The 57,671-nt window shown below is 39.4% G+C and carries 44 protein-coding genes (2 of these 44 running past the window's edge); 20 read left to right on the forward strand and 24 right to left on the reverse strand.

The annotated features are described in order from the left end of the window. Together I6F42_RS10800 and hutI are read right to left on the reverse strand one after the other, a co-directional pair. Positions 1-639: the beginning of a GGDEF domain-containing phosphodiesterase gene (locus I6F42_RS10800; protein ID WP_010553808.1), read on the reverse strand. It extends 1,026 nt beyond the left edge of the window; 639 of the gene's 1,665 nt are visible here — the first part of the coding sequence; its start codon is at positions 637-639; its stop codon lies beyond the left edge, outside the window. 120 nt (positions 640-759) lie between these two features. Then, on the reverse strand, positions 760-2,007 hold the full coding sequence (hutI, locus tag I6F42_RS10805; RefSeq protein ID WP_197152105.1) for an imidazolonepropionase: 1,248 nt from the start codon (positions 2,005-2,007) through the stop codon (positions 760-762). 119 nt (positions 2,008-2,126) lie between these two features. Between hutI and hutC the strand changes: the two genes are divergently transcribed. From hutC to hutH, 3 genes are all read left to right on the forward strand, one after another. Further along, the gene (hutC, locus tag I6F42_RS10810; protein WP_007582045.1) at positions 2,127-2,834 is read left to right on the forward strand and encodes a histidine utilization repressor; all 708 of its coding nucleotides are present in this window, start codon (positions 2,127-2,129) and stop codon (positions 2,832-2,834) included. A 66-nt stretch (positions 2,835-2,900) separates the two neighbouring features. Then, positions 2,901-4,574 carry a urocanate hydratase gene (hutU, locus tag I6F42_RS10815; protein ID WP_197152107.1) on the forward strand — a complete coding sequence of 558 codons (1,674 nt, stop codon included), beginning with the start codon at positions 2,901-2,903 and terminating at the stop codon, positions 4,572-4,574. Between the two features lie 2 nt (positions 4,575-4,576). Beyond that, a complete protein-coding gene (gene hutH, locus I6F42_RS10820; RefSeq protein ID WP_165735258.1) occupies positions 4,577-6,112 on the forward strand; it encodes a histidine ammonia-lyase in 1,536 nt (511 codons plus the stop codon). On the opposite strand, the gene I6F42_RS10825 is transcribed toward hutH, so the two are convergent. Continuing rightward, positions 6,109-6,879, reverse strand: a complete 771-nt coding sequence (locus I6F42_RS10825) for an NADP-binding protein (protein WP_197152109.1) — start codon at positions 6,877-6,879, stop codon at positions 6,109-6,111. The genes hutH and I6F42_RS10825 overlap by 4 nt on opposite strands. 116 nt (positions 6,880-6,995) lie before the next feature. On the opposite strand from I6F42_RS10825, the gene I6F42_RS10830 reads away from it, so the two are divergent. The 4 genes from I6F42_RS10830 (at position 6,996) to I6F42_RS10845 (ending at position 13,667) form a co-directional block, all read left to right on the forward strand. Then, complete coding sequence (locus tag I6F42_RS10830) at positions 6,996-9,023, forward strand: methyl-accepting chemotaxis protein (RefSeq protein WP_197152111.1); 2,028 nt, start codon at positions 6,996-6,998, stop codon at positions 9,021-9,023. A 371-nt stretch (positions 9,024-9,394) separates the two neighbouring features. After that, complete coding sequence (gene secA / locus I6F42_RS10835; RefSeq protein ID WP_010553814.1) at positions 9,395-12,109, forward strand: preprotein translocase subunit SecA; 2,715 nt, start codon at positions 9,395-9,397, stop codon at positions 12,107-12,109. A 68-nt stretch (positions 12,110-12,177) separates the two neighbouring features. Further along, positions 12,178-12,576: an 8-oxo-dGTP diphosphatase MutT gene (gene mutT, locus I6F42_RS10840; protein WP_010553815.1), complete on the forward strand. Its 399-nt coding sequence runs from the start codon at positions 12,178-12,180 to the stop codon at positions 12,574-12,576. A gap of 23 nt (positions 12,577-12,599) precedes the next feature. Next, complete coding sequence (locus I6F42_RS10845) at positions 12,600-13,667, forward strand: phosphotransferase enzyme family protein (protein WP_010553816.1); 1,068 nt, start codon at positions 12,600-12,602, stop codon at positions 13,665-13,667. Positions 13,668-13,955: 288 nt separating this feature from the next. On the opposite strand, the gene I6F42_RS10850 is transcribed toward I6F42_RS10845, so the two are convergent. From I6F42_RS10850 to pmbA, 3 genes are all read right to left on the reverse strand, one after another. Next, on the reverse strand, positions 13,956-16,031 hold the full coding sequence (locus I6F42_RS10850; RefSeq protein WP_010553817.1) for a M13 family metallopeptidase: 2,076 nt from the start codon (positions 16,029-16,031) through the stop codon (positions 13,956-13,958). Positions 16,032-16,446: 415 nt separating this feature from the next. Next, positions 16,447-16,932: a DUF721 domain-containing protein gene (locus I6F42_RS10855; RefSeq protein ID WP_010553818.1), complete on the reverse strand. Its 486-nt coding sequence runs from the start codon at positions 16,930-16,932 to the stop codon at positions 16,447-16,449. 72 nt (positions 16,933-17,004) lie between these two features. Continuing rightward, on the reverse strand, positions 17,005-18,354 hold the full coding sequence (gene pmbA, locus I6F42_RS10860) for a metalloprotease PmbA (protein WP_197152112.1): 1,350 nt from the start codon (positions 18,352-18,354) through the stop codon (positions 17,005-17,007). 144 nt (positions 18,355-18,498) lie between these two features. Here pmbA and yjgA point away from each other — a divergent pair, with 144 nt between their 5' ends. After that, positions 18,499-19,032, forward strand: coding sequence for a ribosome biogenesis factor YjgA (gene yjgA, locus I6F42_RS10865; protein WP_007582068.1), 534 nt, complete (start codon positions 18,499-18,501; stop codon positions 19,030-19,032). A gap of 124 nt (positions 19,033-19,156) precedes the next feature. After that, positions 19,157-20,530 carry an oxygen-independent coproporphyrinogen III oxidase gene (hemN, locus tag I6F42_RS10870; protein WP_197152113.1) on the forward strand — a complete coding sequence of 458 codons (1,374 nt, stop codon included), beginning with the start codon at positions 19,157-19,159 and terminating at the stop codon, positions 20,528-20,530. 93 nt (positions 20,531-20,623) lie between these two features. Here hemN and I6F42_RS10875 read toward each other — a convergent pair whose 3' ends face one another. The 3 genes from I6F42_RS10875 to I6F42_RS10885 form a co-directional block, all read right to left on the reverse strand. Next, the gene (locus I6F42_RS10875; RefSeq protein ID WP_010553820.1) at positions 20,624-21,139 is read right to left on the reverse strand and encodes a DUF2489 domain-containing protein; all 516 of its coding nucleotides are present in this window, start codon (positions 21,137-21,139) and stop codon (positions 20,624-20,626) included. 12 nt (positions 21,140-21,151) lie between these two features. Further along, positions 21,152-21,748, reverse strand: coding sequence for a Der GTPase-activating protein YihI (gene yihI / locus I6F42_RS10880; protein ID WP_076925350.1), 597 nt, complete (start codon positions 21,746-21,748; stop codon positions 21,152-21,154). 752 nt (positions 21,749-22,500) lie between these two features. Continuing rightward, positions 22,501-23,133 carry a cytochrome c gene (locus tag I6F42_RS10885; RefSeq protein ID WP_024589909.1) on the reverse strand — a complete coding sequence of 211 codons (633 nt, stop codon included), beginning with the start codon at positions 23,131-23,133 and terminating at the stop codon, positions 22,501-22,503. A 281-nt stretch (positions 23,134-23,414) separates the two neighbouring features. Here I6F42_RS10885 and yihA point away from each other — a divergent pair, with 281 nt between their 5' ends. Next, positions 23,415-24,083 carry a ribosome biogenesis GTP-binding protein YihA/YsxC gene (gene yihA / locus I6F42_RS10890; RefSeq protein WP_007377272.1) on the forward strand — a complete coding sequence of 223 codons (669 nt, stop codon included), beginning with the start codon at positions 23,415-23,417 and terminating at the stop codon, positions 24,081-24,083. A 9-nt stretch (positions 24,084-24,092) separates the two neighbouring features. Here yihA and I6F42_RS10895 read toward each other — a convergent pair whose 3' ends face one another. From I6F42_RS10895 to polA, 3 genes are all read right to left on the reverse strand, one after another. Then, positions 24,093-24,611, reverse strand: a complete 519-nt coding sequence (locus I6F42_RS10895) for a DUF1285 domain-containing protein (RefSeq protein WP_010553821.1) — start codon at positions 24,609-24,611, stop codon at positions 24,093-24,095. Then, a complete protein-coding gene (locus tag I6F42_RS10900) occupies positions 24,608-25,195 on the reverse strand; it encodes a YceI family protein (RefSeq protein WP_007582084.1) in 588 nt (195 codons plus the stop codon). The genes I6F42_RS10895 and I6F42_RS10900 overlap by 4 nt, the downstream gene beginning before the upstream one ends. Positions 25,196-25,685: 490 nt before the next feature. Further along, complete coding sequence (gene polA / locus I6F42_RS10905) at positions 25,686-28,421, reverse strand: DNA polymerase I (RefSeq protein ID WP_197152114.1); 2,736 nt, start codon at positions 28,419-28,421, stop codon at positions 25,686-25,688. 524 nt (positions 28,422-28,945) lie between these two features. On the opposite strand from polA, the gene elbB reads away from it, so the two are divergent. The 3 genes from elbB to I6F42_RS10920 all read left to right on the forward strand — a co-directional run bounded on the left by elbB (position 28,946) and on the right by I6F42_RS10920 (position 32,944). Beyond that, entirely contained in the window at positions 28,946-29,593 is a 648-nt protein-coding gene (elbB, locus tag I6F42_RS10910) for an isoprenoid biosynthesis glyoxalase ElbB (RefSeq protein WP_165721243.1), read from the forward strand. 226 nt (positions 29,594-29,819) lie between these two features. Beyond that, entirely contained in the window at positions 29,820-30,215 is a 396-nt protein-coding gene (locus tag I6F42_RS10915) for a cytochrome c5 family protein (protein WP_007582093.1), read from the forward strand. 164 nt (positions 30,216-30,379) lie between these two features. Further along, positions 30,380-32,944: a diguanylate cyclase domain-containing protein gene (locus tag I6F42_RS10920; RefSeq protein ID WP_007582095.1), complete on the forward strand. Its 2,565-nt coding sequence runs from the start codon at positions 30,380-30,382 to the stop codon at positions 32,942-32,944. A gap of 15 nt (positions 32,945-32,959) precedes the next feature. Here the strand turns inward: I6F42_RS10920 and rep are convergent, their stop codons facing one another. Further along, positions 32,960-34,978 carry a DNA helicase Rep gene (gene rep / locus I6F42_RS10925; RefSeq protein ID WP_024605304.1) on the reverse strand — a complete coding sequence of 673 codons (2,019 nt, stop codon included), beginning with the start codon at positions 34,976-34,978 and terminating at the stop codon, positions 32,960-32,962. Between the two features lie 162 nt (positions 34,979-35,140). On the opposite strand from rep, the gene I6F42_RS10930 reads away from it, so the two are divergent. Further along, the gene (locus I6F42_RS10930; RefSeq protein ID WP_007582099.1) at positions 35,141-35,404 is read left to right on the forward strand and encodes an accessory factor UbiK family protein; all 264 of its coding nucleotides are present in this window, start codon (positions 35,141-35,143) and stop codon (positions 35,402-35,404) included. 217 nt (positions 35,405-35,621) lie between these two features. On the opposite strand, the gene I6F42_RS10935 is transcribed toward I6F42_RS10930, so the two are convergent. From I6F42_RS10935 to ilvG, 8 genes are all read right to left on the reverse strand, one after another. Then, the gene (locus tag I6F42_RS10935) at positions 35,622-36,266 is read right to left on the reverse strand and encodes an NAD(P)H-binding protein (protein WP_121954626.1); all 645 of its coding nucleotides are present in this window, start codon (positions 36,264-36,266) and stop codon (positions 35,622-35,624) included. A gap of 4 nt (positions 36,267-36,270) precedes the next feature. Continuing rightward, positions 36,271-36,933 carry a carbonate dehydratase gene (gene can / locus I6F42_RS10940; RefSeq protein ID WP_197152115.1) on the reverse strand — a complete coding sequence of 221 codons (663 nt, stop codon included), beginning with the start codon at positions 36,931-36,933 and terminating at the stop codon, positions 36,271-36,273. 30 nt (positions 36,934-36,963) lie between these two features. Beyond that, positions 36,964-38,139 (reverse strand): methyltransferase, encoded by a 1,176-nt coding sequence (locus I6F42_RS10945; RefSeq protein WP_197152116.1) that lies wholly within the window; start codon positions 38,137-38,139, stop codon positions 36,964-36,966. 61 nt (positions 38,140-38,200) lie between these two features. Continuing rightward, positions 38,201-39,235 (reverse strand): ABC transporter substrate-binding protein, encoded by a 1,035-nt coding sequence (locus tag I6F42_RS10950; RefSeq protein ID WP_024594413.1) that lies wholly within the window; start codon positions 39,233-39,235, stop codon positions 38,201-38,203. 97 nt (positions 39,236-39,332) lie between these two features. Beyond that, positions 39,333-40,886 carry a threonine ammonia-lyase, biosynthetic gene (gene ilvA, locus I6F42_RS10955; RefSeq protein WP_197152118.1) on the reverse strand — a complete coding sequence of 518 codons (1,554 nt, stop codon included), beginning with the start codon at positions 40,884-40,886 and terminating at the stop codon, positions 39,333-39,335. 2 nt (positions 40,887-40,888) lie between these two features. Continuing rightward, entirely contained in the window at positions 40,889-42,745 is a 1,857-nt protein-coding gene (gene ilvD, locus I6F42_RS10960; RefSeq protein ID WP_010553830.1) for a dihydroxy-acid dehydratase, read from the reverse strand. Positions 42,746-42,848: 103 nt separating this feature from the next. Next, positions 42,849-43,094: an acetolactate synthase 2 small subunit gene (gene ilvM / locus I6F42_RS10965; protein ID WP_010553831.1), complete on the reverse strand. Its 246-nt coding sequence runs from the start codon at positions 43,092-43,094 to the stop codon at positions 42,849-42,851. After that, complete coding sequence (gene ilvG / locus I6F42_RS10970) at positions 43,091-44,740, reverse strand: acetolactate synthase 2 catalytic subunit (RefSeq protein WP_007582116.1); 1,650 nt, start codon at positions 44,738-44,740, stop codon at positions 43,091-43,093. Before ilvG ends, ilvM begins: the two co-directional genes overlap by 4 nt. A 553-nt stretch (positions 44,741-45,293) precedes the next feature. Here ilvG and I6F42_RS10975 point away from each other — a divergent pair. The 6 genes from I6F42_RS10975 to I6F42_RS11000 all read left to right on the forward strand — a co-directional run bounded on the left by I6F42_RS10975 (position 45,294) and on the right by I6F42_RS11000 (position 52,362). Then, positions 45,294-46,964, forward strand: a complete 1,671-nt coding sequence (locus I6F42_RS10975) for a phosphoethanolamine transferase (protein ID WP_197152120.1) — start codon at positions 45,294-45,296, stop codon at positions 46,962-46,964. Beyond that, positions 46,961-47,332: a diacylglycerol kinase gene (locus tag I6F42_RS10980; RefSeq protein ID WP_197152122.1), complete on the forward strand. Its 372-nt coding sequence runs from the start codon at positions 46,961-46,963 to the stop codon at positions 47,330-47,332. Before I6F42_RS10975 ends, I6F42_RS10980 begins: the two co-directional genes overlap by 4 nt. Further along, the gene (locus I6F42_RS10985; RefSeq protein ID WP_197152124.1) at positions 47,323-49,269 is read left to right on the forward strand and encodes an LTA synthase family protein; all 1,947 of its coding nucleotides are present in this window, start codon (positions 47,323-47,325) and stop codon (positions 49,267-49,269) included. Before I6F42_RS10980 ends, I6F42_RS10985 begins: the two co-directional genes overlap by 10 nt. A gap of 73 nt (positions 49,270-49,342) precedes the next feature. Then, positions 49,343-50,017: a response regulator transcription factor gene (locus tag I6F42_RS10990; RefSeq protein ID WP_197152126.1), complete on the forward strand. Its 675-nt coding sequence runs from the start codon at positions 49,343-49,345 to the stop codon at positions 50,015-50,017. Next, positions 49,998-51,434 (forward strand): HAMP domain-containing sensor histidine kinase, encoded by a 1,437-nt coding sequence (locus I6F42_RS10995; protein WP_197152128.1) that lies wholly within the window; start codon positions 49,998-50,000, stop codon positions 51,432-51,434. Before I6F42_RS10990 ends, I6F42_RS10995 begins: the two co-directional genes overlap by 20 nt. A gap of 49 nt (positions 51,435-51,483) precedes the next feature. Beyond that, on the forward strand, positions 51,484-52,362 hold the full coding sequence (locus tag I6F42_RS11000; RefSeq protein ID WP_197152130.1) for a TraB/GumN family protein: 879 nt from the start codon (positions 51,484-51,486) through the stop codon (positions 52,360-52,362). A gap of 47 nt (positions 52,363-52,409) precedes the next feature. On the opposite strand, the gene I6F42_RS11005 is transcribed toward I6F42_RS11000, so the two are convergent. From I6F42_RS11005 to I6F42_RS11015, 3 genes are all read right to left on the reverse strand, one after another. Then, complete coding sequence (locus I6F42_RS11005) at positions 52,410-53,819, reverse strand: ATP-binding cassette domain-containing protein (RefSeq protein WP_010553838.1); 1,410 nt, start codon at positions 53,817-53,819, stop codon at positions 52,410-52,412. 76 nt (positions 53,820-53,895) lie between these two features. Then, positions 53,896-55,626 carry a response regulator gene (locus I6F42_RS11010; RefSeq protein ID WP_010553839.1) on the reverse strand — a complete coding sequence of 577 codons (1,731 nt, stop codon included), beginning with the start codon at positions 55,624-55,626 and terminating at the stop codon, positions 53,896-53,898. A gap of 123 nt (positions 55,627-55,749) precedes the next feature. Continuing rightward, positions 55,750-57,671, reverse strand: the 3' portion of a protein-coding gene (locus tag I6F42_RS11015; RefSeq protein WP_010553840.1) for a fatty acid cis/trans isomerase. It continues 412 nt past the right edge of the window; the window shows 1,922 of its 2,334 coding nt (coding positions 413-2,334); the start codon falls outside the window, past its right edge — the gene reads right to left on this strand; it ends in the stop codon at positions 55,750-55,752.

The following is a 57,671-nucleotide window of genomic DNA, read 5'->3' on the forward strand; positions in this document are numbered from 1 at the left end:
AATAAATGCAAAGTTAAGGCCCCCTAAGTGGGCTAGCTTTTCTTGCCCAGTTAAAGTCACTATTTCGTCACTTGAAAGTAGCTCTTTTATTCGATTAGCCGATTGCGCTAACAGTATATCGCCAAAGTCGCGTCCTATATGCTGGTTAACTTGCTCAAATCCTTCAAGACGAATAACGATTAACGCTGCACTTACTTGCTTGTTGTCGCACCATGCATAGTAACCTTGGCGTAACTGTTTTCTATCTGCAAAAACCGAAAGCGGAGACTCTTCTATAAATGTATCACCTGTAGGTTCTGGCTCTATCACGACTTCTATTTCAGCGCTTTCGTCATTTAAAAAGCCAACAATAGCTAATAATAATATTGCTAACACAACCCAAAATAACGGAACTTCCAATAATAAATGAGCTGAAAATAGAACAACAAATAAAAGACCAGCCATTGAGCTGGTAATAATCATGCTCCAATTATTTCGCTCGAAGGCTTGCCATAAATGAAAACAAAATCCAAAGGCAAGTAAAATGGCAAGCCAAGCTGCGCCCGTACTCAAAATAGCCAAACCAACAGCTGCTGTGCATAAATAGCTAAATTTAATACTGGCATTTTTAACGGCAAATAAAGTGGCAATCATCGCCATCAATAGTGCACCACTAAAAAATATTGGGAAGTTACTGTCGGTTAGTATGTTCAAATTAACGGCATCCGTATTCGCTAAAAAAGTTTAAACCAGATTATATGTGGGCAAAAATAATACAAACTAGTTAATTCTACCCAAAATCCATAAATTTAACAGTTTATTTACGCCAAATTGGTAACTTAATTGTGATGGATGACTTATTTGCCAATGCGCAATATCAGCTCTTGCACCAACCTTTAAAATACCACGGTCGTCTAACCCTAGTGCTTTAGCAGCATTGCGAGTAACACCTGCCAATGCTTGCTCGGGTGTTAATCTAAACAATGTGCATGCCATGTTCATCATCAAGTGCACTGAGCACAGCGGTGAAGTGCCAGGATTAAAATCACTCGCAATAGCTATAGGTACTTTATATTGATTAAGTAACTCAATAGGTGGGAATTTAGTTTCTCTTAAAAAATAAAATGCACCGGGCAATAACACCGCGACCGTCCCAGCGTTTGCCATGGCTTTTACACCCTCTTCATCGAGATGCTCAATATGATCTGCCGAAAGGCCATTGAACTGCGCCACCAGCTCAGCACCATGTTGATTAGATAACTGCTCAGCATGGCATTTTACTGGGAGGTTATGCTTTTTAGCCGCCTGGAAAACACGTTTGGTTTGCGAATGACTAAAGCCTACATTTTCACAAAATACATCGACTGCATCAGCAAGATTATTAGCCACTACCTGATCAAGCATGTCAGTACATACCAAATCAATATATTCATCAGCACGGCCTTTGTATTCAGCCGGTAGAGCATGCGCCCCTAAAAAAGTAGTTTTAATATCAATAGGATGATGCTCACCTAATAAACGAGCTACTTCTAATATTTTTATCTCGTTTTCAATATCTAGCCCATAGCCCGACTTTATTTCAACGGTGGTTACACCTTCTTTTAACAACGTATTTAAGCGATCTTTTGCATCAACAAATAATTGCTCTCGATCGGCTGCTCTTGTCGCTTTAACCGTACTTGCTATGCCACCGCCTTGTGCCGCAATTTGCTCATAACTTACACCCTGCAAGCGCTGCTCAAACTCTTGCGATCTTGAACCTGCAAACACTAAATGTGTATGACAATCTATTAAGCCCGGCGTTAACCACTGCCCTTTTATACTCAATGTCGGCGTTGCAAACACATCAAAACTGGGCAACGTTGATTGCTCTCCAATCCACGCAATTTCACCATTTTTAATAGCTATAGCAGCATTTTCGATTGCGCCATAAGGGGCATTTATATTGCTATCCATAGTGGCAATATTGGCATCAGTTAAAAGTAAGTCGATTTCTTCTAACTCATAATTTTTTGTTGTGCTTTGCATTTTACAGCCCTTTTTACGCCCAGAGTGATGAAAATATAGTCTAACAACCCATCTTGTATATACAAGGTAATTGTGTCATCTTATTTATATAGTTTATTTTTAATGTAACCATAAATTTAATGACGACACCTAAATTTGCGCAAATAAAACAATTCATTGTTGATAAAATTCGCAGCGGTACGTGGCAAGAAAACCAACGTGTTCCCTCTGAAAACGAACTAAGTAGTCAATTTAGTGTCAGCAGAATGACAGCCCGCCGAGCACTAAGCGAATTAACCGAGGCAGGTATTTTAACCCGCAGCCAAGGGCTTGGTACATTTGTAGCCACATTTAAATCGCAGTCATCGTTACTCGAAATAAAAAACATTGCTGATGAAGTAAAAGAGCGTAACGGCAACTACACCTGTAGTGTACTCATACTTGAATCAATAAATGCAGTCGCACCTATTGCCATTGCGCTTGGTGTTGAGATTGACAGTGTTGTATATCGAAGTGTACTCGTGCATAACGAAAACGACAGCCCCTTGCAGCTAGAAGAGCGTTTTGTAAACCCTGCACTTGCGGCTGGTTACTTACAACAAGACTTTAGCACGCTTACACCTCATGAATATCTATCTAGTGTTGCACCACTTACCCAAGCGAGGCATACCGTAGAGGCTATTATGCCAAACAGCGAAATGTGCCAATGGTTAAACTTATACAACGAAGAGCCGTGCTTACAAGTTATTCGACGCACATGGTCTATTAACGGCATTGTAAGCTTTGCGCGCCTTGTATCACCAGGCAGTAAATATCGCTTAGGTGGTCACTTAACATTTAAAAAATAACAAACAATAGCGCTTACTGCGCTTTTTTTATAACAAATCACCTTGTATATACAACAGGAGCAAAACATGAACAACCGACTCGACACAAGTCGCGTAATACGTGCACCTCATGGCGATAAAATAAGTGCTAAAAGCTGGCAAACTGAAGCTGCTAAGCGCATGCTAATGAATAATTTAGACCCTGAAGTTGCAGAACATCCTCATGCACTTGTTGTATATGGTGGTATTGGCCGAGCAGCTCGTGATTGGCCAAGTTATGACAAAATTATAGAAACCCTCGATAGACTCGAAAGCGACGAAACTCTGCTTGTACAATCAGGAAAACCCGTTGGTGTATTTAAAACCCACAGTAATGCACCTCGTGTACTTATTGCCAACTCAAACCTTGTTCCACACTGGGCAAATTGGGAGCACTTTAACGAGCTCGATAAAAAAGGCTTGATGATGTACGGACAAATGACAGCGGGTTCTTGGATTTATATTGGCTCGCAAGGCATTGTACAAGGCACTTACGAGACCTTTATAGCCATGGCAAAGCAACATTTTTCAGGCAGTGCTAAAGGTAAGTGGGTATTAACGGGTGGCCTTGGTGGTATGGGCGGTGCGCAACCACTTGCCGCTACAATGGCAGGGTTTAGTGCGCTAGTTGTTGAATGTGATGAAAGCCGTATCGATTTTCGTATAAAAACAGGCTACGTTGATGTAAAAGCAACGAACCTTGAACACGCACTGCAATTAATAACCGACGCGTGCATAAAAGGTGAAGCCCTATCAGTTGGCTTACTTGGTAACGCTGCCGATGTATTTAGTACACTGGTTAAAACAGGTATTACACCTGATGTAGTCACAGATCAAACATCAGCTCACGATCCATTAAATGGTTACTTACCACAAAACTGGACAATGGAGCACGCAGCAAAAATGCGTGAGCAAGATCCAAAAGCGGTAGTAAAAGCGGCTAAACAATCAATGGCAGTCCAAGTTAGAGCCATGCTGGCGCTGCAAAAAGCGGGTGCCGCCACTACTGATTACGGAAATAATATTCGTCAAATGGCGTTTGATGAAGGTGTTACCAACGCGTTTGATTTTCCTGGGTTTGTACCCGCCTATATTCGCCCTTTATTTTGTGAAGGTATTGGCCCATTTAGATGGGTAGCATTATCGGGCGATCCTGAAGATATCTATAAAACCGACGCTAAAGTAAAAGAGCTTATTCCTGATGATGCACATTTACATAATTGGCTTGATATGGCGCGTGAACGCATTCAATTTCAAGGGCTACCTGCACGTATTTGTTGGGTAGGTTTAAAAGATAGAGCACGCCTTGCATTGGCCTTTAACGAAATGGTTAAAAATGGCGAACTTAAAGCCCCTATCGTTATTGGTCGTGACCACCTCGACTCGGGCTCAGTTGCCAGCCCTAACCGCGAAACAGAAAGTATGAAAGATGGCTCAGATGCGGTATCGGACTGGCCATTACTCAATGCACTGCTTAATACGGCAAGTGGCGCTACTTGGGTGTCTCTTCATCATGGTGGCGGTGTAGGTATGGGGTTTAGTCAGCACTCTGGTGTGGTTATTGTTGCCGATGGTACAAATGAAGCTAAAGAGCGTATTGCTCGCGTACTTTGGAACGACCCAGCAACGGGTGTAATGCGCCATGCTGATGCTGGATACGACATAGCAAGGAACTGCGCCAAAGAACAAAATTTAGACCTACCTATGCTAAACGAGGAATGATCATGTTCGAACTTACTCTCACACCAGGCTCACTTAATTTAAACACACTGAGAAAAATTAATAATTCACCGGTAAAGTTAAGCCTTGCAAAGCATGCTGAATCGCAAATAGCAGCAAGCGCGCAAACCGTTCAAAACGTTATTAATGAGCACCGCACTGTATACGGGATTAACACCGGGTTTGGGTTATTAGCTAATACCAAAATAGCCGACGACGAACTTGAATTATTACAGCGCTCCATTGTGCTTTCACACGCTGCGGGCATTGGCGAATACATGGATGACAGCACAGTAAGGTTAATGATCACCTTAAAAGTAAACTCGCTTTCGCGCGGCTACTCGGGTATTCGCCTGCAAGTAATCCAATTTTTTATGCAGCTGCTTAGTAGCGAAGTATATCCGTGCGTGCCTAAAAAGGGCTCTGTGGGGGCATCGGGGGATTTAGCCCCTCTTGCGCATATGTGCCTACCTTTATTAGCTGAAGGTCAAATGCGACATAAAGGAAAAATAATTAGTGCAGCACAAGGGTTAAAAATAGCGGGGCTTGAACCTCTTACCCTTGCAGCTAAAGAAGGCTTAGCATTATTAAATGGCACACAAGCGTCGACTGCGTTTGCACTACAAGGCCTATTTAGAAGCGAGAACTTATATGCACAAAGCTGCGTTATCGGCTCGATAAGCATAGAAGCTGCAATGGGTAGTCGCGCGCCATTTGATGCACGTATTCATGATATTCGTGGTCAGCGCGGACAAATAGACACCGCTCAAGTATTTAGAGAGCTACTCGATACGCACTCTCAAATTAGTGATTCCCACGTAAATTGTGAAAAAGTACAAGATCCATACTGCCTTCGCTGCCAACCTCAAGTGCTAGGTGCTTGCCTAACTCAGATACGCCAAGCCGCAGAAGTATTGTTATGCGAGTCAAACGGTGTAACCGATAATCCGCTAGTTTTTGCCGATGTAGGCGACATAATATCGGGAGGTAACTTTCATGCAGAGCCAGTTGCAATGGCCGCCGATAACTTAGCTATCGCAATTGCCGAAATTGGTGCATTAGCAGAAAGGCGAATTGCATTACTTATCGATTCAAACCTATCCAAATTACCGCCATTTTTAGTTGAAAACGGCGGTGTAAATTCAGGATTTATGATTGCTCAAGTTACCGCTGCAGCGCTTGCGTCAGAAAACAAATCATTAGCGCATCCGGCTTCGGTCGATAGCTTGCCTACATCTGCAAATCAAGAAGATCATGTCTCTATGGCAACCTTTGCAGCAAGGCGCTTAGATGAAATGGCCAATAATACCCAAGGTGTTTTGGCAATAGAATGGTTAGCATCGGTTCAAGGGCTAGAATTTAGAAAGCCGCTTGAACCATCAAATAAAGTGCAAAGCGCTAAAGCGTTGTTACGCGAGCATGTAAGTTATTATGATAAAGACCGCTACTTTGCTCCCGATATCGAAGCTGCTAATACATTACTAAGTGAAGGTAAGCTATGCGACTTCATAGAGAGCAGTCCCCTGCCTTCAGCATATTAAATACCATATTGGTAAGTAAAGCCTAGCGCTTCAATAGCTGAGCCAATAACTTTGCGCTCAGCTTTATCATCACTGGTAAAGCGTGGTAACTCGCCACCATGTTCTGCACACTTCACTGCATAGTATTCAGCTTTTGTTGGGTGCGCAGGATTAACAACATTATAAATATTTTGCCCTACTTGCCAATGCTCTATCACCGCAAAAATAGCATTAATTACATCTTGTTGATGCACCATATTTACTACTTGCTCACTTGATGTATTGAGCTCTTTGCCTGCCACAAAACGACCCGGTTCTCTATTAGGCCCTAGTAATCCAGCTAAACGCAGCACTTTCCCGTCTTGCTCAAGTACTTGCTCTTCTGCCTCATAGAGCTTTATTTGGCGCTCGTTTGTGCATGAAATATCGCAACTTTCGCTATATACACCAGGCTCTTGATCGTATACCCCGGTTGACGAGCATAATAAAAAGCCCTTTGCGTTTAACTCCTTTGAGAGCTTAAGCGCTGCGGTGAGTGTTTCAGAATAATTACTTTCACTGTGCCTGCTACGTGGTGGAATAGCACATACCCAATAAGCATCTAGTAAATCAACTTGATGTCTTAATTGCCCATCTTCAAGTGTAAACTGACGCTCAAAATCAAACTCGTGTATATCTGTTCTATGCGTTCCTTGTACTTGCCAAGCCACTTTTTGTGCAATTACGCACAAAGCATGCCCTAACCAACCTGCACCTAATACTACTAATTTATTACTTTTATTTGTCATTTTTGTATAAGCCTTTATTTTAAACGCATAATTAGTGGTTTTTATCTAACTTTATAGAGATTTTAAGTAAGATATGATTAGATATAATTTCATAAATAATAAAAATATGCGCACTCATGCTAAATAATTTATCATTACGGAAGAAAATATTATTATTGATTGGTGGAACAATTACCGTTTTACTAATTATCGCCTCAACATTTTTTGTTAAACACATTGCCAACCTCTCTAGAGAAAACATAGAAAACGAAGCGCAAAGTTATCTACAGACAGAGCAACTTTCAATGCAAAGTTACTTTGCAATGTACGGTAAAATGGTATCAACCTTTGTTAATAACCCACATTTAATCAATTTTTTTGAAAATTGGGATACTCGCGATCAAGCACTCGAAAGCGCGTCAGGTTACAACGAAGTAAACCAAGACTTTGTGCGTTTAAGCTCAAACGACGAAAACATTTTATCGGCCTTTTTTGCCTCAGCAACCACCGGTGAATACTTTAAAGAAAATGAACGTACAAGTCACTACAACGGCCAGCCTTATTACGCCTACAAGCGTGGTTGGTGGCAAGAAGCCATGCAAGTTAACAAACTTTACGTAGGTCCAATCTCTGTTGATTTAACCACAGGCGTAGCATCTGCAGTAGTACAACAACCTGTTTATAACGCACAGCGTAAACTCATTGGTATGGGCGGTGTTGATTTACAACTAAACAAAATTAACGACATGGTCGAAAATATTCGCTTTAACGGCCAAGGTTATGGATTTTTACTCGATGGAAATCAAAAAGTAGTTCACTTTTCAAAAGCCACTGGACACAAACTTTCAATTACAGATGAAGGTGCAAACGGTAAAGAAGGACTCGATGCGCTTGAGCAACAATTTACAGATACAGCAGGCTTTAAAGAATTAAATACACAAATGCGAAATAACCTTAAAGGCAGCCAAATGGTTACTTTTAAAGGTGAGCAGTTTTATGTGGTTTACCATCGCTTACAGCTAGATCAGCCTTATATAGATTGGTATGTAGGTTTACTTATTCCTACTAGCATGATTGAAGAGCCCGTAAATGCCGCAGTAACCGCAACAACAACTGCAGTAGTTATTATCTTAATTATTATATTAGCCATGATTTTATGGGCTACCCATATGATTTCAAAACCCATCACAACACTTACGCACATTATGCGTGATATAGCATCGGGTGAAGGCGACCTTACTCAAAAAATTGATATTAATAGCCAAGATGAAGTGGGACAGCTGGCCAATCATATGAACACTTTTATTGATAAGTTACGCGCCATGATGCTAGAAACCGCAGCGCAAGCAGAACAGCTAAGTAATGCAGCAGCTCAGCTAAGACATGTTTCTGAGCAAACTAATTCTGAAATTCAGCAAGAGAAGCAGCAAGTTGATAGCGTCAGCGCTGCGGTAACTGAAATGGCGACTACTGTGCTTGAAATATCACGTAATGCACAACATACAAATAACGCAGCTGAAGAAGTTCAGGCAATTACAGCTGAAGGTGCAAGCCGTTCTACACAGGCGCAAAAAGTAATGACTGAACTGGCGTTGCATATTGGCGAAGCATCTAAAGTGGTAGCAGGCCTTGAGCAAGAAAGTAATAATATTGGCGCATTAGTCGATGTAATTAATTCAATAGCCGATCAAACCAACTTACTTGCGCTTAATGCGGCTATAGAGGCAGCTCGTGCCGGTGAACACGGTCGAGGCTTTGCCGTTGTTGCTGATGAAGTACGCTCACTAGCAAGTCGCACACAAGAATCAACTGACGATATTCGTAATATGATTTCGCGCTTGCAGCAAATAGCTCAACAGGCCTCAGTGATGATGCAACAAGGACAAGATCAAACCGAGGGCTCAGTACTGCAAACTAAAGAAGTACTTAGCTCACTTCACAATATTGCGCAGTCGGTCACTAAAGTACAAGACCAAAGTCATCAAATAGCCACGTCAACTGAGGAGCAAACAGTCGTTGCTGAAGATATTAATACGAGCCTTTCGGCAATTAATAACTTAGTGAACAGTACCGCTGACCATGCGCACACCCTCGCTGACGAAGCTCGTGACTTAAGTGGTTTAGCTGCAGCACTTAACAAAACGGTTAACCAATTTAAATTATAAAACACTCATTTAATAGCTGTGTTTAAGCGTCAAACTTAAGCGCAGCTATAACCCTTGTTTTTAATTTATTTAGCACCATATCTTTACAGTTCGCTACTATTTTTACTGTAATTGAGTAATACAAAGTTATTTTTACGAACCAGATCAAATTTTTCGATTTTATACACAGATCTTTTTATTGAGATAGTTTGTTGTTTGGCAGAGTCTGGTATAGTAGCGCACGTAATAAACAGTGCTTTTTGAGCGGTTTAATACGATATTGCTAATTAATATGTTCTAAGTGTTATTTAAAAGCACATATTAATTACCAATTGTTAAAAATGGGTTAGCCGATACTCGGCTGACAAAGAATACATTGTAACGGTTTTATCATGATATCTAATTTATTTACCAAGCTTTTTGGTAGTCGCAATGACCGCACTATTAAAAACTTAAGAAAGACGGTCGCGCTAATCAATGCGCTAGAAACGCAACTTGAAGCGCTTTCTGATGAAGATTTAAGAGCTAAAACAGCCGAGTTTAGAGAACGTTACGATAACGGACAAGGCCTTGACGATATCCTACCTGAAGCTTTTGCTGTGGTACGTGAAGCGTCAAAGCGTGTAAATGGCATGCGTCATTTCGACGTGCAGTTATTAGGTGGTATGGTTTTACATCAAGGTCGCATTGCAGAAATGCGTACCGGTGAAGGTAAAACACTAACAGCTACCCTACCAGCTTATTTAAACGGCTTAACAGGCAAAGGTGTTCACGTAATTACTGTGAATGACTACCTTGCTAAACGTGATGCTGAAACCAACCGTGCGTTATTTGAATTTTTAGGCCTTACTGTAGGCTGTAACGTACCGGGTATGATGCCACAGCAGAAGAAGCTAGCTTATACTGCTGACATTACGTACGGTACAAATAACGAATTTGGTTTTGACTACCTTCGCGATAATATGGCTTTTAGCATTGATGAACGTGTTCAGCGTCCATTATTTTATGCCGTAGTCGATGAAGTGGATTCAATCTTAATTGATGAAGCGCGTACTCCGCTTATTATTTCAGGCCCAGCTGAGGACAGCTCTGAGCTATACACTGAAATAAATACCATCGTTCCTTTACTTGAACTTCAAGAAAAAGAAGACGAAGAAGGTGTTGAAGGCGACGGCGATTACACTATTGATGAAAAGTCTAAGCAAGTTCATTTAACAGAACGTGGTCAAATTAAAGTAGAAGAGCTACTTACCGAACGCGGCTTAATTGAAGAAGGCGATTCGCTTTACTCAGCAGCAAGCATTACGCTACTAAGTCACGTTTATGCCGCCCTTCGTGCCCACAAGCTATACCAAAAAGATGTTGATTACGTAGTAAAAGAAAACGAAGTAATCATTATCGATGAGCATACTGGTCGTTCAATGGAAGGTCGTCGTTGGTCAGAAGGTTTACACCAAGCTGTTGAAGCTAAAGAAGGTGTAAATATTCAGAACGAAAACCAAACACTTGCATCTATTACGTTCCAAAACTACTTCCGTTTATACGAAACATTAGCAGGTATGACAGGTACTGCCGATACTGAAGCTTTTGAGTTTCAATCTATCTACGGCCTAGATACTGTTGTTATGCCAACTAATAAGCCAATGGTTCGTGATGATCGCGCCGACTTAGTTTACCTAACACAAGAAGAAAAATACGAAGCAATTTTAATTGACATTAAAGACTGTCAAGACCGCGGACAACCGGTACTTGTAGGTACTATTTCAATTGAAAGCTCTGAGTATTTATCGCAGTTTTTACGCAAAGAAAAAATTAAGCACAACGTACTTAATGCCAAATTTCATGCGCAAGAAGCAGATATCGTTTCAGATGCTGGCCTACCAGGTACAGTAACAATTGCAACCAACATGGCCGGTCGTGGTACCGATATCGTGTTAGGTGGTAACTGGAACAGTGAAGTTGAAAAACTTGAGAACCCAACTGCTGAGCAAATTGCTGAAATTAAAGCAGCTTGGAAAATTCGCCATGATGCGGTAATTGATGCTGGCGGTTTACATATCATTGGTACTGAACGTCACGAATCTCGTCGTATAGATAACCAATTACGTGGTCGTTCTGGTCGTCAAGGTGACGCCGGTTCTAGCCGTTTTTACTTATCGATGGACGATGCACTAATGCGTATCTTCGCTGGTGAACGCATGACTAACATGATGCGTAAACTAGGTATGCAACGCGGTGAAGCAATTGAACATCCATGGGTAAACCGTGCGATTGAAAATGCACAGCGAAAAGTAGAAGCACGTAACTTTGATGTTCGTAAGCAACTACTTGAATACGATGATGTAGCAAACGATCAACGTCGCGTTGTTTACTCTCAACGTAATGAGCTACTTGAAGAAGGCGATATTTCAGAAACTATCACAGCAATTCGTGGTGATGTTCTTGCTAGTGTAATTGATCAATACATTGCACCACAAAGCCTTGCTGAAATGTGGGATATTCCTGGCCTTGAAGAACGTTTAAAACAAGACTTCTTAATTGAATTACCAATTACTCAGTGGTTAGCAGATGACAATAAACTATACGAAGAAAAACTTCGTGAGCGTATTGAGCAGGCGGTTGAGCAGTCGTACAAGCAAAAAGAAGAGCAAGTTGGCGATTCTGTTTTACGTCAATTCGAAAAAGCGATTATGCTACAAAGTCTTGATCAGCATTGGAAAGATCACCTTGCTGCTATGGATCACTTACGTCAAGGTATTCATTTACGTGGTTACGCGCAAAAGAATCCTAAGCAAGAGTATAAGCGTGAGTCGTTTGAGCTGTTTTCTGAAATGCTTGAAAACTTGAAAGTAGATGTTGTAAGCATCCTAAGTAAAGTACAAGTACGCGCAGAAGAAGATGTTGAAAAAGTAGAAGAGCAACACCGTAAAAGTGAAAATGCTCCTCGCGAATACCAACATGAAGAAGCTGAGCAAGTAGGTGGCGAAGCGCCAGCACCAGAAACAGCTACTGTAATGGCTCGTACAGAACCAAAAGTAGGTCGTAATGACCCTTGTCCTTGTAAATCAGGTCAAAAATTCAAACAATGTTGCGGTAAATTAAAATAGCCCAATATTGTTATTAGCTTATTAAAAAGCGGCGCTAGCGTCGCTTTTTTTTATGGAGTTTTAAAGTAATGACTATAGAAATTGTACATGTAGCTGTTGGTGTTATTAAGAAAAATAACGCTATATTCATTTGTAAACGCGCAGATGAACAACATCAAGGCGGTTTATGGGAATTTCCTGGTGGCAAAGTAGAAGCAGGTGAAAGTGTTTTTGTTGCACTTAAACGCGAGCTTACTGAAGAAGTTGGATTAACGATTCACAGCTCTAGCCAACTTATGGTGATTGAACATGACTACGGCGATAAATGCGTTAAATTAGATGTACACGTAGTAAGTAACTTTAGCGGTGAAGCACATGGCGCTGAAGGGCAACCTAGTGAATGGGTAGCAATTAGTGAATTAGAAAATTATGATTTTCCTGAAGCTAATGCTGAAATTATCGAGAAAATAGTAGCTCGATACGCATAACAAACTAGGTACAAGTGAGCACAATGAACATCTCAATACAAAATAAGCTAAGCGAACAATTAGCATTAAATCCTGAGTTAACTCAAGTTAGTGTGATTGGTAGCGGCCATATAAATAGTACATGGCTACTTACGTGTATTGATAAACAGTTTATTGTGCAAAAACTTAATACTGAGGTATTTAAATACCCTGCTCAGTTAGTAAGTAATGCAAAGCTAATTGAGCAGCATTTAAATACCAAACAACTACAAAGCAACTACCCCCTTGAAACAGTTAAACATATAGCCATACAAAACAACGAACACTTAATAGAAATTGATAGCGCGCATTATCGCGTCCTTAGCTATATTAGTGACAGTTACAGCGAAGACGTTGTTAAAAATGCGCAACAGAGCGAGCAAGCGGCTTACGCCTTTGGCGTGTTTGCTCATGCATTACAAGATTTTGATACACAACAACTACATACTGTAATTCCTGATTTTCATAACTTAGCGATGCGCTTTGAGCAATTAAATACCGCAATCACAAATAACTCTGTAAATAGAGTAAAGCACTGCGCTGACGAAATAGAATATTGCTTATCGCAGCAACATTTAATCACCGAGCTTAATAGCATAGCTAAGCAGATACCACTTAGAGTGTGTCATAACGATACAAAAATAAATAATATGCTGTTTTGTAGTGCAACTCACAAAGCAAAAGCAGTGATTGATTTAGATACCTGCATGGCGGGATTTAGGCTTTATGATTTTGGCGACATGGTACGCACTTTCTGCTCCCCCGAAGCCGAGGATTCAACAAACTTACACAACGTTATTATTCGAAAAGATATATTTTCAGCCATTGTTAAAGGCTATGTAACGCCATTAAAAAGTAGCATGAGTACAAAAGAACAAGAAAGCCTGCTGTTAGGCGCTAAAATAATGCCGCTCATGTTAAGTGTGCGCTTTTTAACTGATTACTTAAATAACGATGTGTACTTTAAAGTGGCTCATGCAGAGCATAATTTAGAGCGAGCACAAAACCAACTCGCGCTTTATAAAAACATACTCAGTAACGAAAAATGGATGCACCAATGCTTAATGAGCTAAAGCTTATTTAACCTGAACTCTGGTTAAGAGATTTATTAACGTATTGAATCATGGTGATATTTAAATTTATTTTCTCTAGCCAGAGATTTTTAGTGAAAACAAGGCGAATTTACGCGTCAATAGCTGGCCTATTGCAAGTAAATTCAACGCAGTTAGCGCTGAAAATAGCTGCTTGAGATAGTTTTATTACCCATAGTTTAGGTTATTTACAAATTCAAGATACAAAAAAACCAGTAAGCTAAAAACTTACTGGTTTTTTATTAACTTTAAATCGGTCTATTTAGTAAATTACCAAATTTTTACGCGATCTTCTGGTTTGATATACATTTTATCACCTTCTTTTACGTCAAACGCTTCGTAAAACTCAGGCATATTCGACAAGATACCGATTACACGGTAGTGACTTGGTGAATGAGGGTCTGTTAATAAACGATTACGTAACTCTTCATCGCGATAGTTACGACGCCAAATTTGTGACCAACCCATAAAGAAGCGTTGATCGCCTGTGTAACCATCAATCACTGGTGATTTTTTATCACCTAAAGACAGCATATACGCTTTATGCGCAACCGTTAAGCCACCTAAGTCACCAATGTTTTCGCCAAGCGTTAGCTCGCCATTAACACTTGCATCTTCAAACGGTTTATATTCGTTATACTGTGCAACTAAAGCCGCTGTACGCTCTTCAAATTGCTTAAGGTCAGTCTCACTCCACCAGTTACGTAAGTTGCCATCACCGTCATATTTAGCACCTTGGTCGTCAAAACCATGACCAAGCTCATGCCCAATTACTGCACCAATTGCGCCGTAGTTTACAGCATCATCCGCTTCTAAATTAAAGAATGGCGGTTGTAAAATAGCTGCTGGAAATACAATTTCGTTGTTTACTGGATTGTAATACGCATTTACTGTTTGCGGAGTCATGTGCCACTCAGAGCGATCAACTGGTTTACCCAATTTAGCAATCATGTCTGCGTATGCCCATTCGCTATAACGAATGTAGTTACCTACTAGCTCATCTGAGTTAATATCCAGCTCTGAGTAATCTTTCCACGTGTCTGGGTAACCAATTTTAGGCGTAAATTTGTCTAGTTTTTCTTTCGCTGCAAGCTTTGTTTCAGGGCTCATCCACTCAAGATTTTCAATAGCAACACCGTAACCTTTAATTACGTTATCAACTAATTCTTCCATGCGTGCTTTAGCTTCTGGCGGGAAGTTATCTTTAACGTATACCTTACCTAAAATTTCACCAAGTACACTGTTAGATGCATCAACCGCTTGCTTCCAAAGAGGTGCTTGTTCTTCTACGCCACGAAGTGTTGTGCTGTAAAAGTCAAAGTTAAGGTTAACTAAATCTTCACTAAGTAGCTCTGCATAACCACTTACAAAATGAAATTTTAAGTAGTTTTTCCACGTCGCTAAATCAGTGTCTTTGTAAATAGTAGCAAGTGCTTCTAAGTAGCTTGGTTGACGTACAATAATGTCACTTGCACTCACGCCTGCATCTTTAAAGAATGCAGCTAAATCAAGGTCACCCATCAACTTGCTTGCATCTGCTACTGTCATCTTGTTATAAGATTTAGTTGCATCACGGCTTTGCACACGGCTCCACTGAGCATCAGCTAGTGTTTTTTCAAATGCAAGTACGCTCTTAGCTGCTTCTGCTGCATTTTTAACGCCTGACTTTGCTAAAACATCAGTGATGTATTGTTCGTAAGAAGCGCGAATTTTAGTGAATTTTTCGTCATCTTTTAAGTAATAGTCACGATCAGGTAAACCAAGACCCGACTGAGATAAATACAATGCATACTCACTTGAATTTTTAGCATCGTTATTTACAAACCAACCAAACGGTAAAGTACCGCCTTGTTTTTGAATTTTAGCCATTAAACCCACTAAATCAGCTTTAGATTTAACGCTATCAATTGTATCTAATGACGGTTGTAATGGCGTAATACCTAGCTCATTACGCGCATCTTTATTCATATAGCTTTTATAAAATGCACCAATTTTGTACTCATCACTGCCTTTTTTAGCGGCTTTGTTTGCGGCTGCACTTTCAAGGGCTATTTTCATCGCTTTTTGCGACTCATCATATAACTGCGAAAAAGAACCGTAGTTAGATTTATCACCTGGTATTTCAGTTTTAGCTAACCACTGACCATTTACATGGTAGTAAAAATCGTCTTGTGCGCGTACTGAACTATCCATATTAGCTAATTCAATACCAAGCTCTAGTGGTTTTTCAGCGGGTGCTGTTACTACTGGAGTGTCGGTTACTTTTGTTTCTTGTTGTTTTTCACCACAACCTACCAAGCCAAGCGCAAGTGCGATACTTGCAGCAGCCATTGTTACTTTATTCATAATTATTCCGTTTGTTAGTTAGAATTGAATCATACCAATCTGCTTATATATGGGGTCTATTTAACGTTAAGAAAATTACGCTAGAACCAGGCAAAAGTTTTTGTATCTAGTTGCTCTAAATAAAAAATTTTTAACGACGTTATAGTGCAATTTAATTCGTTAAATTGATCAAAGACTTATGCAGGTTGGTATCACATACCAACTCCATTAAATTCTTGAATATAGCAGGAGTAAAAATAGCACTGCCTACACGCTTTTACTTAATGGAATGGGTATCAAAGAGCTTTCGATCAATATAAAGCCCACGCAGTATCATAAACCTCATTAAGCCAACAATAAAATGGAATATGTAACAAAGTATTTTGAATGCGGTGAGCTGCCAAATTAGCCCCACCAATAACAAGATGGTGAGTAGTTAATACTTACTTTTATTTTTTCCGTGAAGCGCTAAACGCTCTAGTTTTTCTTTTAAAGAAGGGGGTGCAGAAGATGCTATCGCGTTTAAGTAATCAGCTGTTTGCTCACTCATTTTACGTGAGTTGGTAACTGCAGGACTGCCCGACTTATTCGCTGTACTTAATCTCTGAGTTGCTTGAGGATTTGCAGTTATTTTTATTTGCCCGAGCTCTGCCATTCCGGCAGCTCTAAAATGTGAAAGCATATCCATTTTTAAATAATTAAGCCTAAGCGCGATAGGTGCAGATACCGCCTCTATCATTAGCGTGCCGTCTCGGTAATTACTGACTCGGCATTTATCACCCAACTTAGGACCCAAAAAATCTTTTAATAGGGTTTGCTGTGTATCAAGTGCTTGGCTTTTGCCTGCATAAGCTGATAAACGATTATTTAACCCCGCCATAATATCGGTTAGCGGTTTTGGTGCATATCTATCTTTAGCCATTTTACACCTCGTAAAAGCTCACTTAGACCCAGAGATAATACTCTAGGTCTAAGTATACACTGCGTATTAATACTATGCGCCGGCTATTTGCATTTGCTCTATTAATACTGAGCCAGTTTGAATACCACCACGGCGTTCTATGTCACCACCAATAGCAGATATGCCTTTAAACATATCTTTTAAATTACCAGCAATGGTAATTTCGCTTACAGGATATTGAATTTCACCATTTTCAACCCAAAAACCAGCAGCACCACGAGAGTAATCACCCGTTACGGTATTTACGCCCTGCCCCATTAGCTCTGTAACTAATAAGCCGGTGCCCATCATTTTTAATAGTGCAGTTAAATCGTTATGAGTTTGCTCAACAAGCCAGTTATGTATACCGCCAGCATGCCCTGTTGGGGTCATATTCATTTTACGCGCGGCATAACTTGCTAATAAATAAGTTTGTAGCTCGCCGCCTTGAATAATTTCCCTATCGAATGTTTTAACACCTTCGCTATCAAACGGTGACGACGCCAACCCTTTTAAAATATGTGGGCGCTCGGCAATATTCACACAATTACTAAATACTTGTGTGCCTAAGCTATCAAGTAAAAAACTTGATTTACGATAAAGCGCACCACCACCAATTGCCGACACTAAGTGACCAAACAATGAATTTGCAATATCGGCTCTAAAAATAACAGGCACTTTCATTGTGCCTAACTTTCGGCTATTTAATTTAGCCAATGTTTCAGCTGCTGCTTCAAGCCCAACTGCCGCTGCGTCATTTAAACCCGCTTGGTCGCGTGCAACAGTATAAGCAGAGTCGCGTTGCATCTGCTCACCATCTTGACCAATTACCATCGTACTAATGCTATGACGAGTGCGTGGAAAGCCAGTTATCAAACCATGGCTGTTACCATAAACACGTAATCCTTGGTGAGATGAAAAACTCGCACCATCAGAGTTAACAATGCGCTCATCTGCGTTTAATGCAGCTTGCTCAGCAGCATGACAAAGCTCAATACCTTCCTCAGGGCTTACATCCCAAGGATGGTATAAATCTAAATCTTTAGGATTAAATTCAAGTAACTCTTTATCAGCAACGCCGTTAAATGGGTCATCCGATGTAAATTTGGCTATATCAATCGCTTTTTCGACTACCATGCGCAATGTTTTTGGATTTAAATCAGCGGTTGACGCCGAACCTTTATTATTACCAACGTATACACTAATGCCTAAGCCGCCGTCTTGGTTAAACTCAATGGTTTCTACTTCACCCATTCGTGTACTAACCGATAAACCAGACGTGCTAGACATAGCCGCTTCTGCAGCTGTTGCGCCTAATTTTTTGGCATGTTCGAGTACTTCTGCTACCGCATCTTTAACTTGCGATATTTGAGAATAAATTGGATCGTTTTGTTGGCTTTTCATAAATTAAGTCCTGAGCCTTAGAGGCATAATGCACGCATTTCTTATATTTAAATGCTAACACACTCAATGCATCACATCAGCTAATATTCCTAAGTATCATATTCATGTATAATGGCAAAAGTTATTTTTATTTAAGAGCACCCCATGGCAAAGAAAAAAGGCAAGCCTGCTGAAATTGAAGAAGAAATTGAATATGTATCAAGAACGGAGCTTAAGCGCGAAGCGCAAGAGTTTCATCAGTTAGGTACTGAAATTGCCAAAATGGGTAAAAAACAGCGCGAACGCCTGCCATTAAATGACGATTTAAAAGCGGCAATGGTTGTTGCTGATAAAATAAGTAATAAAAGTGACGCGTACCGCCGTCACTTAAACTACATCGCTAAAACGTTGCGTACTGTAGAAAACATTGACGCTATTAGAGCGATTATCGATGTAATGCTTAATAAAAATAACCAAGCTGAAGTATTGGTCAAAAAAATTGAGCAATTACGTTCAGACCTAATTGAACAAGGTGATGACCTTATCAATGAGACTATTGAACAGTTTCCGTCTCTTGATCGTCAGCAAATGCGTCAATTGGTTCGTAATGCGGCGAAAGAAGCGAAAGCTGAAAAGCCGGGTAAAGGTTATAAAGAGTTATTTCAATATCTCAAAGATGCCCATACTGTTACGTATTAATTAGACCGCATTAATTGATATTTTATTAAAAAAGGTGCTTCGGCACCTTTTTTGTTATAGATCAAACCGCCTCACTGCGTACTTTTTTATAATCACCCCCTAAATAAATACTTAGGTGCGCGTGATGATTAAACTTCCACAATGGGATCAAACCCTAATAAACAAATATAATGTGTCTGGCCCGCGTTATACCTCGTATCCCACAGCTCTATCACTGCGTGATGGATATCAACAACAAGACCTACTTAGCGCTGTAGAATCATCAACGAGCCGTTCACTTTCTCTATATATTCATATCCCGTTTTGTAGTCAGCTTTGCTACTACTGTGGCTGTAATAAAATAATTACCCGCCATCAATCTAAGGCAGATACGTATCTCGACTTTTTAGCAAAAGAAATTACTGCCCAAGCGCCTTTATTTAAAAGCTACACGGTTGAGCAATTACATTTAGGTGGCGGTACTCCCACCTTTTTAACCGCAAAACAAATGACTCGTCTAATTAAGCTTTTAGAGCAGCACTTTAATTTTACAAGCACAACAGAGCGCGGCATTGAAATAGACCCACGCTCACTTGCCGATAATATGCTTGTTGATTTAAGGATGCTTGGCTTTAACCGTGTCTCATTTGGGATTCAAGACTTTAACGACGACGTGCAACTTGCTGTTAATCGCCCGCAAAATGCAGATACGGTCAAGCAATTAATTACACAAGCTCGCGAGCTGGGATTTCAATCTATTAATGCAGATATGATTTACGGGCTTCCTCTGCAAACGCCAGAGAGCTTTAAGCAAACTATAGAGCAACTTATTGAGTTAAGCCCTGACCGAGTATCGGTGTTTAACTACGCGCATTTACCAGAGCGCTTTGCCGCACAGCGTAAGATTAAAGATGCAGATTTACCCAGTGCACATAATAAACTCACTATGTTTAAAAACACGCTGGAGCAGATGACGCAAGCAGGCTATCAATTTATTGGTATGGACCACTTTGCAAAAACCGATAACGAACTAGCTATTGCGCAAAATGAAGGCAAGTTACATCGTAATTTTCAAGGTTATACAACCCATGGAAATTGTGATTTATTAGGCTTAGGCGTGTCATCAATTTCACAAATTGGCACTGCCATTTTACAAAATCAAAAAGAATTAAAACATTATTACCACAGCATCGAAACACAAATCGGCTGTGCCCTTAATAAAGGTATGCACTTAACGCATGATGATGTAATTCGTGCTGATGCAATTAAGCAGCTCATTTGCCAGTTTGAATTAGATATACAAGACTTTAGCGAAAAGCATGCGCTTATATTTAATGACTACTTTGAGGATGCGTTAATTGCGCTTACGCCGCTTATAAAAGATGAACTAGTCACTATAAATGATAATAAAATTAGCGTAACGCCACGCGGCAACTTATTCATTCGTATTATTTGCATGTGCTTTGACGCTCATTTACAAAAACAAATAAATGCGACGCGTTTTTCACGAGTGATTTAACTGATACTAATTTAATGCAATTAGTATGAAAATTTTTACGCATAAAAAAAGCAGACCAAGGTCTGCTTTTTTTGAGTACTCGAAAAACTAAAGCTAGTTAAAAACTACTTTATCGCTGCCAGGAGCGGCTTTAAACTCGATGATAATTTTAGCGCAATCGGCTTTAACTTCATCTTTAAGTGTTTCTTCAGCTTGCCAGCGAGCTTTATCTAGCTTAAAAATTTCTTTTTTAGCATATTTTTTACGTGCATCGTGTGTCGGCATTTCTTTAACTACCTGGTACATTTTATAAATGCCAGGATATTGTGTCGTTAAATCACGCTCGCTCTCAAAGCCATATTGAGACATAAGTACCCAAATACGTAAACAGCCTTCAGAAAACTCACACTGCTCTTCATTCATTGCACGCGCAATTAAATGAATACTATCGGCTAGTTTGGCATTTCGCTTTAAACGCGACTTCTCAAGCTTTTGCTTTTGTTCAGCCTGCGTTTTAGCAATTAACTTTTTTTGCGCATTTAACTTATACAGCAACTGACCCGCATAAAATGCCAGACCAACTATTATAGCAGCGCCTAAAAGTAAGGCTAAAATTACCGCGGTACTCATTATTTATCCTTACTATTTGTCGTCTTCATCTAACCATTCGTTGGCTAAATCGTCAGATAAGTATTGATCGAAATCAGAATTGCCTTTGCTTTCAATATCATCTTCAAGGTCATCTTCAAATTCGTCTTCATCCTCGTCTTCAATACCAAGAATTTCACATAACGCCTGATGGCGAGCAATACGGCTATTAAAGTACTTAGCATCTTTACCAGTTAGCATTTCACCTTCTTCATGACGCTCTACTAATTTAAGTAAACGCTCGTCATTCTCAAGTGCTTCTAGCTCTTGTTCAGGTGTAAATTCAGGCTCGATTACCTTTTTCAGCTCAATAGTTGGCTTTAAGTTGCGTTTCATTTCAACTTTAGGTTCAGGCGCAGTTGCAATTAATGGTACCGGCTTTTTACTGCCTACACGCTTATCTTTAGGCGCGTGACCACCATTATGGCTTTCGCTATCTAGTAAATCTGGCGCGTTACGAGAACCTGGCTTAGCGCCTTTGGTTTTTTTAACTCGCTGCTCTTTTAATGCGCGCATTTCTTTAAGCTTATCTTGGCTTAAACGAACAGGTCCGTTTGCTGGGCTTTTGCGTGACTTTTTAGTTCTACTCATATCTTGATCATCTCACTTAAGAGGTTTTGAGCGAAGCGCAAATTAATGGGCATCGCAGTGCTGGCCTAGCCAGAAGAATTCAGTTTGCGCTTAGAGGTTGGGTCTCTCATTTAAAAGCGCCTTAGCTAATTAATCGCTAATTTTAAACGGTGGGTATTGTAACAGGACAAATAAAAAGGCGGTAGAGAAAACATCTCTACCGCCTGCTAATCTGAGCGCCATTATCTGGACACTTCTCCCTTCGACTTTTTTTAGTCTTTATTATTTTTATTATTATCAGTCCGTATTGTTATTATTTTTACGTTCCTTGTTACATTCCATTTTGTTTTTATTATTAAACTTCCATGAGTTTTTTATTATTTTCGGTCATCCTGACACTTTTTTATTATTTCCTTTAGTAGCACTAATCTTATGCTATGTAGTCATGCCGCGTTACTTTCCTTGATAGTTATTTCCGTTTTGTTATTGTTGTTTTGCGACAGTGGTTAATTTACTCGTTAATGATTTTGTTACAACTGGTTTATATAACTTTTATTATCTTTATTACATTGAGATATAAAAATAAACATAAATTACAATAAGTTAATCAATAATCAAAAATAAAAAGAAGACTTTTCTTACAGCCAGACATGGTCAATGTCTTACATTGAAACGGACGATATCGTTAATTTTTGACACAAAAAAAGCAGCCTGGGCTGCTTTTTTTAACACATTGTAGTTTATTTATTATTAACTGCTAAATAAATACGACTTTAGTGTAAGCCACCTAAATACTGAGAAAGTACTTCGATGTCTTTATCTGTTAATTTTTTTGCAATATCGCCCATCATGCCATTTAAGTCATTATGACGAGTACCATCACGGAATTTTTCAAGTTGAGCCTTGATATATCCTGGATGCTGAAAAGAAATTTTTGGAAACTTAGCAAGTGACGAGCCATTACCACGTGGGCCATGACATGCTGCACATGATGGAATTCCACGTTCTGCATCGCCTGCTTTAAAAAGCATCTCGCCAACTTCAACAACATCTTTAGGTGTAGCACCTTCAGACATGTTCATTGAAGAAAAATAAGCAGCTAGATCTTTCATGTCTTGCTCGCTAAGTGGCATAGCCATAGCGCTCATTACTGGATCCATACGCCCTTCTTTGCCGCCTGACGTCATACCTAATTTTAAATCCTGAAGTTGCTTAAGGATATAATCTGGATGTTGACCTGCAATTTTAGGGTAAATATTAACCGGCGCATTACCGTCTGGGCCGTGACAAGCCGCACACGTTGCTGATTTTTCTTTACCTGCGTTTACATCGCCATCAAATGCTGTTGCGTTGCTTGCTGACAACGCACCAAGCAATATTGTTAAAGATAGTGCTATTTTTTTCATGGTGAATTCTCTGTTTCCGACCCTGTATCATCTACAATCGTGATGTTGTAATACATATATTCTACACGATAATAAATTCTCTGGCACGTTTTCTACACATATTAAGCTTATAATTTACAGGGTTTTGACTTAGATTAAGCTTTAACATGTTTTAAATGTACCATAGGTGCTGTTTTTAGGTGGTTAAATACGCTTTTTAATACATCCTTTATAGTATAAAATACGCGCCCTGAGTGAATTTGGTTTACTCAACGTTATTTATTTAAGTTTTAGGAGAGCCTGTGCTCAAATCTCGTATCAAATATAATACTGCGTCTTTCGTAACAAGCGCTCCCGACATTACTAAATTACCTGCTGATACGGGAATTGAAGTTGCGTTTGCCGGTCGCTCCAACGCAGGTAAGTCGAGTGCATTAAATGCATTAACCGATCAGAAGCTAGCACGTACAAGTAAAACACCTGGACGTACTCAGCTAATCAATACATTCGATTTAGCTGATGTTGACGATATGCGCCTTATCGATTTACCAGGCTATGGTTTTGCTAAAGTACCAATCGAAATGAAAAAGAAATGGCAAAAATCGCTAGGTGAATACCTACAAAAGCGTCAAAGCTTAAAAGGTATTGTTATTTTAATGGATATTCGTCATCCATTAAAAGATTTAGACCGCGATTTAATTAATTGGGCTATTGGTAGTGAAATTCCAGTATTGGCACTATTAACTAAAGCCGATAAATTAAAGCAAGGCCCTCGTAAATCACAAGTACTGCAAGTTCGTCGTGAATTAAGCACACTTGATGGGGATATTACAGTTCATGCATTTTCATCATTAAAAGGCACGGGTTTACCAGAAGTAGCTAAAAAACTAGATGAATGGTTTTTAGGTCCTGTTATTGCTGTACCACCTACCGATGAGACAATAACAGACGAAACAAACCCAGAGGCTTAAATGCTGGCGTTACGATAAATAAAACTGCTTTCCTGCAGATTTAATAAAATAGCCGAGTTTATCAGACTCGGCTTTTTCAGCCCACTGATAATATACGCTTCGCGCAACACGCGCACTACAGCCATAAGGTAGCTTTAGATAAGGTACTTTTGACCCTTTATAGTCTTTTATAACTAAAGGCTGCTGAGCGCTCACCAACCACTGCCTAGCTAAATTATCAATACAACACAACACCTGCCCTTGCACTGTATTTTCAAAACGCCAATCAACAATAATAAACGGCGCATCATCAACCGTTATTGTTATTTTTTCGACAGGTGTTTTTAAATAAAATTGCTCACCTTCTTTACATAGAACAGAAGCAAACAGCTTCACCATGGCTGGGCGTGTTATTTCGCTGCCATCGTAAAACCATTTCCCCTCATGATTAATGACAATTGGTAGTTCACCACAATGATTAGGCTGCCAACTATCAAAAGGTTTGCTTGGCTCGCTTAATTGCTTGCTAAGCTCACTTAAAGAAATCACTGTTTTTTAAGTGTAATTGCAAATGTAACAGGCACTGCTGTTGCAATTGAAGGTAAGCCCGCTAGCTCTTGCAGCTTTTTAACGCCTTCAGTTACACCAAAATCATCACTATTAATAATAATAGGTGTTAATGATGATACCGTTAAATCACCACTTTGCGTGCTGTTAACGAGTACATCAATTGCCAATGGCTTTTTATTACCGTGAAAATCAAGCTCAGCTTTAATACCCTTCAATACATATTGACCAGGCTTTTTAATATTGCTCAGTTCTTTAGTTAAATTTGCAGTTAAAACAGCATTTGGAAATTTAGCCGCTTCGAATAAAAATGTCGTTAAACGCTCATTACGAATAGGAATTAGAGTTTCGGCTGATGTTAAATCAACATTAACGCTAAACTCGCCTTTATCAGAAAGCATACCTTCAAGGTTAGTAAAATGGTGAGCTTCAGCAATCGAATCTTTTTTAATTGAAACAAAGCTTAGTTGGCTTTTATCATTCACTAGCTGCCAATTGGCCTGAGCAACATTAGAAATAACTAAACTTGATAAAGAAAAACCTGCAATAGCTAATGCTTTAAACATAACGCACTCCTTAGTAATAAAATGAAAAGAATAAAAATAATATCACTTCGATGGTATCACCTGCGATGTACCCAAACCACCTCGAAATGACGAATGAATAATACAATTGGTATAGCGCAATAAAGAATTAATTAGATAGGATTTTCAGGCGTAAAACAAAAAACGGCCCACCAAACAAGTTGGTAGGCCGGTATAGCAAACTGGGGAGAAGCTATCAATTTGTTGCACCCTTTCAGATGCATCATCAACAGGATGTCCTACAGGATAGGACAGGCGGGACTTTAACAAAAGCACGCATTAAAATACAATCATATTCCTGTAAAACAGCTCGAATTGACGAACATATAACTATTTAATACAAATAGTTGCTTAAATTAACCTTATTTTAACTAAAGCTTGCATATACCTGATTGAATCACTGTTATTCGCCATTTTTATTAAACATAAAAAAAGCGCCAAAAGGCGCTTTAATTAAAATGCTCAAATTACATTAATGGGCTTGTTCCCAGTTGTCACCTTCATCAGCTTCAACTATAAGTGGTACATCTAGCGCAGCAGCTTGCGACATCAGTTCACAGATGTGTTTTGTGTATTGTGGTGCGCAGTCTGTTTTGATTTCAAATACTAATTCATCGTGCACTTGCATAAGCAGCTTAATTGTATTTGGCGCTTGTTCGTGTACCCAGCGGTTAACGCTCAGCATTGCCTTTTTAATAATATCGGCGGCAGTACCTTGCATTGGTGCGTTTATAGCAGCACGTTCGGCTCCTTTTCTGCGCGCCCCATTACGTGCGTTTATTTCTGGTAAATGTAGGCGACGACCAAATATTGTTTCAACGTAGCCATTTTCAGCTGCTTTTTCGCGTGTTGTTTCCATGTACTCTAATACACCGGGAAAACGCTCAAAGTATTTATCTATGTAATGCTGCGCTTCGTGGCGTGGCACATCTAGCTGACGTGCTAAACCAAATGCCGACATACCGTAAATTAAGCCAAAGTTTACTGCTTTCGCCTTACGGCGCATATCGGTAGTTACATCATCAAGCTCTACACCAAATACTTCAGCGGCAGTTGCACTATGTACATCTAAGCCGTTAGCAAATGCATTTAATAGACCTTTGTCTTGTGAAAGATGCGCCATAATACGCAGCTCAATTTGACTGTAATCGGCAGCAACAATTTTATAACCATCTGCGGCTATAAACGCTTCACGAATACGACGTCCTTCTTCTGAACGAATAGGAATATTTTGTAAATTAGGATCAGTTGAACTCAAGCGCCCCGTAGCCGTAATTGCCTGATGATAAGACGTATGTACACGCTGGGTTTTCTCATTCACCATTAATGGTAATTTATCGGTATAAGTTGATTTAAGCTTTGATAAACCACGGTGCTCTATAATTACTTTAGGTAGCGGATAATCATGAGCAAGTTCTTGCAGTACTTCTTCTGCGGTAGAAGGTGCACCTTTAGGCGTTTTTTTAATAATAGGCAGCCCAAGCTTTTCAAACAACAGTACTTGTAGCTGTTTTGGAGAACTTAAGTTAAATGGTTCGCCTGCTATTTCAAACGCTTCTTTTTCAAGCTCAATTAAACGCTCGCCTAAACGCATGCTGTGTGCTGCAAGCATATTGCTATCTATCGCAACACCGGTGCGTTCAATATCAGAAATCACACTAATAAGTGGCATTTCTATATCTTCAAATACCGATTTTAGCTTTTCATCAGCTGCTATTTTTGGCCAAAGCACTTCGTGTAAACGCAAAGTAATATCGGCATCTTCAGCGGCGTAAGGCGCTGCTTTTTCAAGTTCAATTTGGTTAAAGGTAAGTTGCTTTTTACCTTTGCCAGCAATATCTTCAAAGCTAATATTTTTATGACCTAGGTATTTAAGTGCTAGCGAGTCCATATCGTGACGCGTGCCTACACTATTAAATACATACGACTCAAGCATAGTGTCAAACTTAATACCATTTAGCGCAAAACCTGCATTCGCTAATACGCTTTTGTCATATTTAAGATTTTGCCCTACTTTAGCTTTGTTTTCATCTGCCAAAATGGGACCTAGCTTTTGCATTACAAATTCAAGGCTTAATTGCTCAGGCGCACCTGGGTAGTCATGCGCTACCGGTAAATACACAGCTTCACCCGATTTTACGGCAAAGCTCATACCCACCAATTGCGCTTTCATGTAATCAAGGCTGGTTGTTTCAGTATCAAATGCAAATAACTCAGCACTATTTAATTGCTCTATTAGCGTATCAAATTGCACTTGCGTTAAAATAGTTTCGTAATGAGCATCTTCTACTTTTGGTAATTCAGTAGCTTCGGTAGGTACAGCTAAATGTGTTTCAGCATCTTTAGGATTATCAAGTAATTCAGCTAACCAACGACGGAATTCGCACTCACCATATAATGCAATTAATTCGTCTTTGTTAGGCTCTTGAAGTTTGAATGTATCAAGATCAGATTCAACTTCAACATCACACTTAATTGTCGCAAGTTCGTAGCTTAAAGGCAGATGATCAAGAGCAATTGCTAACTTTTCGCCTATTTTACCTTTAATCTCACTGGCGTGATCCATTACACCTTGAAGAGAACCATATTTTTCTAACCATTTAACTGCAGTTTTAGGACCACAACCTTCAACACCCGGAATATTATCGACCTTATCACCCATTAATGCTAAGTAATCAATAATAAGTTCAGGGCCTACACCAAACTTTTCAACCACGGTAACGGGATCTGAAATACTGTCAGTCATCGTGTTTATTAGCGTAACGTGTTCATTAACAAGCTGTGCCATGTCTTTATCGCCAGTAGAGACGAGTACATGTCGTTTTTGCTCTGACGCTATACGTGCAAATGTACCAATAACATCATCAGCTTCAACGCCTTCAATACTAATTAGCGGAAAGCCCATCGCTTTAATAATACTGTGTATTGGTGCTATTTGAGTGCGTAAGTCATCCGGCATAGGCGGACGATTTGCCTTATACTCGCTATACATATCGTTACGGAACGTTTTACCTTTAGCATCAAATATAACCACCATATGTGAGGGATCGTATTGTCTGATCAAGCTTTTAAGCATGTTGATCACGCCATAAATAGCGCCCGTAGCTTCACCTTTAGAATTAGTTAAATGCGGCGGAGAATGATAAGCACGAAATAAATATGACGAGCCATCAACTAAAATAAGTGGGTTTTCGGGGATCTGAGCCATGGTGAATTTGGATCCTAAATGCAAAAAATTAAGGTAATTATAAGCATGCCATAAGGTAGTAAATAAAACGACAGTGAATTACTGCTTATCGTGTTATTAAAACTATAGCAAGCTGTGGATAAGTGTGTAGATAACAGCCACGAGCTATTCTTCCAAAGCATTATAAAATGCCTAGAAAATACTTTAACTGTATGTTTTAATTTAAAAAAGATAATACGAGGTTCTTTTTTTATTATTTTAAACCAATGTGGAAAAAGGTTTTCTAACGACTGCTTGTGTTGTTATTCACTTTGATTATTCGCGTCCATTTAAATAACCGGAGGAGTATTCTAGCACAATGGATCGAAGATCATAGCGATCCTTTATAATTTTTTTAAAGGCAAAGTGATCGCAAATGGCATAAACCGCAATACAACTTGCATAGAGAATGATTTTTGTACTAAAAATTTATTTTCGCGAGAAATTTTGAGCATGTTAGACTTCATCCGATCGACTTATAAAAAAGACTTTAGGGGCACAAAAGCATGAAAAACGTAGCGGTAATATTAGCAGGGTCTGGTGTGTACGATGGTAGTGAAATTAATGAAGCAATTTTAACTTTATTACATATAGCCAAAAATGGCGCAACGTATCAGTGTTTTGCACCGGATATTGAACAACTTCATACCATTAACCATTTAACGGGCGAAGTAATGCCTGATAAGCGTAATGTATTAACAGAAGCGGCTCGTATTGCACGGGGTGACATTAAATCGCTGCTTGAACTAGACGCAACTCAGTTTGACGCATTAATTGTACCTGGCGGTTTTGGCGCTGCAAAAAACTTATGTGACTTTGCAATTAAAGGCGCAAAAGCAAATATTAATGAAGACGTACTTAATGCTTGTAAATCATTTGCAAAAGAAAATAAGCCTGCTGGTTATATGTGTATTGCACCCGCTTTGATCCCATTTATTTACGATAACGCTGTACTTACGATTGGTAACGATGCAGAGACAGCACAAGCGCTAAGCACATTAGGCGCTAAACATATAAATTGTGCAGTAGATGATGTTGTTATTGATCAGCCAAATAAGCTAGTTACAACCCCAGCTTATATGCTTGCGCAATCAATTATTGAAGCCGATGCAGGGATCGAAAAACTAGTTAGTAGCGTATTATCAATAAATTGATCTTAGGATCTAAAAGTTAATTGTATGACTGTTTGCGCTTATTAAATTGCTTAACAAAAAACAGTAAATAATTAAATTTTATTGCGTTAACGCAAAAAGTAGTCAGTTTTATTAATAAAAACGCCTCTTAGCATTTTATAAATTGGCTCAGAGAGTTATAATCGGTTTAATTTCCGTCATCTTTAATCGTGATTGATCACGTTCAAATCGAAGTGAGCAAGGCAAAATGAAAAAATTAACAGCTGCAGCATTATTAATGCTAGCAACCACTGCATACGCACAGCCATATGATAACTCTATGACTGAAGATGCAATTAAAGCACGTCTCGCGCCGGTTGGTGCTGTATACCTTGAAGGCGATAAAGCTGCTGTAGCAGCGGCGCCTACAGGCCCTCGTTCTGGTGAGCAAGTGTATCAAGGTGCATGTTTTGCATGTCACGGTACTGGTGCACTAGGCGCGCCTAAATCGCCTGACGATTGGGCTCCACGTATAGCTAAAGGTAAAGACACTTTACTTGAGCATGCACTAAATGGCTTTAATGCGATGCCTCCAAAAGGCACCTGTATGGATTGTTCTGATGATGAGATAAGCGCTGCCATCGACTTCATGACATCTAAGTAAATACAGCTGAAATACACAAAAAAGGTTTACTTCGGTAAGCCTTTTTTAATACCTAAAATAGTGTTTCTAGCCAGTATGATAGTACGAATATCAACTTGACGATAAGCGCTAAAAGTGAAAGTATAAGGCTAATAACTATACAATAAAAATAGCCGGTTAGATCATTGGAAGATAAACTCTCAGTATCGAGTAAATTGGCGTATCAAAATAAACGTCTAAAAACATTACTCAATAAATACAAACAATCACATCACTTACAAAATGCGCTGATACAATTATCAGAGCAAGCAAGTACTGTTGCCGAGCTAACCCTACTTTATCCCGCTATCCACGACATTTTACAAAAATATGTGCCGAGTAAAAGTTTTTATGTGGTGCTATTAAATCAATACAGTCAATCGTTAGAACTTTCTTACTTTTCAGATGAAAAAGATGGTATTGCCGTCGCCCTTAACCAATCAAATAGCTTTGATGAAGGCGCCACTGGTTATGTATTTAAACAGGGTAAAACCACATGTTTTACCAAGCAGCAAATGCAAAATGCCGCAGCAGAAGGCTTATTTAAAGCATTAGGCACTCCAGCAGAGCATTGGGTAGGTGTTCCGGTTTACCAAGAACATAATATTATCGGTGTTTTAGCAGCGCAAAGTTACGATACAAAACAAGGCTATAGCTCACAACAAATACAATTACTTGAGTTTATGTCGCTTTATTTAGCAACTGCAATAGAGCGTGTAAAAAAACGAGAGCTCCTTGAGTCAGAAGTTAAAATTCGTACCCGTGCACTCACTCAAAGTAACGACGCGTTAAACCTTGAAATAGAACAACGCAAACGCGCACTTCAACGCCAACAAATTCTGTTTAAAATATCTGAAATAGCAACGCAAGCTAAAAACCTTGATGATGCTTACTTTAAGATACATGAAATAATAAAAACAATTACCTACGCAGAGAACTTATATATTGCACTTTACGATAAAGAGTCTGGCTGGATAAGCTTCCCTTATTGTGTAGATGAATTTAAAGAAAACACACAACCAAGACGCTTTGCTAAAGGTTATAGTGAACTGGTAATAAGCACTGAAGAAACGCAACTTATACACCCGTGTAGAGCAAAAGAATTAATAGAAAGCGGTGTAGTACAAAGAGCTAAGCCTGTACAAAAAGAGCAAATGGCCACTAGTTGGTTAGGCGCTCCACTTAAAACAGCTCAAGGTGTTATCGGCCTTATTGTTTGCCAAGCTTACGATAACAAACATATTTTCAGCCGGGATGATTGCGAGTTAATTACCTTTGTATCTCATCAAATTGCAGCGGTTTTACAAACAAAGCTCACCAATCAAGCGATTGCAAAAAGCCATCAAGAACTCGAATTTAGAGTAAACGAAAAAACCAAAGAACTGCGTCAAACAAATCTGCACTTACAAATGCAAATAGATGAGCGTAAAAAAATAGAGCAGCAGCTTTATCACGACGCACATCACGACTCTCTTACTAGCTTACCTAATCGCAGCCTCTTTTTAACTCAGCTTGAAAAAACACTACAACATTATCAGCGCTTTCCTGAACATAATTTTGCTGTTTTATTTATTGATTTAGATAAGTTTAAAGACATTAACGACCAACTTGGTCACCATGCTGGCGATCAATTTTTAATTAACGTTAGTGAGTTATTTGCCCAGTGTATACGCGAACATGATTTACTAGCACGCTTAGGTGGCGATGAGTTTGTTATTTTATTAACGCACTTAACTGAGCCTCAACAAGCAGAAGATGTCGCTAATCGTATTATCGATTTAATGAAAAAGCCTTTTTTCCTTAAAGGCGAATCACTTCAAAGTGGTGCTAGTATAGGAATAACCTACTCAAAGAAAAGCTATACGCATACGGATGAAATTATTCGTGATGCCGATGCTGCAATGTATCACGCTAAAAACTCCGGAAAAAATCGCTACGAGCTATTTCATCCGCTATTAACGCAATCAATACCTGCGCAGGCACTAAAAGCACAGCATCACCTTGATATATTGCCTATGAGTTTTAGAAGCTCAGAAATAATTACTCTTGATGAACAACATCAGTCTGAATCTTTATTTGAAGCATTTGGTGAACACCCAATACTTGGCTTTACTAGCTTTGATATTTTGAAAAAGTTTGCATCAGATAAAGAACAGCACCTCGAGATAGAGTTACAGTTATTACAACGCGCTTATGCACAAGCAATTACCGCAAATGTAACTATGGCGCTGGTTCCTTGCTCTGGTTTACTACTCGAGGAGCACGAATTTGTTTTATTTACAGATACGCTAAATAAACAACAAGGACATAGCCAGCTCTGTTTGCTATTTGATGAGCAAGAAATTCGTCACGCAAGCGCAACACAAATAGAAAACCTCAAAAAGCTATCACAACTTGGTTATTCAATTGGTTTAAACAATTTCGCTAAAGATCGATGCGAACTTAATTTACTAACCGATATTAATTTTGACTATCTGCTACTTAGCTCGACCTTTAGTAAACGTGTTTTACAACAAGAAAGTTACGATTTTCAGCTACAGGGCGTACTTGCAATTACAAAGCTCAAAGCAATGAAAGTCATTGCTAAAGGCCCATCAATACTTAATTTTAGAGCTTTACTAGACAAGCACGGTTTGGCATTTTTTGTGGGAAAACAACACGCTCTAGTGTGTTCTGAGTTACCTGAAATACAAGCAACCCAGTCTTTATAAAATTAGCCTGAGGTATTACTCAGGCTTTTTAAACATTGCACGAAGGTTAGCGACTCTTGCTTGGCCTTTTTCCATTCGCTCTGCTTGCGTATTTGGCGCCTTTTTATTTTCAAACGCGAGATCGTCCTGCGGTAACTCTTGTACAAATCGGCTTAACTCAGTTTGTGAGGTTTCACCAAATTGACGACGTATTTTTGCATAAGTAAGTGTTAACTCCTGCTGTGCACGAGTAATACCAACATAAGCTAAGCGGCGTTCTTCATCTACGTTATCTTCATCAATACTTACCTGATGCGGAAGTAAACCCTCTTCCATACCCACCATAAATACGTACGGGTACTCTAAGCCCTTAGATGCATGCAGTGTTGATAAGTGCACTGCATCGGTTTCATCTTCTTCTTCGTTACGCTCAAGCATATCGCGAAGGGTTAGCTTGCTAACAACCTCGGCTAATGTCATTGGTTCGTTGTCGGCATCACCGGTCAACATATCGGTGATCCAACGATACAGCTCTGATACGTTTTTCATACGCATTTCAGCCGCTTTAGCACTCGGTGACGACTCGTACAAATATGCCTCGTAATTAATATTACGCACTAAGTCTTTAACAGCTTCGAGCGTATCACCGCGTACTGCGTTATCAGATAGCTCAACAACCCAGCGTGCAAATCCAGCAAGCGCATTAAAACCACGCCCTTTTAGTCTGTAGCCTAAATCGTTATCAAAACAGGTAGCAAATAAGCTCGCGTGTTTTTCGTTAGCAAGCGTACCAAGCTTTTCAAGTGTAACCGTGCCTATTTCGCGTCGCGGTGTATTTACGATACGTAAAAATGCATTGTCATCATCTTGATTAACTAGCAAACGTAAATACGCCATAATATCTTTAATTTCCGAACGAGCGAAAAACGACATACCGCCACTAATTTTATAAGGGATACGGTTACTCATTAATGATTTTTCAAAGCCACGTGCTTGATGATTACCACGATATAAAATCGCGTAATCTTTATAGCTGGTTCGCTTCATAAACTTATGTGAAATTATTTCAGCAACCACACGCTCAGATTCATGCTCTTCATCGCGGCACCCTATTACTTTAATCGGCTCACCATAACCTAGTTCACTAAATAACTTTTTCTCTATGTCATGTGGGTTATTCGCAATTAAAATGTTAGCCGCTTTTAGTATTCGCCCTGCACTTCGATAGTTTTGCTCAAGCTTTATAAGTCTAAGCCCTGGGTAGTCTTTACCTAATAACACTAAGTTTTGCGGGCGAGCACCACGCCATGAGTAAATTGATTGATCGTCATCACCTACCACAGTAAAACGGGCACGCTCGCCTACTAGCAATTTAACAAGTTGATATTGGCTTGTATTGGTATCTTGATACTCATCCACCAGCAAGTATTTAAAGCGTTGCTGCCAGCGCTCACGGGAAGTGGCATTATTAGTAAGTAGCAAGGTAGGGATCATAATTAAATCATCAAAATCCAGTGCGTTATAAGCACGTAGCTGATTTTGGTAGCGAGCATACAGCTGTGCAAACAATGCCTTTTGCGCATCACGCGCTTCGCGTATTGCTTGCTCTGGCAGTACTAATTCATTTTTCCAACTACCAATTTCCATTTTAAGTAGTTTGAGTAAGTCCTTGTCTTTTTTTAGCTCATCTTCGGTGAGCTCACTTAGAAGCTGATTGGTATCTTGATCATCAAATAACGAAAAGCCGGGTTTAAACCCTAATGTGCTTAACTCTTTTTTTATTATTTCTAAACCGAGTGTATGAAACGTTGATACCCATAAACCTTTAGCGTCTTGCTTTCCGAGCGTTTGCAGTACTCGTTCACGCATTTCTTTGGCTGCTTTATTGGTAAAAGTAACAGCGGCTATATTTCGCGCTTTGTACTCACATTTTTTCACTAAATAAGCGATTTTATTCGTAATAACACGGGTTTTACCAGAGCCTGCGCCTGCGAGTACTAAGCATGGACCACTAATATATTTTACGGCTTCATCTTGTTTAGGATTGAGTTTCATAACGACCAAAGAAATTTAAAAGACGCGCAATTTTAACGTAACCATTACTGCGAGCATAGTAATTGCCTTAATTAATTAAGGTAAAGATGATCATGTGTTAAATACCGTGGGTATAAGGTAATATTAGTTATTATTATTTTAGGCCGCATCGAAGGGACAAATATGATCAACCCAGCAAAACTTGAAGAAATTGCTAAGCAAATTACTAGCAATATGCCACAAGGTGTAAAAAACCTAGCAGAGACACTCGAAGGTAAAACAAAGCAAGTTTTACAAAACAAGCTTGCTGAGATGGATTTTGTGAGCCGTGAAGAATTTGATGTGCAAAGCCAAGTACTTATTCGTACTCGCGAAAAACTAACCGAACTTGAAGCTAAAGTTGCATTGCTTGAGCAACAACTTAGCACTAAAACTGATGCTGAATAATTATACCAATTGCATTAAATTAGTGTTCTATTATAGCGATAAGAAAATAGCTCAATAACAAGGCTAAAATTATGGTACATAGTTGTTCTATATAAATAATTTTTAACGTAGTTAGTGAGTTATTTAATACGCTAGAATGATCATTTTTTTAATAAAATTGGTATTAATTTAGTGTACAAAAAAGGCAGCTTAGGCTGCCTTTTGCGTTTTACTAAGTTTATTCAAATAGCTCATCTAGCACATAATAAAATAACTTAGCCTGCTGCGCTAAACTCACACTCAGCATTTTTTGCGCAACTTGCTCGCCAGTTATTGGTTTGTAACGCTTTAAAAACGGAAGTCGCGTAATAACAGGAAAAATAATACTGCCTATCTTTTCTGCCACTCTAAATTGCTCACGATCACCTAATAATAAAGATGGTTGTAAAATACTTATTTTATCAAAAGGGAGTGCTTTTATATGTTGCTCAAGCTCACCCTTCATTTTCAAATAAGCACTATTACTGTGCGTGTTCGCCCCGCTTGATGACACTAAGCAGTAATGCGTAACACCATTACATGCCGCTAACTGAGCCGCTATAAACTGATAATCAAAATCTACTTTACGCTGAGCTTGTGTAGAGCCCGCCTGTTTACGGGTTGTGCCCAAACACGAAAACAATACGTCACCTTTAAAAAGCTCAACGTATTGAGTTAATTTTTCAAAATCAATAACGTGATTAACTAGCTTTGCGTGTGTAATAGGCAAAGCCCGACGACTTAACGTAACCACTTTGGTATAACGATCGCTCTTAAGTAGCTTATGTAGCAACTCATTACCGACCAAACCTGTAGCACCTATTAATATCGCCGTTTTAGTCATAAATTTATTTATTTTCGCCCACTTTATTAAGTACGTGCTGCACTGCTTTTTTGTAGCTTTGCGTTTCTTCACTCGCGCACGTTACTACAGATTCTAAATCATGAAGATGGCCGTTTTCTAAACCATAAACCCAACCATGAACGCTTAGCTCTTGGCCGCGATCCCACGCATCTTGCACAATGTTAGTACGGCATACATTACGTACTTGCTCAATTACATTTAGCTCAATAAGGCGGCTTAAACGTTCGCTTTCTGGCATTGCATCAAGTTGTTCAAGATGCTTTTCTTTTACATCCCCTACATGGCGTAGCCAATTATCAATAAAGCCAAATTTTGCATTGTTTAAAACGGCTTGTACGCCACCACAGCCATAGTGACCTACTACCATGATATGTTTTACTTTTAAAACCTCTACAGCGTACTGCATAACCGACAAACAGTTATGGTCAGTGTGTACAACCACGTTTGCAACGTTACGATGCACAAATAATTCGCCTGGTAATAAATCAACTATTTGATTAGCAGGTACACGAGAGTCTGAACAACCAATCCATAAATACTCTGGATTTTGTTGCATAGATAAAATTTTAAAAAACTCAGGATCAGCTTCGCTTGTACGTGCAGCCCAACGTTTATTGTTATCGAATAAATTTTTTAACTTTCTCATTGTATCTCTTATTAAGTCGAGGACGGAAATTTAATGGGTATTAGCAAGAATCAAAATATTACGAGGCGTTAACTGCTTTTCACAAAACGTTTTAACGCTTACTTGATAGCCTTGCTGTTGCAAATATAAAGCACGATCGAGCACAAGCCAAACTTCAATTGCTCTTCTGAACACATGTCGAACCAGTTCAACTCGGTCAGTTATTTTTTTTCGAGCAACACCAGTATCTAAATATTTATTATAATCAGTATCTTGAGGTAGGTTTATTGCCTTTTTATCTGCAGCCCATGCACAAAATGATTTAAACGAATCTGAGAATATAGCTTTGTTAACCGAAGGTACGCTTACATAATATTGCTCGCCAGTAATCGATTTTCTAAGTGCATCAAAACCAAGTCGCCATTCTAGTTCTGTTTTACGTACTTTTTCCAGACGAGAAGGCGCTGTAACGGTTTCTTGCAATGCAAGCTTTAAGTCGCGATGCGTTAGGTTAAGCTCACTTTGGTTTGCAACCTCACTCATTACACGGTACTCATTAGCCGTAAATAAATGATAGCAACAAGGTGAAAAGCTAATTTGCTGTACTTTCGCTAAACTTGCTTGGCGCATAAATGCTTGGTGCAAACCACCACATGCGTGTAGCGCTACGGCATGCATATCAGCATTAAAAAATTGAGTGATATCCTCTTTTAATACATCAGCTTGGCTAAAGTGCATTGCCAAGCCTTGTTGCTGTGCACTTTTTTGTCCTTGCTCGCATAAGCTTTGTTGCAGTTCAATACTATGCACATCACTTGCGCCATTAAAAGCAAGCATTCGCCCTAAGTGTCCTTTACCCGCACACCACTCTAAAACTGGTTGCTTAGTATTAGGTAGTGCAGATACAAAATCTTGTAACTGATCAAACTTACGACCTTTAATGCCGTTACTTATCCAAAACGGATAATCAGCTCGAGAGTGTGCAGAGCTAGGTAACTCGCATAACTTTGCAAGTTCATCAAGTTGGTTTATGTGTTGGCTAAAAAATTGGTATAGCTGATTTTGATCATTATCAAGAACGGTTACCTGATCATCAGTTAGTTCGTTAAGTATGCCTTGCAGCTCTGGCCAAGGAATAGTGTCAAAATCAAATGCGGTGCACTGCCAATACTGACGATGGCGCATTAAAAGTGAATCAAGTGCAAAAAATTGCTCAGCTAAAGTCATAACAGCTTAAAAAATAAAAAGACAATTAATTATATCAGCTCAGTGAGCTCTCATTAAGCAGTTATTTTTGGCTAAAAATCAGCCGTAAATACAAAGGTATTGAAATAATACTCACCAAAATAGCTGCTATAAGCATCCATGATAATTGCATCTTTTCAGGCTCTTGGTATTTATAAATAAAGTGAGATTTCACTTCGTCAAATTCGTTTTGCTGTATGCCATATAAGTCAGCTATTAAGCGCCACTTTGCTATCGACATATGCCCTAAACTGGTAGTGGGTGGGGTTATATAACTTTTTAGTACTTCAGCCTCAAAGGCGAGCTGATGAAAGCTCTTACTCGGTGCATAGTTTTGCTGGGTAACTGCAATGGCTTCATCCATATTCATCATTGCATAGCGCCAACCTTTTAGGCTCGCTTGGTAGAATTTTTCGACCGTTTGTGGATTTTGCTTAAGCATGTTTTCGCTGGTAAATAAAATGTCGCTATATACATCCATACCATAACGCTGTGGGCAAACAAGCCGATGAGCTACGCCTTGTTGAGTCATATAATAAGGCTCTGTAGTAACATAAACTTGCATAGCATCTAGCTTGTTTTCAATCCAAGCCTGGTTAAAATTTTCGCCATTGTAAACTTTGAGTTTATCTACATCAACGCCACTGCGTTTAAGCATAATAAGTAGCTCGGTGCCGTCATTTTTGCTCACAGCAGTGATACGTTTATTAACAAAGTCACGAGGGTGAAAAATATCAGACGTGTCTTTTACCATCCAGCAATAAGGTGAAAACTGCAATAAGGCTGCCATTGCAACAAAAGGCTGACCATTAATACGTTGCTGTAAAATACCGGAATGCCCTACACCAAATTGTGCTTCGCCACTGGCCACAGGACCAAAGGTATCAGGTTTCATTGGATTAGCTTGTTTAATAGTTACATCAAGGCCTGCTTCATTATAAAAGCCTTTTTGCTTAGCCATATAGTAGCCAGCAAACTGAAACTGATGTGTCCATTTTAGCTGTAATGTGACTGATTCTTGCGCCGCGATATGGCTGCAAAAAAAGCACAATCCAATGATTAATCCTTTAAATAGCAAATAGGTGTCCTCAAAAAGTATGACGATTACCTGTAACTATATGTAAAACGTGTAATAAAGCAAGCACCCTAGTTAGGTGCCTGCCTTTAAAGAAGAGTTATACTGAGGCGAGTTTTTCGGCTTTTTCTGCTTGCGGTTTTGATGTTAAAAATTGGCTAAAGCACGGATTTTGTGTTTCATCTTGTACACTGTAACCTAAACGGTTTAAGTGCTCGTTAAACATCTCATACTGACTTGGCTCAATAGCAAAACCTGCCAGTACATTCCCCATCGAACCACCGTGATTACGATAATGAAATAAGGTAATGTTCCAATTACTACCTAAAGTATCTAAAAAGCGTGCAAGCGCACCTGGATATTCAGGAAATTCAAAGCGAAGTAAGCGCTCATGTAATTGCTCTGGTGCTTTTCCGCCAACCATATAGCGCACATGTAATTTAGCGAGTTCGTTATCCGACAGGTCGCAAAATTGGTAATCATTATTTGTTAAGTCTTGCTTTAGCTCTTTGAGTTCTTCCTCGCCTTGGCGCAGAGCAATGCCCACAAATATTTGTGCTTCACCAGGTCCTGCATAACGGTAGTTAAACTCAGTAATAGCACGGCCACCTAAAGAAGCACAAAACTGTTTAAAACTGCCTTTTTCTTCTTTAATAGTAACCGCTAATAACGCTTCGTTTTTTTCACCCAGCGCAGTGCGCTCTGCAACATAACGCAGGCGATCAAAGTTTAAATTAGCACCCGAAAGCACAGCCGCTAAATGTAGTCCTTTTAACCCCGACTGCTGACTCCACTTTTTAAGCCCTGCCGTTGCAAGTGCACCTGAAGGCTCTGCAATTGCACGGGTAGATACAAAAATATCCTGCATGGCAGCACATATTTCATCGCTAGTAACGGTTACAACTTCATCGCAAAACTTTTGCGCTAAACGAAATGTTTCAGTGCCAATAATTTTAACCGCTACGCCATCGGCAAAACTACCAACGCGATCAAGCTCTACTGGCTTACCGGCTTCAAGTGCTGCTTGTAAACACGCACTTTCGTCGGCTTCTACGCCAATTACTTTTATATCTGGACGCAACGATTTAATGTAAACCGCCATACCAGCAAGTAAACCGCCGCCGCCAACAGGAATAAACACAGCATCAAGCTCGTTTAATTGCTGCATTAACTCGCGTGCTACAGTGCCTTGACCAACAATGACATCCGGATCGTCAAATGGCGGGACAAATATACCGTTACGCTGCTCTGTAAGCTCAAGCGCATAGGCTTTTGCTGCATCAAAATGATGGCCATGTAATACAACTTCACCGCCAAGTGCGCGCACTGCGCTGACTTTTATTTCAGGCGTTGTTACTGGCATTACAATAGTTGCTTGATGCCCAAGGTGAGATGCACTCAATGCAACCCCTTGAGCATGATTACCCGCAGAAGCAGTAATAACCACTGAGCCTTTAGGTAATTTATTTAATTTGTTATACGCACCGCGTAACTTAAATGAATACACGGGCTGTTGGTCTTCACGCTTTAACCAAACATGGTTACCTAGCTTTTTACTGAGTTCAGCCATTTCGCTAACCTCAGTAACTTTAGCCAAAGGCTCCATGTTTGCTTGAATAATAGCGCGAAAATAATCGAGCTCTTGAGAGACCATAATTAACTAAGCGCCTCCAATTTAGCTAAGTCGCGCACTGCGCCTTTATCGGCACTTGTTGCAAGTAATGCATAAGCCTTTAAAGCAGACGATACATAACGCTCACGATCAACTGGCTTGTACGCCATTTTTCCGCGTGCTAATTGCTTTTGTTTACGTGCCTCAAGTTCTTCATCGCTTAGCGCTAATGTGATTTCACGTGTTGCGATATCAATAATGATTTTGTCGCCATTTTCAACATAAGCGATTGCACCACCACTCGCCGCCTCTGGCGATACATGGCCAATTGATAAACCCGAAGTACCACCCGAAAAGCGACCATCTGTAATAAGAGCACACTTTTCAGCTAAGCCTTTCGATTTTAAGTAGCTTGTTGGGTATAGCATTTCTTGCATACCTGGGCCGCCTCTAGGGCCTTCATAACGAATAACCACTACATCGCCGGCTTTTACTTCGTTATTTAAAATCCCTTCTACTGAATCATCTTGTGATTCGTATACAATGGCGGTGCCTTCAAAATGTAGCATTTCGTCAACTACGCCAGCACTTTTTACAACACAACCATCAACGGCTAGATTACCCGAAAGCACAGCTAAGCCACCGTCTTGGCGAAAAGCATGTTCAACGCTTCGAATACACCCATTCACGCGGTCATTATCGCCTTCATCCCAACGACACTCTTGGCTCATTGCTTTAGTAGTTCGAATGCCCGCAGGACCCGCACGGTAAAATTTGCGCGCAACTTCGTTAGTTGGGTCGGTTGCATCCCATTTTTTAACAAGCTCAGCCATTGTTGACCCAGCTACATGATTAACCGACATATCAACTAAGCCCGCTTTACCAAGCTCGCGTACAACTGCCATCATGCCACCTGCACGGTGGACATCTTCAATATGGTACTCTGGTGTTGCTGGTGCAACTTTACATAAAAACGGTGTTTTACGAGAAAGCGCATCAATGTGCGACATATCAAAATCAACGCCAGCTTCTTGCGCTGCTGCGAGTAAATGTAATACGGTATTTGACGAGCCGCCCATTGCAATATCAACAACCATTGCATTCATAAAGGCTGTTTTATTGGCAATTGCGCGTGGCAATACATCTTGATTATCTTTTTGATAGTACTCACGACATAAATCAACAATACGAGCCCCTGCTTCAACATACAGTTGTTTACGGTCTTTATGAGTGGCAAGCGTGGTACCGTTACCCGGAAGTGCTAAGCCTATTGCCTCTAACAAACAGTTCATTGAGTTTGCAGTAAACATGCCTGAACACGAACCACATGTAGGACACGCAGAGCGCTCTACTTGCTCTGAATCTGCATCACTTACCGATTCATCTGCGCCTTTAACCATGGCATCAACTAAATCAAGTTTAATGTCGATGTTAGCAAGTTTAGTTTTACCCGCCTCCATTGGACCGCCCGATACAAATATTACCGGTATGTTTAAACGTAGCGCTGCAAGCATCATCCCTGGAGTGATTTTGTCGCAGTTTGAAATACAGATCATCGCATCGGCGCAATGACCATTTACCATGTATTCAACCGAGTCAGCAATTAAATCGCGTGAAGGCAGCGAATAAAGCATACCGCCGTGTCCCATCGCAATGCCATCATCAATAGCAATGGTATTAAATTCTTTTGGAACGCCACCGGCTTGGGTTATTGTCTCACCCATAAGCTCACTAAGCTGATTAAGGTGTACATGCCCTGGTACAAATTGTGTAAACGAGTTAACTACGGCAATAATCGGTTTACCAAAATCAGAGTCGGTCATACCTGTTGCGCGCCATAATGCTCTTGCGCCTGCACGTTTACGTCCTTCAGTTGTTGTTGCACTTCTTAATTTAGCCATAGTTACCTCAGTTTTTGCCGCAATATAAGCGGGCATTCCTCATTCTAAAATTGGTGAATAACCGAGTAACTCAGTTACTCGTAAATTATTTTGTAATTCGTAATTACACAGCCTGTTGGTGCTGTAAATTTTGTAAAGTGACTTCTTTTACATCCACCAGCTTGTTTAGCTGGCTGGTTAATAGATGAATAGGTTTATCACTATCTACCGTCATGGCTACGTTGTATAAGCCATCATCCATATTGAGCTGAAAATGCGTTAGGTTAAAACCACGATGACGCACCACTCGTAAAAAGCGTTCTACCGCTATACTTTGGCTTTTTAATGCAATAGTTAGGCTGTGTTTCATTTTGCTTTCTCCGTCATCATTTCGTCGTTAGCAGCCCCTGGTGGTACAAGTGGCCAAACATTTTCTTTATCATCAATACAGGCATGTACTATGTACGGGCCTTTGCTGTTAACTAATGCTGTAATAGCATCATCAACTTGGTTAGCGTGGGTAATCGTTTGCCCTGGAATACCAAATACAGCAGCTAGTTGCACAAAGTCTGGGTTATCCGAAAGGTTAGTTTCAGAGTAACGTCCTTCAAAAAACAGTTCCTGCCATTGGCGAACCATCCCTAAACGCTGGTTATCTAAAATTAATATTTTTACAGGTAAATTATTACGGCGAATCGTGGCCAATTCTTGAATATTCATCATTATTGAGCCATCGCCCGATACAGTGATAACAAAGTCATCAGGGCGTGCTACTTGTGCGCCAATAGCAGCCGGTAAACCAAAGCCCATTGTGCCGGCGCCACCACTACTTAAATGATTACTCGGGTGAGTAAACTTCATGTGTTGTGCTACCCACATTTGATGCTGACCTACATCGCAACACACAACGCCAGTTTTTGGCATGCGTTGGCTCAGTTGGTTTAATAAGTACGGTGCGTAGACCTTCTCACCTGGGTAATCGTAACGCCACGCGTGTTTAATATTCATTTCTTTATTTGTGTCACACCACGCTTTAGGTGTTACAAAGCACTCAAGTGCAGGTAACGACGTTTTTAAATCAGCAATTAATGAAGCTTTAGCTGGTTTACGCTTACCTACTTCAGCGGCATCAATATCCAAATGAATTACTTTAGCTTTAGCTGCAAATTTAGCTAAGTTACCCGTTACGCGGTCATCAAAGCGCGCACCTATACACACAAGTACATCACATTCTTGCACGGCAATATTAGCGGCTTGACCACCATGCATACCTAGCATACCTAAGTAATGCTCGTAGTCAGGTAACACACTGCCTAATGCTTTTAGTGTTGATACAGCCGGCATCTGAGTTTTATTTAAAAACTGCATTAACTCGTCTTGCGCATCAGCGGCTTGTACACCACCGCCTACGTACGCTACAGGCTGTTTAGCCTCACTCAACAATTGATTAGCAATAGCAACTTGCTTTAAATCTAACTCAGGTAAGTATTCATCAGCTGCAAGCCAAGGCTTAAAAGGTACTTGCGCCATTTGAATATCTTTTGGGATATCGACAAGTACAGGACCTGGTCGGCCGCTTTGCGCTAAATGAATCGCTTCTTGTAATATCTCTGCTAAGTCTTCCGCTCGTTCTACCATGTAGCTGTGCTTAGTACACGAAAGCGACATACCTAGTACATCTATTTCTTGAAACGCATCTGAACCAATAGCTGCAGTAGGCACTTGGCCGGTGATCGCCAATAATGGTACTGAGTCCATCATCGCATCAGCAAGGGCTGTTATTAAGTTAGTTGCACCTGGGCCCGATGTTGCAAAACACACACCTAATTTACGCGTGCTGCGAGCATAACCAACAGCTGCAAACCCTGCACCTTGCTCATGACGAGTAAGGTAGTGTTTGACTGGCGCGCCATACAGCGCATCGTAAATTGGCATAATAGCTCCGCCTGGGTAGCCAAATACTTCATTTACGCCGTGTTTGGCCAATAAGTCGATTGTTAGTTCTGCGCCTGTCATTAATAAACCCTCATTCCTCAGTGACAACCCAATTACATTTTTACGCTAAAAACTTTGCCCTTAAAACTAAAAAGCCCTCCGAACGGTTAAGTGCGGAGGGCTTTTTTAATGCTTAAGTTTTTAAAGCACTACGAAGCCCTCGCGGGAATAATCACCACGATAATAATCAGGACTAGGTTAAGTGCGTTTGTAAGCATGTAATTAATACCAAATTTTGTTCAATTATCGCGAAGGTTATTCCTTCGCTCTCTTTTTATATTAGTACCGCGCTAGGCCCTTTAAGTCAACACCAAAGTTAATCTAACAAAAAGACTAAAAGGCAATTTATCAGGTTTTAAAATTCATTATACAAGCTAGTAGTGGTTTTTTTATGCTCTAATTTTATTCTCAGAAATTCACTATTCTTATATCCCTTATTTAAGGTTTGATTAATTTTTGAGAATATTTTTATAAATAAAATTATTTATCACCTTCAGGTAATGCGTAGGTTCCCTTAAGCAGCTCTTAAGTATTATGGCATAGCATGGCGTTGTTATTTAAAACGAGCCTAAATATGAACATAACTAGCCAAACATCAGCACAAAAAAAGCCAAATCGTAGTAAACGGTTTTACATTCACTGTAGTGCAAATGCCTTTGTAGTGATGATTGCCTGTTATTACTGTTTAGTTATAAACATTCCTTTTATTCAAGGTTCGTTTAGCGCCATCACCTCACTTGCATCTTTTTCATGGCTATTTTTACTTTCCGTGCCACTGCTTTTGTTATGCCTTTTAATTATTTTCTTTTCAATAGTGTCGGTTAGATGGTTACTAAAACCAGTTAACTATCTTTTACTGATAATTTCGAGTGCCGTGCTTTACGGCTCATTAAATTACGGTGTCGTGTTTGACTATTCAATGATTCAAAACACGTTCGAAACTGATTCAAGTGAAGCGCTGAGCTATTTAAATCCGCAGCTCATAGGCTTTCTACTACTGTTTTGTGCGCTACCTGTTTTTATATTAAGCAAAGTAAAAATACACTTTACCCGCCCTCACCAAGAAGCTATTAGTCGTATAAAACTTATTATAGCGTGCTGCTCACTAATTGCTTTAGTGGTCGCTAACTTTTACGCCGATTACGCAGCCACTGGACGTAACAACCGCATTTTGAAAAAAGAAATTATTCCGTTTCAATATCTCTCTAGCGGTTATAAATATATGCGCGATCAGCTGCTGTATACCAACATGGAATTTAAAAATATAGATGCAACACCCACTCTCATTACGCCTAACACCATCAGCGTAACAGTTATGGTTGTTGGCGAAACCGCACGAGCAGAAAACTTTGCTTATCAAGGTTATAAGCGCAACACCAACCCTTATACACAAAAGCATAATGTGACGTATTTTAATAATGTGGCGTCTTGTGGCACCGCTACTGCTGTGTCTGTGCCGTGTATGTTTTCACTGCAAACACAAGATAACTTTGATCGATTAGCAGCCGACAACCAACAAAACCTGATTGATTTAGCACAACAAGCTGGCAGCGACGTACTGTGGGTTGATAACAACAGCGGCTGTAAAAACGTATGCACCCGTGTTGTTAACATTGATATCCCAACCACCCCATCAGCGCTTTGCGATGGGAAATATTGTTTTGATGAAGCACTCCTTGCTCCACTTAAACGCAAACTCGCTAATTTAAGCCAAGCTAACACCGTTATTGTCCTCCACATGATGGGCTCACACGGGCCAACCTACTTTAAACGCTACCCAGATAAATTTAAGCAATTTACGCCTACGTGCGATAGAAGCGACATTCAAAACTGCTCACTCGATGAATTAGTTAATACCTACGACAACACAATTGCGTACAGCGACTTTGTTAACGCTCAAGTAATTGAGCAATTAAAAGCACTACCAAACAACATAGATAAACAGTTTTTATATGTCTCTGATCATGGTGAATCACTTGGCGAAGGCGGTGCTTATTTGCATGGTTTTCCGTATAGCTTTGCCCCAAGTACACAAACGCACGTTCCTCTTTATATGTGGGCTGATGAGCATAACCAGCGCATTACCAATACCTGTTTAGCTAATTTAGACACCACTGCTGCACGCTCACACAACAATATTTTTCACACCCTTTTAAATTTAATTGGCATTAAAAGCAAAACGTATCAGGCATCGCTCGATTTACTTGCTAGCTGCCAAACAACACCAAGCGAAATAAAAATATGAGTAATAAAACCGTTATAAAACGCCAAGGCTTAATGCGCCTTATTTTTACCTTAAGCCATTCTTTTAACGGCTTAAAATGGATGAGTCGATTTGAAGCGGCGTTTCAACAAGAGCTAGCACTGTTTTCGCTACTCGGTGTGTTTGTATGGCTACAAGAAATTGCACTAAGGGATAAATTACTGCTTATAGCTAGCCTGCTTTTTATATTGTTTGCTGAGCTGGTAAATACGGCAGTTGAGGTTGTAGTTGATAGAATTGGCAGTGAATACCATGAGCTTTCGGGGCTAGCTAAAGATATAGCCTCTGCAAGCGTGTTTATAGCTATGCTAATTGCCGCTCTTATTTGGTGGGTTGTATTATGGGCATAAAGCTAACTTTTATACCTAAAATACAAAATGCACTTGGCCCTGTATGGATTTTTGTTGTATTTACTGTTTTGGCACTTAGCTTTTTAACACTTGCTCGCTTTGGATTAAGTGTATGGCAAGGGGAGCGTGTATTTGGATCGCATGCGTGGTTATCTATATTTATAGGTGGGTTAAGAGTAGATATAGCCACTCTAAGCTACATTATTATGCCCGCATTACTACTTACCTTACTGATGCAAAGCGTAGGTTGGCAAAATAAAGTACGCGGCCTAATTAAAATTTACTTAGTGGGAATGTCTGCTTTACTCGTTTTTTTTGAAGTGATTACGCCTACGTTTATAAACGAGTACGACTTGCGCCCTAACCGCTTATTTATAGAATATTTAATTTACCCTAAAGAAGTCTCAAAAATGATTTTTTCAGGCTATAAGTTAGAAGTATTTATTGCTGTTATAGCACTTGTTTTAAGCTGTAAATTTGCAAGTAAAGTATTTAGCAATCAATGGCAAAGTACGTCATCACTAACAGCCTTAAACCAATCAATTTTAGCGCTTGTTTTAGTATGCTTAACTATTTTGGGCGCGCGTAACTCATTAGGGCACAGACCACTTAACCCCGCCATGGTCTCGTTCTCTACTGATCACTTACTTAACGACTTAACCCTTAACTCACTTTATAGCGTCGCATTTGCAGTTAAGCAACTCTCTAACGAACAATCAAGCCAAGACTATTATGGCAAAATGCCTACCGATGAATTGCTTAGTATTGTGCGTAGTAACATGCAAAACACGCAAGGCACATTTAATGATGTAACCGCCCCTACAAAAACGTTTCATGAATCAAGCAATATAGGTAAACCCAAAAATTTAGTCATTATTTTACAAGAAAGTTTAGGTGCTCGTTATGTAGGCACGCTTGGCGGTTTACCGCTTACACCTAATATCGACGCCCTTTATAAACAAGGCTGGGGGTTTGATAATTTATACGCCACGGGTACACGTTCAGTACGTGGAATTGAGGCAGTAATTACAGGGTTTACACCAACGCCTTCGCGTGCAGTTGTTAAGCTTGATAAATCACAACGTGACTTTTTTACCATTGCTGATTTTTTAGCGAAGCAAAATTACAACACGCAGTTTATTTATGGTGGCGAAAGCCATTTTGATAACATGCGCAGCTTCTTTTTAGGCAACGGTTTTAAAAGTATCGTAGATACAAATAATTTTAAAAAAATAGACTTTAATGGCTCGTGGGGCGCATCAGACGAAGACTTGTACGACCAAGCCGACATAGAACTTACTAAGCTTAAAAATCAAAACAAACCCTTTTTTAGCCTTATATTCTCAAGCTCTAATCATAGTCCGTATGACTTTCCTGACGATAAAATAACGCTGTACGACAAACAAAAACAAACCCGTAATAATGCAGCAAAGTATGCCGATTACGCACTAGGCACCTTTATCAAAAAAGCCAAGAAATCGAGCTACTGGGACGATACCGTGTTTATAGTTATTGCCGATCACGACTCACGCGTATCGGGTTCGAATTTAGTACCGGTTGATCACTTTAAAATTCCGGCCGTTATTTTTGGTAAAGGTATTACCCATAAACGAGATAGCCAACTAGCCAGCCAGATAGATATTCCTGTTACTCTACTGTCTTTAATTGGCGCAAGTGGTAAGCACCCTATGATAGGCCATGATTTATCAAAGCCAATTAGCGACAACAAACAACGCGCAATGATGCAATACGACAAAAACTTTGCATATATGCACGATAATAAAGTGGTGGTGTTACAACCACAAAAAACAGCTACCACCTATACGTATAGCAATAACCAGCTTGTACCATGTGAAAACGATGAGCAACTAGTTAAAAAAGCCCTAGCCCATGCGAACTTAGGTAATTTAGCCTACACAAATGGTTGGTACCATTAGTTCTTATTCTTGCAGTGACTTGATAATAAAGCCTTGTTAAAGTAACAAGGCTATTTTTATAAACCGAGTAAACATGAAAATCCTTGTTATTGAAGACTCTGAAGCACTAAGACGCAGCTTGCAAGTTGGCCTTAGCAACCTTGGTTTTACCGTAGATGAAACAGGTGATGGCTCAGAAGGGTTGAGTATGGCACTGAGTGGAAACTACGACCTCCTCGTACTTGATTTAATGCTACCGAGCGTTGATGGCATGAGTATTTTACAAGCACTGCGCAGCAGTAATAGCCAAAGCCGTGTGCTAATTTTATCTGCACGAAGTGAGCCTCAAGATAAAATTAGCGGCCTTATGAAAGGCGCTGACGATTATTTAACTAAGCCATTTTCGTTTGAAGAACTCCATGCTCGTGTCCTTGCATTACTTCGTCGCGGTTCACTGCAAAACCAACAAAATACCCTTACCGTAGGTGATTGCGTATTAGATCTGTCACTTAAAACTCTTCACTACAAGCAACATGCCATTGAGCTCACGCGTAATGAATACAAAATAATAGAATGCTTATTTAACGCCCCAGAGCGAGTATTAGGGCTCGAGCTTATAAGTGAAGCCGTGGTAGGTCAGTTTGATATGCTCTCTAAAAATGCGCTTGAAGCACACATCTCAACTATACGTAAAAAAGTAAGACAGTTTAGTGGCGAGCTCCCGATAAAAAACAAACGTGGATTTGGTTATGTCGCAACAACAAAATAAAAGTCACTCAATAAGACGTAAACTCGTTAATAATATTAGCGCTGTGATCTCTGTTATTTTATTCACCATATTTTTAACCGTTGATCTAAGTGTTGATACTTGGGTGGAAGATCAGTTCAATCAGTCTCTAACTAACAAAGCTAACTACTTAAAAACCTTAGTTGAGGATGACAACAACGTAGTTGAATTTGATTTTGCTGGTGAGTTTATGTCGGAGTATGAAGCAGCCGATGCCACGGAGTTTTACCAATTATGGCATGGCCGTGATGTGTTTGAGCGCTCGGACTCATTAGCGCTTTATGAAAATGCTAACCTACCTTTTTTAGAAATGCCGATAAACGAATCTAAAATTATAGATTACGAGCTTCCTAACGGGCGTGATGGCCGCGCACTTATAAGTCACTTTGTAGCCCAAAAAGACGATAGAAACCCCACTCACTCTGCTGTTTTTAATACCATGACTCTTGCGATTGCAGCGCCGACAGCCGAACTTAATAAAGTACTGATTATTATTGATGTGGTCTTTATTTTAACCTGTGTACTTGGTGTGTTTGGTGTGCGCTATTTAGTGACACGTATTGTAAATAAAGGCCTACACCCGCTACACAATTTAAACGATCAAATTAAGTTACTCGATATTACCGGTGTTGCGCAAACAATAGAAAGCGACTTTAAAGTAGAAGAAATAGAACCTATACGTAACGAGCTAAATAAGTTTATTACCGTTAATCAGCAACTCTATAGTAATGAAAAGCGCCTAACAAGCGACATTGCACATGAGCTTAAAACCCCAATAGCTGAACTCATAAGCCTTTCAGAAGTGGCTATTCGCTACCCTGACGATAAACGTATTAGCGACACCTATACCAGTGATGTACTTAATATTTCACAGCGCATGAAAACAATTGTTAGCAACCTATTACTGTTGCAGCGCTCAAGTAGCAGTACAATGCAATTAAATGCACAAAATATCATTCTAAATAACTTAGTAAATCAAATTATTGATGAGCTGACCTTTAAGCACCCAAGTATTAAAGCGCGTTTAAATAATGAGATAACTGACGAGTTTACACTTAATGCTGACGAATTTAGTTTAAATACCATTTTATGTAACTTAATCGATAACGCACTATTTTATGGGCTTCCTGAGGTTCCAATTAAATTAAGTGCCGTAAATAACATAAAAAACGTGACTATCTCTGTTAGTAACAAAGTAAATAAACCACTAAGTAGTGAACAGCTAACTGCTATTTTTGACCCACTCTATCAGCTAGATTCATCTAGAACTAATAACCAACGTCACGGTTTAGGGTTATCTATTGTGCAGAGCTTATGCAACTTAAATGGCTTTACTATTACGGCCAGTAATACCGAAAACAATACGCTAACGTTTATATTAACGTTACCTCTGAAGTGAATTTAGGTTAGTATTTACACTACTAATTTTGAGATTTTAAGGACAAACCATGAATGCTCTTACCCGTATTAGCCACTTTTTTATTGTGGCGTTACTTATAACATTTAGCTTTAACAGCTATGCAGCTCCTGCCTTATATAAAATAGAAAAAAATGGCGTCAGCTCTTACTTATTTGGCACTGTACACGTTGGTGATACCAGCATGAAAGGCTTACCTAAAAATGTAACCGATGCAATTAGCGCAAGCAAAGAAGTCATTGTTGAAGTTGATATAAGCAAACTTACCCCCCTTGAAATGCAGCAACGCTCAATGCCACTTATGATGCTAAACGATGGAAAAACACTGCAAACTGAGCTTTCAAAGCAAAATTATACCAAGCTAAAAGATTACTTTGCTAAAAAGTCGATTGATATTGCTATGTTTAATGGCTTAAAGCCTTGGGCCGTTATGGTGACTATGATGCAAATTGAATTTCAAAATGCAGGATATTCAGATAAAACTGGCATAGACAAGCAAGTGCTTAGTTACGCTAAAGAACATAAAATAAAAATAGGTGAGCTTGAAACTCTAGAGCAGCAACTGCAAATGTTTGATGGCATGGCGCTATTAGGCAATGAAATGATTGAAGAAACCTTTGAGCAACTCAGTGATATTAATACTTACTTTATCAAGTTAGTTAATGCTTGGAAAAGCGGTGACATGGACACACTAACCGATTACTACAACATGAGTTTTGATGACAGTAATTACGGTGAAATTAGCGAGCAAGTAATGCTAACTAACCGCAATAATAATTGGGTTAAACAACTCACACCGCGTTTAGCAAACGAGCAGCTATTTATTGCTGTAGGTGCTCTGCATTTACCTGAAAAACACGGGTTACTTAAACAACTACGAGATAAAGGCTTTAGCGTTACTCGTCTTTAAAATGAAAATGGGTTGAGTGATTTTTCGCTCAACCTTTCTCTGAGTTTTTAATTAAAGTCTTCCATTTTTAAGTAATTCTCTATTCCTTTAATTTTGTCTGCCGCATGATGATTTACATAAATCACAGTACTTGTATTAGCAGCACAAATTTTCTCTATTAGTAGCAGTACACGTTGCCTGTTTGCTTCATCTAAGCCCAAGCAAGGTTCATCTAAAATAAGTAACGCTGGATGTTTTACCATAGCCCGCACAATTAATAACATACGTTGATCGCCGTACGACAGCTGAGTGAATGAGGTGTTTTGCTTGTCACTTAAACCAATAAATGCCAGCCACTGTCGAGCAATATTAATTTGTGCGTCGCTCGGTTTTTGATATAAACCTATGCTGTCGTAAAAACCTGAAATAACAGTATTTAAAGCCGATATACTTACGCGGTAATCCATATGTAGCGCGTTAGATATAAAACCAATATGCTGTTTTATATCCCAAATACTCTCCCCTGTCCCACGTTTAAAACCGAACACTTCAATGTCATTGTTATAACACTGTGGGTTATCACCTGTTATTAAATTTAATAAGCATGTTTTTCCTGAACCGTTCGCTCCACTAAGCTGCCAATGCTGATGCTTTTTTATAGTCAAATTGAGATTTTTGAATATGCTTACATCACTATAACTAACTTTAGCATTACTCAATTTAACTAAGGTATTACCAGTGAATGTCTTTTGCTCTTGCTCGGCGTCAGGAGATGGCACATCCAATGAAGTATGCTCTAAATGAAGTAGTTTTAGTAAATCACTTAATTGCTCACTACTTGGCTTTGCTAAAGTATGTAACAAGCAGCCTTGGTTTACATAACCATAGTGAGTAATGAATGAAGGGATTTCGTCTAAGCGGTTTAGCACAAAAACAAAAGTAATCGTGTGGCTAAGCTCTATAAGTATTTTATTAAGTTGCTGGCAAGATTGTACGTCGAGTCCATCAAATGGCTCGTCAAGCACGACTAACTCACTATGGGAGCTGAGTGCTTTAATAAGTAGGAGTTTACGAGTTTCACCCGTTGAAAGGTCTCTAAAATGCCTATTTAGTAATGAGCTAAATTTAAATAATTTTATTAGCTGCGCTAATAACTCACCATTATTACTATGCTCTGTAAAAATAAGGTCTTGAACGAGGCTATGCTTTTCGTGCTCTAATTCTTGGGCCAGTAACTGTTTATGCGAATCTGAAGACACGAGCATAAGTTTATTAATACTACTTATACGCTTACCACTTTCGCACTTAGCTTCACCAACTAGCGCAGCTGTCAGTGCAGATTTACCGGCTCCATTAGCACCTAGAAGCAGCCAATGTTCTCCTAGATTCACTTGCCAATCTAGGTTGCATATGTCGTAACGACTTTTGCCTTGCCCTTGTAAGTAACCATTAAATTGCTCAAGCGTAATTGACTGCACTAACTTTTCCTAATAAACCTTAAAACAGCAAGTTAACGCATATTAAAAGAGCTTAGCAAGCTTGTTATCTGCAAAATTAATTTATTTCACTAACAACGCTAATACTATTTAATGCGTCTTTAATTGCTTGCTGGCTTATTGGCTTATGAATATGGAGGTTAGCTCCGTATTCATAAACTCGCTCTATATCATTTTGTGAGGTATTTGCTGTTATAACAATAATTGGCATTACTTTATTAAGATCGGAACGTATTTTTTTAATAGCCTCAAACCCATCCATTACTGGCATGTTTAAGTCCATAAAAACAATATCGTACTGATTTTCACTCACCATATCACACGCGACTTTACCATTTTCTGCGCAATCATAGCTTAAACCTAATAAGCTAAGTATGCGGGTTAATAACATAGTGTTTAATGGGTTATCTTCAACGACTAAACACTTTAGTTTGTCATTTATTTTACGAGGGTTTGGGAGAGCTTTACTGGCAATTATTGGTAAGTGCAAAGATACCAGCGCTCCATGGGCTTCATTATTTTTGAAGGTAATTTCACCGTGCAACGCCTTTACAACATACTGAACACGAGTGAGACCTGTTCTTAATCCTTGAAAATGGTTTGTTTGTTTAAATGAGTCAAATTCAAGATCAGTAATCTCTTTCGAAAAACCACAACCAGTATCACTTACAGTTACACAAAGTTCATCATTAAAAAGCTTTGCAGAGACAGTAATTTCACCTTCTGTCGTAAACTTAATAGCGTTACTGATTAATTCTGTAAGCGTATGCTGCAAACGTTGATGATCCAATTTACATACACAATTTAATGATTCATCTAAACAACTAACTAGTTTTAGGCCTTTTTGCTGACAAGCATGCTCGTAAGCCATTAGTACTTTATTACACGACTCTAGAAGGCTTTCATTTTTAAATTGCGGTACCCATTTACCTGTACTTAAAGCTTGCAAGTCTTGCAGTTCATCTAATATGGCTATTAACCTAAGTGCGCAGTAATTAGCTTGGGTTTTAACGCTTTGCTGCGTATCAGAAACCTTTAACTCCTCAATAGACGTAATAAGCCCCTGTAAAGGAGTTCTAAATTCGTGACTTGCTCTGGCAATAAAATGCTCTTTATTTTGACTCACTTGTTGAGCGAACTCTTTTTGTTTTTGGTATTTAGACAATGCGTTACCTATTTCTTTTTCCATTGGCATAAATACAAATCTTAACTCTACAAGTAGTAAAAACATCGCCATAAGCCAAAATAATAATTCAAGGTTAGATACCCAGTTTAATTTTTGGACAGCTTGCTCTTCAAATAAATTCACTGCATGATCTAGTTGCTTTAATAGCTCTTCAACCTCAGTTACAGAGAATATACGCTTATCTACTTGGCCTTGTTGATAAAGCAAATTTTCCGCTTGCTGGATATATGTTGCAACTTGGGAATCTAGTTTATGAGGAGCTAACGTATATAGCTTAATAAGCTTAGGTGTAAGGTACTGATACTCTCCATTAGCATTTTTTGAAAGTAAGTAATTATGAGTTTTTTTGAATGATACGACTGATGCCTTTAACGCTTTAGTATGCTCAGAAATATTTGTTGCCGATAATAATAACTCATTACTATGCCAAGCTATTTTTTGAGAAAGCATTCTCTGCTTACCAGCCATATTTATTATTTTGGCGTCGTATTTTTGCACCGAAAAATAATACTGCATAAGTGATGCTGATGTGCTTATTAATAGTGCTATTGCTATTAATGCCCATCGGTAACGAGTACGGATATTCGCGACAACTTTAAACATACTAAGCCCTGTTTTTGTTTTAAGTGTAGCTCAATTTTTTAGAACTAATAAGCAGCTTAAATAATGATTATTAAATAAAAAAGCCCAACTAAAAAGTTGGGCTAATAAAATAAAACTATTTAACTATCTATTTTCTAAACGGTTATAGTCGAACATTCCATATTCTATCCCACGATATTTTTTAGCTGTATCGTGCAATATATCGCTGTATTGCCAAAACTGCGGATGAGTACGTCGAATACCAAACTTAGATTTCAATGCACCATAATCAGCTTCTATTTGCATCATAGGCAATTGCTCGGCAAAAGCATTTACTTGCTGCTCGTTATTTAAATACCAAATAGCTGCTGGATAATCTCCGATAAACCCAGGAACAATAGTCGCGGTATCTTCATCATAAGCACGTTGGCCATCTTCGTTTAATAAACTAGATATATTGTAATGTGCATTATGATGAATAATAGTGTAGCCCTTATGGCTATTATCTTCTTGCTTTACAAGTATAAAAGAAAGCTGAGGTAATAAGTTAACCGCTTTTGCTGGCATGTTACTTATTACATTTAATGGCTTTGGCACTTCAGTGTAGTTGTATTTTTCACTTAAAACTGGTGCTAAGGCTTCTTTCATCAAGGTATATAGTTCATGCTGTGGATCATCCGTTTCATAGTTAATACCACTGGGCTGGCTAAATTCTCGGTTACTTTTAAAGAACTTAGATAAGTCAGGTGGTGAATTACGATACCACTGCTTTTTGATTTGATTACGCTTGTGCTCAGGTAATAGAGCTAAAAAGTTTTGCTCTCCCTCTAAACGTAAAAAATCCATGTATAGCCGTGTAACCAATTGATGGCCTATATTTCCGTATACATCAAAGCCAGCAACAAGCAAATAGTGAATACGTTCAAATAACGCATAATCAAGTATCCACGTGGTTTTAGGCTCTTGACCAATAAAGCCTTTAACAACGGTCGCACTATCAAAGTGGCGGAAAATGGTCAGTGCAGCATTTTTATTATGCCCATCACCTTTCCAAAGCAAGTCAGTTGTAAGGTGCTCGCCATCTTTGAACATTTCGTTAGCAAGCTCAATTTTTGCCTGTAAATATTTTTTCTCACGAACTGAATATTTAACCCAGCTAGAGACAGGTAACGCATTACTTTCCTCAGCAGCTGGAAGCTCTAGCGCTTCCTCATGTTGCATTAGCATTTCCCCTACAGCAGGAGTCGCAACCTTATCAGGATCAGCAAATGCCACCCAAAAGTGATCATTTATAACATTTAAAGCAATCTGACCACGACAAACAGGTCCTTTTATAAAGCCCATAATAATTAACTCTGCTTCATCAAGCATAAATTGATATTTAGAATTAATAGGAATAACTTCAAAAGTTTTAAATGGGTTAGATGCTGACTTAGGCTCATAACTCGGCATTTGCGTGACAGTATAATCTGGCGCAATAAACTGCTCGTACAAACGCAGTAATTTAGCTTCATTAAGCTCAAGTGGTAAATGCGTTTTAGAAAGAATGGTTGTACGCTCTTGCATAAAACGATAATAAACACGGCTAACTTTAGGGTCATCGTATGGACGACGCGTATTAATTAGCTTTATTTTTTCGCCAGGAGGCGTACTTGAACGAACGAGTTTAAAAAAGTTTTGTGGGTTCTCTGACGTAAAATAAATATGCGCTAAAAACCAATGTTCATAAATGTAACGTGCTGATAGCTGATACTTTAAGCTATCTTGATTTAAAAATGCTTCCCAGCCCTTTATTTTATTTTGATCAAACTTGCTCGGTGGCTCAATATGTGACATTTTACCGCCATTTTTAAGCCAGTTCTGTAAATGATTAAACTCTTCGCGCGAAACCCCAGGTAAACCATAAGGCATACCGCCATGAGGTTGCTCGTCAGCTAATCGGTCAAACTCCCCCATTGTTGCACAGGTTTGCGAACGCCCTAATGAAAAATCAAATTCATCATCTAGCACTTCATTAGTTGGTAATTCATAGCTTTGCTTTAACACTAAACTATTAAATAAAACAC

Source organism: Pseudoalteromonas sp. SWYJZ12 (assembly GCF_015864395.1).
Lineage (GTDB): Bacteria > Pseudomonadota > Gammaproteobacteria > Enterobacterales > Alteromonadaceae > Pseudoalteromonas > Pseudoalteromonas arctica.

Bases quoted from the DNA above. Each gene is read 5' to 3' on its own strand.
- hutI (WP_197152105.1), bottom strand. From the start codon at position 2,007: ATGCAAAGCACAACAAAAAATTATGAGTTAGAAGAAATCGACTTACTT.
- hutC (WP_007582045.1), top strand. From the start codon at position 2,127: ATGACGACACCTAAATTTGCGCAAATAAAACAATTCATTGTTGATAAA.
- hutU (WP_197152107.1), top strand. From the start codon at position 2,901: ATGAACAACCGACTCGACACAAGTCGCGTAATACGTGCACCTCATGGC.
- hutH (WP_165735258.1), top strand. From the start codon at position 4,577: ATGTTCGAACTTACTCTCACACCAGGCTCACTTAATTTAAACACACTG.
- I6F42_RS10825 (WP_197152109.1), bottom strand. From the start codon at position 6,879: ATGACAAATAAAAGTAATAAATTAGTAGTATTAGGTGCAGGTTGGTTA.
- I6F42_RS10830 (WP_197152111.1), top strand. From the start codon at position 6,996: ATGCTAAATAATTTATCATTACGGAAGAAAATATTATTATTGATTGGT.
- secA (WP_010553814.1), top strand. From the start codon at position 9,395: ATGATATCTAATTTATTTACCAAGCTTTTTGGTAGTCGCAATGACCGC.
- mutT (WP_010553815.1), top strand. From the start codon at position 12,178: ATGACTATAGAAATTGTACATGTAGCTGTTGGTGTTATTAAGAAAAAT.
- I6F42_RS10845 (WP_010553816.1), top strand. From the start codon at position 12,600: ATGAACATCTCAATACAAAATAAGCTAAGCGAACAATTAGCATTAAAT.
- I6F42_RS10850 (WP_010553817.1), bottom strand. From the start codon at position 16,031: ATGAATAAAGTAACAATGGCTGCTGCAAGTATCGCACTTGCGCTTGGC.
- I6F42_RS10855 (WP_010553818.1), bottom strand. From the start codon at position 16,932: ATGGCTAAAGATAGATATGCACCAAAACCGCTAACCGATATTATGGCG.
- pmbA (WP_197152112.1), bottom strand. From the start codon at position 18,354: ATGAAAAGCCAACAAAACGATCCAATTTATTCTCAAATATCGCAAGTT.
- yjgA (WP_007582068.1), top strand. From the start codon at position 18,499: ATGGCAAAGAAAAAAGGCAAGCCTGCTGAAATTGAAGAAGAAATTGAA.
- hemN (WP_197152113.1), top strand. From the start codon at position 19,157: ATGATTAAACTTCCACAATGGGATCAAACCCTAATAAACAAATATAAT.
- I6F42_RS10875 (WP_010553820.1), bottom strand. From the start codon at position 21,139: ATGAGTACCGCGGTAATTTTAGCCTTACTTTTAGGCGCTGCTATAATA.
- yihI (WP_076925350.1), bottom strand. From the start codon at position 21,748: ATGAGTAGAACTAAAAAGTCACGCAAAAGCCCAGCAAACGGACCTGTT.
- I6F42_RS10885 (WP_024589909.1), bottom strand. From the start codon at position 23,133: ATGAAAAAAATAGCACTATCTTTAACAATATTGCTTGGTGCGTTGTCA.
- I6F42_RS10900 (WP_007582084.1), bottom strand. From the start codon at position 25,195: ATGTTTAAAGCATTAGCTATTGCAGGTTTTTCTTTATCAAGTTTAGTT.
- polA (WP_197152114.1), bottom strand. From the start codon at position 28,421: ATGGCTCAGATCCCCGAAAACCCACTTATTTTAGTTGATGGCTCGTCA.
- elbB (WP_165721243.1), top strand. From the start codon at position 28,946: ATGAAAAACGTAGCGGTAATATTAGCAGGGTCTGGTGTGTACGATGGT.
- I6F42_RS10915 (WP_007582093.1), top strand. From the start codon at position 29,820: ATGAAAAAATTAACAGCTGCAGCATTATTAATGCTAGCAACCACTGCA.
- rep (WP_024605304.1), bottom strand. From the start codon at position 34,978: ATGAAACTCAATCCTAAACAAGATGAAGCCGTAAAATATATTAGTGGT.
- I6F42_RS10930 (WP_007582099.1), top strand. From the start codon at position 35,141: ATGATCAACCCAGCAAAACTTGAAGAAATTGCTAAGCAAATTACTAGC.
- I6F42_RS10935 (WP_121954626.1), bottom strand. From the start codon at position 36,266: ATGACTAAAACGGCGATATTAATAGGTGCTACAGGTTTGGTCGGTAAT.
- can (WP_197152115.1), bottom strand. From the start codon at position 36,933: ATGAGAAAGTTAAAAAATTTATTCGATAACAATAAACGTTGGGCTGCA.
- I6F42_RS10945 (WP_197152116.1), bottom strand. From the start codon at position 38,139: ATGACTTTAGCTGAGCAATTTTTTGCACTTGATTCACTTTTAATGCGC.
- ilvA (WP_197152118.1), bottom strand. From the start codon at position 40,886: ATGGTCTCTCAAGAGCTCGATTATTTTCGCGCTATTATTCAAGCAAAC.
- ilvD (WP_010553830.1), bottom strand. From the start codon at position 42,745: ATGGCTAAATTAAGAAGTGCAACAACAACTGAAGGACGTAAACGTGCA.
- ilvM (WP_010553831.1), bottom strand. From the start codon at position 43,094: ATGAAACACAGCCTAACTATTGCATTAAAAAGCCAAAGTATAGCGGTA.
- ilvG (WP_007582116.1), bottom strand. From the start codon at position 44,740: ATGACAGGCGCAGAACTAACAATCGACTTATTGGCCAAACACGGCGTA.
- I6F42_RS10975 (WP_197152120.1), top strand. From the start codon at position 45,294: ATGAACATAACTAGCCAAACATCAGCACAAAAAAAGCCAAATCGTAGT.
- I6F42_RS10980 (WP_197152122.1), top strand. From the start codon at position 46,961: ATGAGTAATAAAACCGTTATAAAACGCCAAGGCTTAATGCGCCTTATT.
- I6F42_RS10985 (WP_197152124.1), top strand. From the start codon at position 47,323: ATGGGCATAAAGCTAACTTTTATACCTAAAATACAAAATGCACTTGGC.
- I6F42_RS10990 (WP_197152126.1), top strand. From the start codon at position 49,343: ATGAAAATCCTTGTTATTGAAGACTCTGAAGCACTAAGACGCAGCTTG.
- I6F42_RS10995 (WP_197152128.1), top strand. From the start codon at position 49,998: ATGTCGCAACAACAAAATAAAAGTCACTCAATAAGACGTAAACTCGTT.
- I6F42_RS11000 (WP_197152130.1), top strand. From the start codon at position 51,484: ATGAATGCTCTTACCCGTATTAGCCACTTTTTTATTGTGGCGTTACTT.
- I6F42_RS11010 (WP_010553839.1), bottom strand. From the start codon at position 55,626: ATGTTTAAAGTTGTCGCGAATATCCGTACTCGTTACCGATGGGCATTA.